The organism is Streptomyces ureilyticus, assembly GCF_011045025.1.
In the GTDB taxonomy this organism is placed as follows: domain Bacteria; phylum Actinomycetota; class Actinomycetes; order Streptomycetales; family Streptomycetaceae; genus Streptomyces; species Streptomyces ureilyticus.
This window is the reverse complement of record NZ_JAAKZX010000043.1, coordinates 1-54,245: the sequence shown is the minus strand read 5'-3', so window position 1 is coordinate 54,245 and position 54,245 is coordinate 1. Positions and strand designations below refer to the sequence as shown.

Genomic DNA, 54,245 nt, shown 5'->3' with positions numbered 1-54,245 from the left:
GCTCCCGCCGTACCGAATACACGACGAAGCCCGCCCCCAGGCCCAGGAACAGCGTGCCGCCGACCAGGTACGGAGTCGTGTCGAAGGCGCCGGTGTCGGCGAGCTGCGTTTGGGGGGACTGGTCGGTGGAAGTCGAGTCGGTGGAAGCGGCCTGTGTGATCGTCGATGTCCGCTCTGCTCTGGCCTCCGCCGCGGGGCCGTCCCACGTCGCATTGGCGGACGGGACGAACCACAGGGCACCCAGGAGGGTGCCCGCGGCGGTGGCGGTCAGCAACGAGCGACGAGCGGCGGACACGGAATATCGATCCCCTTGCGGTGCAGGCGAATTGGCCGTGAGGACCGATGCTAATGAAAGACGCGGGTCTCAGGAAAGTCACGGTACCTGTGAGCGCCGCGAGCGGCGGCCGTGATGGCTCGAAGTCGGTGCAGTGACGGAGGACACTGCGGCCCCGATTCGCCGGATCGGTGCCTGGGCGAGGATGATGTCGCGGTGGACGACCGCAACCGGATACCGGGTTCTGTCGTCTCAGGGGGAGCGCTGACCGACACCCGCACCAGTCGTACGCCGTCGTACCGACGTGGTGTGCCCCACACCGGCGACATATGTGGAACGGGATGCATCGGTTTTGGCGTTTCTAGAAGTTACGGGGACTCTCAGGTGTCTTGGGGATTCGGCAACGATGGAGAAGCGTGTGATGACGAACAGTAAGCGGCGCAAAGGCCTGACGGTCGCGTCCGCGCTGCTCGGAGGGGTGCTGGTGCTCTCTGCGTGCAGCGGGAGCGACGACGGGAAGTCCGGCGCCGAGGGGGACGGCACTTCGCAGTCCAAGGTCGATGAGGCGGCGGCGGAGAAGAGCTCCGAGGCCAAAATCAAGATCACGCCCAAGGACGGCACCGACAACGCCTCCATCAACAACGCCGCCAAGGTCACCGTGAGCAAGGGCACGCTCACCGACGTCACCATGAAGACCTCGGCCGGCGACGCAGTCGAGGGCGAGATATCGGCCGACAAGAAGAGCTGGAAGCCCAGCGCTCAGCTGGAGCGGTCCACCACGTACAAGCTCACGGCCGCCGCCAAGGACTCCGAGGGCCGCACCGCCCACGAGAACTCCTCGTTCACGACCGTCTCCCCGTCCAACAGCTTCATCGGCACCTTCACGCCCGACGACGGCGCCACGGTCGGCGTCGGTATGCCGGTCTCGATCAACTTCGACAAGGAGATCACCAACAAGGAGGCCGTGCAGAAGGGGATCACGGTCACCTCCAGCAGCGGCCAGGAGGTCGCCTGCCACTGGTTCAGTACCCAGCGCATGGACTGCCGCCCCGACGAGTACTGGAAGAGCGGCTCCAAGGTCACCCTCAAGCTGGCCCTGGACGGCGTCGAGGGCGCGGAGGGCGTCACCGGCGTCCAGCAGAAGACGGTCTCCTTCACGATCGGCCGCAACCAGGTCTCGGTCGTCGACGCCAAGACCAAGCAGATGAAGGTCATGCGCGACGGCAAGACCATCAAGACCATTCCGATCTCCGCCGGTTCGCCCGAGAACAAGACGTACGAGGGTCAGATGGTGATCTCCGAGAAGTTCAAGGAGACCCGGATGAACGGCGCGACGGTCGGCTTCACCGACGACGACGGCAAGGGCGAGTACGACATCGAGAACGTGCCGCACGCCATGCGCCTGTCGACCTCCGGCACCTTCATCCACGGCAACTACTGGGGTTCCGACGACGTCTTCGGCAACGTCAACACCAGCCACGGCTGTGTTGGTCTGAACGACACCGAAGGTGCGAACGACCCGAAGACCGAGGGTGCCTGGTTCTACAACAACTCGATGATCGGTGACGTCGTGGTGGTGCAGAACACCGGCGACAAGCAGATCGCTCCGGACAACGGCCTCAACGGCTGGAACATGGACTGGGCCGCGTGGAAGGCCGGTTCGGCGCTCTGACGGCCGGTTCCGCGGGAGGCGGCGCGGATGTGACGCGTCCGGTTTGTACGCGGTGGGCGTAGGCAGACGATGGCCCGCCGGGACCTCATGGTTCCGGCGGGCCGTTCGTGTTTCTGTGGGGGTATGACTGTTCAGACCGTCGAGTACATCCGGTACCGGATTCCCGAACAGCAGTCGGCCCAGTTCCTGGCCGCCTACACCCGTGCCGCCGCCCATCTAGCCGCGGCCCCGCAGTGCGTCGACTACGAACTGGCGCGCTGCGAGGAGGACTTCGAGCACTTCATCCTGCGTATCACCTGGACCTCGACCGAGGACCACCTCGAGGGCTTCCGGAAGTCGGAGCTGTTCTCCGACTTCCTCGCCGAGATCCGGCCGTATGTGGGCGACATCGAGGAGATGCGCCACTACAAGCCGACCACCGTACGCGGCACGGGCGCGTCCGTGCCGACGCTGTACGCCTGGGCGGGCGGCGCCGAAGCCTTCTCCCGGCTCACCGAGGTCTTCTACGACAAGGTCCTGCGGGACGACGTCCTGGCCCCCGTCTTCGCCGGGCTCGACCCCGAACACGCCTCGCATGTCGCGCTCTGGCTCGGCGAGGTCTTCGGCGGCCCGCCCGCCTACTCCGAGACGCAGGGCGGTCACGGTCACATGGTCGCCAGGCATCTCGGCAAGGGCATCACCGAGATACAGCGCCGCCGCTGGGTCAACCTCCTCCAGGACGCGGCCGACGAGGCGGGCCTGCCGACCGACGCCGAGTTCCGCTCGGCCTTCGTCGCGTACGCGGAGTGGGGCACGCGGCTCGCGGTGTACTTCTCGGGCCCGGACGCGAAGCCTCCGGCGGAGCAGCCGGTGCCGAAGTGGACGTGGGGAGCGGCTCCGCCGTACCGGCCGTAGGACTTCTGCGGCTTCTGCGGCTTCTTCGTTCGGGTGCTACGCCTGGGGAGCGGTCCGGCCCGCGTGCGTGGCGTCCCTGCCCCAGCTCGCCAGCAGGCGCAGGGCCTCCGCCGACGGCGATCCCGGCTCCGCGTGGTAGGTGATCAGCGACTGCTGGGCGTCGTCCGCCATGTGGAACGTCTCGAAGGACAGCGTCAGGTCACCGACCAGCGGGTGGCGCAGGCGCTTGACGCCGTGGCTCTTCTCCTTGACGTCGTGCCTGGCCCACAGCCGCCGGAAGTCCTCGCTCTTGAGGGAGAGTTCGCCGACCAGGGCGGACAGTCGCGGGTCGTCGGGGTGGCAGCCGGCGTCCATGCGCAGAAAGCTGACCATGTCGGCCTGCTTCTGGTCCCACTCCACGAACAGCTCGCGGGACGCGGGGTTCAGGAACACCAGCCGCGCCCAGTTCCGCTCCTGCGCCGGCAGCTCGGCCCAGTCGCCGAAGAGCGCCGCGGCCATCCGGTTCCAGGCCAGGATGTCCGAGCGGCGCCCCACGATGTACGCCGGGACACCGTCGATCGAGTCCAGCAGCTGGCGCAGCGCGCCCCGCACCTGCTGGGTCGGCGCGGCCGGCTTCTTCTTGTGCTGCTTCGGCTTCGCCAGGTGGGTCAGATGCGCGTGCTCGGCGTCGGTCAGGCGCAGGGCGCGTGCGATGGAGTCCAGCACCTCTGCCGAGACGTTCCGCCCGTTGCCCTGTTCCAGGCGCGTGTAGTACGCCACGGACACCCCGGCGAGCTGCGCCAGCTCCTCGCGTCGCAGCCCCGGCACCCGGCGGTGCCGCCCGAAGTCCGGCAGCCCGACATCCTCCGGCTTCAGCCGGGCACGCCGGGTGCGCAGGAACTCGCTGAGCTCGGCGCGGCGGTCCAGGCCCGTGCCGGGCTCGGGGGCGGGATCGGGCTGTGCGTCCATGCGTCCAGTATTCACGGTCGACGCCCGGTCGTACGCACACGAGCCTGCCCCGGCCAGTAGTAGGACCAGCGAACCTACGTAAAGCCGTGACCTGGGTAAACGCTGGGAGCTCCGGCAGGCTGGACGCCGTGCCCGGACGGAAAGAAGGCAGCCGGGCACAGAACCCTCGCTAGGAGAACCCCGGCATGACCACTGTTGCCGCATACGCCGCACCCGCCGCCAAGGCTCCGCTGGAGCGCACCACCATCGAGCGCCGCGCGGTCCGCGAGTTCGATGTGCTGATCGACATCAAGTTCGCCGGAATCTGTCACTCCGACATCCACCAGGTGCAGGAGGGCTGGGGCGAGGCGATCTTCCCGATGGTCCCGGGCCACGAGATCGCGGGCGTCGTATCCGAGGTCGGCCCCGGCGTGACCAAGTACAAGGTCGGCGACCGCGTGGGCGTCGGCTGCATGGTCGACTCCTGCCGTGAGTGCGACAACTGCAAGGCCGGCCAGGAGCAGTACTGCACCGGCGGCGGCATGATCGGCACGTACAACGCCCTCGACAAGGACGGCGAGCCCACCCTCGGCGGCTACGCCGAGAAGATCGTCGTCGACGAGAACTACGTCGTCCGCATCCCCGACGGCCTGTCCCTCGACGTGGCCGCGCCGCTGCTCTGCGCCGGCATCACCACGTACTCGCCCCTGAAGCACTGGAACGCGGGCCCGGGCAAGAAGGTCGCCGTCGTCGGTATGGGCGGACTCGGCCACATGGCCGTCAAGCTCGCGCACGCCCTCGGCGCGGAGGTCACGGTCCTCTCGCAGTCCCTGCGCAAGCAGGAGGACGGCCTGAAGCTGGGCGCCGACCACTACTACGCCACCAGCGACCCGAAGACCTTCCAGGAGCTGGCCGGCACCTTCGACCTCATCGTCTCGACGGTCTCGGCCCCGCTCGACTTCGACGCGTTCCTGTCCCTGCTGCGCACGGACGGCGCCCTGGCGAACGTCGGCGCTCCCGAGGAGCCGGTCTCCGTCAACCTCTTCTCGTTGCTCATGGGCCGCAAGACCCTCGCCGGCTCCGCCATCGGCGGCATCCAGGAGACCCAGGAGATGCTGGACTTCTGCGCCGAGCACGGCATCGGCGCGGAGATCGAGCTGATCGGCGCGTCCGAGATCAACGAGGCGTACGAGCGAGTGCAGAGCAGCGATGTGCGGTACCGGTTCGTGATCGACACCGCGACGATCTGAGTAGGTCGAAGGGCGGCCGCGACCTCGTGTCGCAGGTCACGGTCGGGGCGGCCGACGCGGGTTCAACCGTGTCGGCCGCCTTTCGGTCTTCCCTCCCGGTAACCCGCGATCTACAACTCGAAGCCAGGTAGCGTCTGTTCACGTCAAGCGGACGCTCATACGCAGCCGACTCGTGACCTTCGTGGGGGAGAGTGGGGTGGAGCGCCGACCGAGGGGAGAACAGCCAGATGACGAAGCCGGCGACGGGCGACTTCGGTGCCGGCCCCGTGGGGGTCGGCGACAGAGTCGGGCCGTACCGGCTGCTCAGAAACCTCGGTGCCGGCGGCATGGGCCGGGTCTGCCTGGCCCGCTCGGAGGGCGGGCGCACGGTCGCCGTCAAGCTCATCAAGCCGGAGCTGGCAGCCGAACCTCAGTTCCGCGAGCGCTTCCGGCTGGAGGTGGCGGCGGCGCGCAGGGTGAGCGACCGCTGGACGGCGCCGGTCCTCGACGCGGACACCGAGGCCGAAACACCGTGGGTGGCCACCGGCTACATCGCGGGACCCTCGCTCGAACACATCGTCTCGCCGCGCGGGCACGGCCCGCTGCCCGCCCACTCCGTACGCACCCTCGCCTACGGACTCGCCTGCGCCCTGCTGGACATCCACGGGGCCGGACTGGTCCACCGGGACCTCAAGCCCTCCAACATCCTGGTCACCATCGACGGCCCCCGCGTCATCGACTTCGGCATCGCGCGGGCGCTGGACGCGGTGCCCGGCTCGACCCTGACCAGCTCGGGCATGCTCGTCGGCTCGCCCGCCTTCATGTCGCCCGAGCAGATCAGGGACGAGCCGGTGGGCCCGGCCGCCGACGTCTTCTGCATGGCCGCGGTGCTGGCGTACGCGGCGACCGGGCAAACCCCGTTCGGCGGTGGCGGCTCCGGCGGTGTGCATGCCGTGATGTTCCGGATCGCTCAGGAGGAGCCGGACCTGACGGGCATCGAAGAACCGCTGAGGGGCCTGATCGCCGACTGCCTCGCCAAGGAACCGACGGCAAGGCCGACTCCCGAGGAGGTGGCCGCACGGGTGCAGCCAGCGGCGACCGGCACCGCGTCACCGCCGTGGCTGCCCGCCCAGATCATCGCCGAACTGGGGCGCAGCGCTGTTGAGTTGCTCGACACGGATACGCCGGCGTCGGGGGCGCCGGCGCGGGCGACTGCGTCGGGGGCGTCGGCGTCGGCTGCCTCCGCATCCGCCTCCGCGTCGTCGGCACCAGCACCCGCACCGGTACCGCCATCGCCATCGGCCGAGTCCGCACCGCCACCTGCCGGTTTCCCCGCGACCTGGGAAGAGACTCCCGTGGCGGAACGGTCGGAGTGGGGGACGCAGTTTGTGCCGAAGCCGGACCTCCGGTCCGCTGAGGCGGCTCCGGCTCCGGATCCGTCGTCGCGACCCCGTCGCGCAGGCAGGGGCCGACGGGCCGCGATCGCGCTGGGCGCCGCCGCCGTGGTGGTGGCGGGCGCCGTGTTCGGCGCGTCGGCCGCGGGTGTGCCGTTGCCCTTCGGGGACTCCTCGGAGTCGGGCTCCGGCGACAACGGCGGCCCGGCATCCGACGTGCCCAAGGAGTTCGTCGGCATCTGGGCGGGTGCGGTCGAGCGGGACGGGAAGCCCACCGGTCAGTACCGCCGGTTCGCCGTCTCGCCGGGGCAGGTGGGCGAGATCGTCGCCACCAGCATCAGCCTCGGCAAGAACTACGAGTGCAAGAGCGACGGCACACTCACCGCCAAGCCATCCAGCGGCAACGGCAGCGGTACGTCACTGCGGCTGGACACCAAGGTCGTCAGCAGTGTTCCCGCGGACCGCTGCTCGGCCCTCGGCGAGCACGTCCTCTCCCGGAGCGTCGGTGACTCCCTCCGCTGGGAAGCGGCGGGGCGTACCGCCGAACTGCACAGGATCGCGGGACCGGAGAAGCTCCCCGAAGGGGTGCTCGGCACCTGGCAGCGGCCCCTGGACGGCGGCGGCACGCAGCGGATGACCATCGAGCAGAAGCCGGTGGGAAGCCCGGCCGCCGCACTGGTCTCGGACGGCTCCGGCAACCACTGTGAGGCCGACATGAACCTGGTCTCCACAGGGGAGGCGAACCGCCCGATCCGCTTCGCCCCGCCCGAGGCCGACCGTGCGAACTCCTCCGGCCCCTGCGACTTCGGCGGCTCCTCCACGCTGCGCCGCGAGGGTGAGACACTCGTACGCGTGCTGGCGAACGGCGAGCGGCTCACCTATACGCGGGGGTGAGAGGCAGCCCCCGGGGGATCAGTCGTCGTGGCCCTCAACCGACGAGGCAACGTCGTCGAGATCCTTCGCGATGGCTCTGCTCACGGCCCTTGCGCCCACGCCGCCAAGAATCTTGGCGAGCAGGCCCATGACGCCGCCTGGTGCCACGGCACTGAACGTCATGCGGACGGTCGTCGCCGACGGGCCGTCCGCCCGCAGCAGCCACTCCGAGACGTAACGGGTGCCACGCGATTCGGCCTCCACCACATAGCGCTCGGGTGGTTCGCTGGCGGTCACCCACATCTCCTCGGTGGCGTCCTTGCCGAACATGCGCCGGGTCTCCCGCCACCGCGTGCCGACGTCGAAGGCCCCGTCCGTGAGGACTTCGACTTTCGAAACGCTGCTGAGTACGCGATCCATGCCCTCCAGGTCGGTCAGGGCTTCCCACACACGTCTCTGGCCTGCGCCGATGCGCCGCTCCACGACCACGCTTCTACTGGTCATGACACCCATCAAAGCACCAGGCTCCGACAACTGCCTCGGCTTCCCGCTCAGCGGCACGCAGCGAGGCTTATGAAACCCTGAACTCGATCTGGCTGATGGCCGGTCCGTCGCCGGTGACCTGGCCTTCACTGATCGCTTCCGTCCAGGAGTTCTCTGTTTGGAGTTTCGCCAGAACCATGGGAGAAAGACTGACCGTGATCTGGATGCCCCCCTCGGGAGCGGGGGCGCGGTCTATACGGATTTCATCGCTCATACCGACGACGTTACTTGCAACAGGCCGGTCAGTATTGGTCGTTGAGCCTTTACCCGGGGTCGTACGGGTATGGGCCGATCGGTCCTCTCCGCGGAATGCCATACGCCTGCATCATGTCTCGTCTGACGCGGGGCGCACTGCCGCGTAGCCCTAGGAGGGGACGGCAGCGCCGGCGTCCGACTCGTCGGTCCCCGGATGTGATGGTTCGCGGAGCTGCTCGCGCACATAGTTCCAGACCACCGCGATCAGCGCGGCGATCGGTACGGCGAGCAGACTGCCCACGATGCCGGCCAGACTGCCGCCCAACGTCACCGCCAGCAGCACCACTGCCGCATGGAGGCCGAGCCCACGACTTTGGATCATGGGCTGGAACACGTTGCCCTCGAGCTGCTGCACCACGACGATGATGGCCAGCACGATCAGCGCGTCCGTCAGGCCGTTGGAGACCAGCGCGATAAGAACCGCGACGAGACCGGCGAACAGGGCACCAATGATCGGCACGAACGCGGAGACGAAGGTCAGCACCGCCAGCGGGAGCACCAGCGGTACTCCCAAAACCCACAGGCCCAGGCCGATCAGGACGGCGTCGAGCAGGCCGACAGCCGCCTGGGAGCGTACGAACGTTCCCAGGGTGTCCCAGCCTCGCGCGGCCACGGTCGGGACATCGGTCGCGAGCCGACCGGGCAGCTGACGGGCGAGCCACGGCAGGAACCGTGGACCGTCCTTGAGGAAGAAGAACATCAGGAAGAGGGCCAGGACGGCGGTGACCAAGCCGCTCACCACGGTGCTCACTCCCGTGACGACCGTACCGACCATGCTGCCGAGGCCGTCCTGAGCCCGGGCGACCGCGGTGTCGAAGGCCTTGTTGATCTCGGCGTCCCCGATGTTCAACGGCGGCCCGGCGGCCCACTCGCGCAACTTCTGGATGCCTTCGACCACGCCGTCGGTCAGCTCGCCGGACTGGGATGCCACTGGTACCGCGATCAGTGCCACGACGCCCGTGCCGACCAGGAGGAACAGCACCGTCACGACCGATGCGGCGAGGGCGGGTTTCCACCCGCGCCGAAGCAGGAAACGGGTCGGTGGCCAGGTCAGTGTGGTCAGAAGCAGGCCGACCACGAGCGGCCAGACGACCGCCCACATCCGGCCCAGAATCCACAAAGTCACCGCGAGCATCAGGAGTATGAGCAGCAACTCCGCGGAGGCCCGCGCTGACGTGCGGAGTGCGGCGCGGGTTTTTGTTGAACTCAACGTGGCAGTCACGGATGCACCCTATGGGTACTCAAGTCACACCGGCATCGCTGCCCACTGTGTGTACACCCTCGGCGGCGGCCGGGTAGGGACGCCGGTGCGTGCCTCGCGGCGAGCGGCGACCGCAGGGCCGGTTGGGCGGGCACGGAATCGCCTGGAACCCTCGCGCGTTGAGCGAAGTAGGCATGGGATGCCGACGGTGTGCGAGCCGATGGGCTCGCGTGACCGAACTGACAGATATGGGAGGGGCCGTAATGGCTGCGCAGACGCAGAGGGCCGTGCTGGCGGGCGGATGCTTCTGGGGGATGGAGGACCTGATCCGCCGGCTCCCGGGCGTGACGGCGACCCGCGTCGGATACACCGGCGGGGACGTGCCGAACGCGACGTACCGGAACCATGGCACCCACGCGGAGGCCATTGAGATCCTTTTCGACCCCGCGAGGACCGATTTCCGCGCGCTCCTGGAGTTCTTCTTCCAGATCCACGACCCGAGCACCAAGAACCGCCAGGGCAACGACATCGGCCTCAGCTACCGCTCGGCGATCTACTACGTGGATGACGAGCAGAAGCGGATCGCCGAGGAAACGATCGCGGATGTGGACGCGTCCGGACTGTGGCCGGGCAAGGTCGTCACCGAGGTGGAGCCGGTCGGCCCCTTCTGGGAGGCCGAGCCCGAGCATCAGGACTACCTGCAGCGTTACCCGGACGGCTACACCTGCCATTTCCCGCGCCCGGGATGGCGGCTGCCCGCCCGCGCGGAGGGCTGACCGCGAAGCGGCCCGGCGAAGGCGGAGGCCGACTGGGCGAGGCTCCGCAGCCGGGCCGCGCTTGAGGAACCGGGCGGTACCCGCTACGGACGAAGGGTGCCGCCGTCAGCGCGGCAGCGTCGCCGGGTTCCCTCCGTTCGCCTCGTATCCCGCGACCGCCAGCGCCCGGTACACCGCGTAGTCCGCCGCCGGGTCCGGCGTCAGCGTCCACGGCAGCGCCCCTACGTGGCCGTCGACATGCACGAGCTGGTTCATGGCCTCGGCCCAGCGCTCGCCGCGTACCAGGAAGAACACCAGGAGATGGCGTACGTGGGCGAGCATCGGGTCGTCCGGTCGGGCCTCGTGCACCGCGTAGAGCGCGCCGTGTACCGCCTTCGTGACGACCTCGCTCTGGTAGAAGCCCTGGACGAGGTTGACCTCCGGCAGATGCTCGAAGACCGCGAAGAGGGGCATCGCCGCGAGCAGCGAACCCTGCGGGGCGCGTGCCGCAGCGGCTTCCGCGAAGGCGTACGCCGTCTCGCGCGAGCCGTGCCACTTCTCGCACCAGTAGTGCAGCGCCGCAAGATGCGCGCCCATGTGCGCGGGGGCGCGGTCGAGGATCTTCAGCCAGACCTTCTCGAACTCGGCTTGTGGATACGCCAGTCCGCGTGCCACGGAGAGCTCGATGATGTACGGGATCGGGTCACCGGGGGAGAGCAGCGCCGCCTCTTCGCAGGCCGACTTCGCCTCCTCCATGATGATCCGGAACTCGTCCGTGCCCGGTGTCGACGTACGCCACGCCTGCTGCACCAGGAACTCCGCATGCACGGCCGCGCCGCCCGCGTCCTTGGGCTTCTCGGTCCGCCAGACCCGCAGCCACTGCCCGCCGGGGCTCTCGCTGACCCCGCCGGGGCGCTGGTGCAGCTCCAGCGACGCGGCGCCCGCGAAGGCCTGCACGCGCTGCCAGCGCAGCTCGCCGTCCATCTCCGTACCGGCGAGGAGCTGCGACGCTCCCCGGTAGTCCTGGCTGCGCTGCACCAGGTCCAGGACCTCCAGCAGGTCCGGATCGGGGCCGGGCATACGGATGTCCAGCTCCTCCTGGCGCAGGAAGCCGTAGTTCGCCGGATCGGCCGCGTCCGGGTCGCCGGGAGCGACCTGCTGGATACCACCGGCACGCCTGCGCATCAAGATCGGCCCGAGGACGAAGCCCATCATGACCAGCGCCATCAGGACCCAGAGAATCTCCATGTCTCAAGCGAACCAGACGGGTCCGACAATTGGCCAACCTGGTCGGCAGTTCCTGTGGAAAACCGTCTCTCGCACCGCCGTCCCCGCCCTGCCACGGTCTCCATCCGTCACGATCAGCACAAGCGCATTACCCTCGGTGCCCATGAGCGACAGGCACATCAGCCAGCACTTCGAAACCGTGGCGATCCACGCGGGGAACACCGCGGATCCCCTCACCGGCGCGGTCGTCCCGCCGATCTACCAGGTCTCGACTTACAAGCAGGACGGCGTCGGCGGGCTGCGCGGCGGCTACGAGTACAGCCGCAGCGCCAATCCGACCAGGACCGCCCTGGAGGAGAACCTCGCCGCCCTGGAGGGCGGTCGCCGCGGACTCGCGTTCGCGTCCGGACTGGCGGCCGAGGACTGCCTGTTGCGTACGCTGCTCAGCCCCGGCGACCACGTGGTCATCCCCAACGACGCGTACGGCGGTACGTTCCGCCTCTTCGCGAAGGTCGTCTCCCGGTGGGGGGTGGAATGGTCGGTCGCCGACACCAGTGATCCCGCCGCCGTACGGGCCGCCGTCACCCCCAAGACCAAGATCGTCTGGGTGGAGACGCCGTCCAATCCGCTCCTCGGCATCACCGACATCGCCGCGGTCGCCCAGATCGCGCGCGACGCGGGCGCCAGGCTGGTCGTCGACAACACCTTCGCCAGCCCCTACCTCCAGCAGCCGCTCGCGCTCGGCGCGGACCTCGTGGTGCACTCGCTGACCAAGTACATGGGCGGCCACTCGGACGTCGTGGGCGGCGCGCTCGTCGTGAACGACGAGGGGCTCGGCAAGGAACTGGCGTACCACCAGAACGCGATGGGCGCGGTCGCGGGCCCCTTCGACTCCTGGCTGGTGCTGCGCGGCATCAAGACGCTCGCCGTACGGATGGACCGGCACAGCGAGAACGCCGCCCAGGTCGCCGAGATGCTCAGCAGGCACGCGCGCGTGACGCGTGTTCTGTACCCGGGCCTTGCGGAGCACCCCGGTCACGAGGTCGCCGCCAAGCAGATGAAGGCGTTCGGCGGCATGGTCTCCTTCCAGGTCGCGGGCGGCGAGGAGGCGGCCGTGGAGGTGTGCAACCGCGCCAAGGTGTTCACCCTGGGGGAGTCCCTGGGCGGCGTCGAGTCCCTGATCGAGCATCCGGGGCGTATGACGCACGCGTCCGCGGCAGGCTCGGCACTCGAGGTGCCCGCCGATCTCGTACGCCTCTCCGTAGGCATCGAAAACGTCGACGACCTCCTTCAGGACCTCGCACAGGCCCTGGGCTGAGTGCCTTTCGGCTTGGGCTGCCGGCAGCCCGGCCGGTGGCGGCTACCAGCCGGTGAGCGGTGGAGTCACCTCTGACGGCGGCTCCACCCACGGCCGGGCCATCGACGCCCACACCAGGAAGGCCACGGCGGCCGCGAACAGCAGCAGCCACAGCAGCCGCCGGGCCGCCCTCTGACGGCGCAGCATGCGCCTGCCGCGCCGCACGACGTCCGCGTGCAGGTTGGGCGGTACGGAGGGCGGCGCGTCCTCCAGGAGGCGGCGGACGGCGCCCTCCCTGCGGTTCATCGGGCTCATGACGGCACCACCTTCGCCACCGCCGGGGCCGCCTCACGCGGGGGATGCAGCAGGTTCGCCGTCGCACGGGCGCCGATCGCCCGTACGCGCTCCAGGGGCAGCCCCAGCAGCGCCGCCGTCTGCTCCTCGGCCACGCCCTCGAAGAAGAGCAGCACCAGGACCAGCCGCTCCTGGGGAGTGAGACGGTGCAGTACGCCGCCGGTGTCCGCTCCGCCACGAAGGTGCAGCCGGCTCAGCGCGCCGTACTGATGCCAGGCCCCGCGCGCGAAGCGCACCGCCAGCTGCTGCCGGGCGCGGTCGTACGGGTCCTCGCCGCGCAGCCGGTCCCAGGAGGCGTACGTATGGGCCAGGGACGCCGTGAGCAGGCGCCGCGCGCGCGGGTTGTCGTCCGGCGACTCCGCCGTGAGGAGTGTGGCCGCATGCAGTAGCCGCCCTGCCGCGCCCGCGACGAACGCCTCGAACTCCCGGGCCCGGCGGGCGCCTTGGGACGCCTGCCGTTCTCGCACCGCGCCTCCCGACTTTGGGAAACCGAGCCCCTGGGGCGTACGGCGATGAAAATCGCGTACTACAGGGACCCGATCTCATATGAGGCCAGGCACGGCCCCCTGGTCAAGAGGCCGACACGTGCGGGCGGTCAGGAGGGGGCCGTCAGGAGGGCGAGGGCGCCTCTACGGAGGCCCCTTCCACCGACGCCGCGGCCATCCGCGTGGACAGCGCGCCGTTGAAACGCGTGAGGAGCGTGCAGAACGCCTCCCGCTCCTCCGGCTTCCAGTCCTCGGTGAGTTCGGCCATCAACTGCCGCCGGGAGGAGCGGACTTCCTCCAGGCGGGAGAGCCCGCGCGGCGACAACTGGAGCACCACGGCACGCCCGTCCTCCGGGTGCGAGGTGCGCTTGACGAGCCCGGTGTCCACGAGCGGCGCGACCTGACGGGTGACCGTCGACGAGTCGATGCCCATGCTCGCGGCGAGCGCCTTGACGCCCATCGGGCCTTCCTTGTCGAGGCGGTTGAGCAGCAGATATGCGGCACGGTCCATGGAGTTGCGGACCTGCCCGACCCCGCCGAGCCGGGTCTGTTCTGCACGGCGGGCGAACACCGCCACCTCGTGCTGGAGCGATTCGAGAAGACCGGTTTCACCGACGGTCGTCATGTCCATCGACATTTCTGGTGTTGTGGGCATGGCCGGGGGCTCTATTCATGCGTGGGGCTGGGTTGGTGGACAGAGTACGCGGACGGCGGGCGGGCCGTACCAGCGCTGCGCAAACAGGCGCCGGAGCTTGGTCACAGCCCGTGGGGCGGGGCATGAGCTGCGAGACTGGTGGTCATGAGCTACAGCACGGCTGACTCCTTTCCGACGGTAACCCTCGACGATGTCCGCGGCGCCCAGAAGATGCTCGCGGGAGTGGCGCGGGTGACCGCCATGGAAGGCAGCAGGCATCTGTCCGGCCTTGTGGGCGCGCCCGTGCACTTCAAGTGCGAGAACCTGCAGCGGACGGGCTCGTTCAAGCTGCGCGGCGCGTACGTGCGGATAGCCGGACTGCTGCCCGAGGAACGCGCCGCGGGAGTCGTCGCGGCGAGCGCCGGCAACCACGCCCAGGGCGTGGCCCTCGCCTCCTCGCTGCTCGGAGTGCGCTCCACGCTGTTCATGCCGACCGGCGCCCCGCTGCCGAAGGTCGCCGCGACCCGCCACTACGGCGCCGAGGTGCGCCTGCACGGCACGGTGGTCGACGAGACGCTGGCCGCCGCACAGGAGTACGCGGCCGAGACGGGCGCCGTGTTCATCCACCCCTTTGACCACCCCGACATCATCGCGGGCCAGGGCACGGTCGGCCTGGAGATCCTGGAGCAGTGCCCCGAGGTGCGCACGATCGTCGTCGGGATCGGCGGCGGCGGGCTCGCCGCGGGCATCGCGATCGCCGTGAAGTCGCTGCGGCCCGACGTACGGATCGTGGGCGTGCAGGCGGCGGGCGCGGCGGCGTACCCGCCCTCGCTGGCGGCAGGGCGCCCGGTGTCCATCGACAACCCGGCGACGATGGCCGACGGCATCAAGGTGGGGCGCCCCGGCGACGTGCCGTTCCGCATCGTCGGCGACCTGGTGGACGAGGTCCGTACGGTCTCCGAGGACAACCTGTCCAGCGCCCTGCTGCTGTGCCTGGAGCGGGCCAAGCTGGTCGTCGAGCCGGCCGGCGCGAGCCCCGTCGCGGCGCTGCTGAGCACACCGGAGGAATTCGAAGGGCCGGTCGTCGGGGTGCTGTCCGGCGGCAATGTGGACCCGCTGCTGATGCAGCGCATCCTGCGGCACGGCATGGCCGCAGGCGGCCGCTACCTCCAGGTCCGGCTGCGGCTGACGGATCGCCCCGGCGCCCTGGCCACGCTCCTCGGGGTGTTGTCAGTGGTGGACGCTAACGTCCTCGATGTGAGCCACGTACGGACCGATCCGCGGCTCGGGCTCACGGAGGCGGAGGTGGAGTTGCACCTGGAGACGAAGGGGCCGGAGCACTGCGCCGAGGTGGAGCAAGCGCTGCGCGAGGCCGGTTACACGGTCATCGACTGACGTCCGGCGGTCCGCCGGACCGCAGCCCGTCAGTCGGCAGCCGTCAGTCCGCAGCCCGTCAGTCCGCAGTGCGTCATACCGGCGGCGGAGGGCAGTGCCCCAGTTATCCACAGCCTGGAAAAACCCATTGAGAGACGCGATACATCGCGTTATGGTGTGTCAGTCGTCACTCATGACAGAACCAAGTGCGCCATCCCCATCTTTCCGAAGAAACCCCAACGACGTGGAGAAATCACATGCCAGGCGCCATCTACGCCGAAGGCCTCGTGAAGACCTTCGGTGACGTAAGGGCTCTGGACGGCGTCGATTTCGATGTCCCGGAGGGCACCGTGCTGGGCCTGCTCGGGCCGAACGGCGCGGGCAAGACCACCGCGGTCCGCTGCCTGACCACGCTGCTGCGCCCCGACCGGGGCAAGGCGATCGTCGCAGGCATCGACGTACTCAAGAACCCCAATGAAGTGCGGCGCTCGATCGGCCTGTCCGGCCAGTTCGCCGCGGTCGACGAGTATCTGACCGGCCGCGAGAACCTCCAGATGGTCGGCCAGCTCTACCAGATGAAGGCAAAGGACGCGAAGGTGCGGGCGGGCGAACTGCTCGAGCAGTTCAACCTCGCCGACGCCGCCGACCGCCCCGCCAAGACGTACTCCGGCGGCATGCGCCGCCGGCTCGACCTCGCGGCGGCGCTCGTCGTCTCGCCACCGGTCATGTTCATGGACGAGCCGACGACCGGCCTCGACCCGCGCAACCGTCAGCAGCTGTGGGAGGTCATCAAGCGACTGGTCTCCGGGGGTACGACCCTGCTGCTGACCACCCAGTACCTCGAAGAGGCCGACCACCTCGCTCACGACATCTGCGTCGTGGACCACGGCCGCGTCATCGCCCGCGGCACCTCCGACCAGCTCAAGGCGCGGACCGGAGGCGAGCGCGTAGAGGTCGTCGTCCACGAGCGCGAGCACATAGCCACCGCGTCCGAGGTGCTCCAGGGCTTCGGCAAGGGCGAGACGACCGTCGAGGAGCACACCCGCAAGCTGACCGTGCCCGTGACCGGCGGCGCCAAGCTCCTCGCGGAGGTCATCCGCGAGCTCGACACCCGTGGCATCGAGATCGACGACATCGGCCTGCGCCGCCCCACCCTCGACGACGTCTTCATCTCCCTGACGGGACACCTCGCCGAGGCGGAGGACGAGGAGAACGGCGCGGGGCGGGACGCCAAGGGCCGCAAGGCCAAGGCGAAGCAGGAGCCGGTGCAGGACAAGGACGAGGCCAAGAAGGAGGCCACCCCATGAGTGTCGTCAGCGACACCGTGCGCGTCGCACAGCCGGGGAGTGCCATCGGCCAGTCCGTGCGGGACTCCCTGGTCGTTGCCCGGCGGAACTTGATTCGCATGAGCCGGATTCCTGAGATGTTGATCTTCGGGCTCATCCAGCCAATCATGTTCGTGGTGCTGTTCAGTTACGTGTTCGGTGGCTCCATGACCATCGCGGGCTCCAACGACCCGGGCACGTACCGCGAGTTCCTGATGGCCGGCATCTTCGCGCAGACCGTCACCTTCGCCACCGCGGGAGCCGGAGCGGGGATCGCCGACGACATGCACAAGGGGCTCATAGACCGCTTTCGCTCGCTGCCCATGGCGCGCGGAGCCGTCCTGACCGGCCGTACGCTCGCCGACCTGGTACAGACGGCGTTCACGCTCGTCGTGCTGGCTGTCGTTGCCCTGCTGGTCGGCTGGCGCACCCACACCAGTGTCGGCGAGGTGCTCGGTGCCTTCGGGCTGCTGCTCCTCGCCGGGTACGCGTTCACCTGGATCGGCGCACTGATAGGCCTCTCCGTACGAACGCCGGAGGCGGCCACGTCGGGCGGGCTGATCTGGCTCTTCCCGGTCACGTTCGTCTCGAACGCGTTCGTGTTCACCGGCCAGATGACGCCCTGGCTGCGTCATGTCGCCGACTGGAACCCGTTCAGCGCCACAGTGCAGGCCTGCCGCGAGCTGTTCGGCAATCCCGGGGTCTCACAGTCGGACGCCTGGCCCATGCAGCACCCGGTCTGGGCCTCGTTGATCTACTCGATCCTGATCATCGTCATATTCCGGACGCTGGCGGTGCGCAAGTACCGCTCGGCGACGGCGTGACGCACGAGGAAGCCCCGGCCATGAAGAAACCCCCGGCGCGAGGGAAACCTCGGCCGGGGGGCACGGCTCGGACTCAGGGACTCAGGCCGTGTACGGCTTGGCCTCGAGGATCTTCACCGAGGCGAGCTTGCCGTTCGGCAGTTCGTACTGGGCGTCCTCGCCGACCTTCTTGCCGTTCACGCCGGAGCCCAGCGGGGACTGCGGCGAGTACGTCTCGATGTCCGAGCTCGCGTATTCGCGCGAGGCGAGCAGGAACGTCACCGTGTCGTCCTCGTCACCGTCGAAGGCGATGGTGACGACCATGCCGGGCGCGACCACACCATCGGCCGCCGGCGCCTCGCCGACCTTCGCGTTCTCAAGGAGCTGAGTCAGCTGGCGCACCCGGAGCTCCTGCTTGCCCTGCTCCTCCTTGGCCGCGTGGTACCCGCCGTTCTCGCGCAGGTCGCCCTCCTCGCGCGCGGCCGCGATCTTGGCGGCGATCTCCGTGCGCGCAGGACCAGACAGGTACTCCAGCTCGGCCTTCAGCTGGTTGTACGCCTCCTGGGTCAGCCAGGTGACGTTCTCGCTGGTCTGGGTCACAGGTGCTCCTCGTCGGTACTGGGAATACAAAGCATCGCCCTACCCAGAAGAATGTTCCTCCAGGGGAGGGCGAAACCACGAGCCTAACAATTCAGCGGGCGTAGGGGGAGGACATAAGCCGTCAGAATCACATCAACGCAGGTCAGCGACGACGTATTCCAGTCGGCGTGCACGGACCGAGGCCCGGCGCCACCGGCGCTCAGCGAGCCCGGAGTCAGTCGGCGTGGCAGCCGAGCAGCTCCGCGGTGGTGCCCTGGGACGTCGTACGCAGCGTGACGACCTTGTCGATGCGCGTGGCGTTCTGGTCGAAGCGGAAGTCGGCGCGGCCCACTTCGGCGCCGTTCTCGGCCTGCGAGCGGATGGTGCAGTAGCCGTCGGCGTCCGCGTCCTTGCGCACCTCCAGGTGCACCTTGACCGAGCCGCCGGAGGTGTCGAAGGAGATCACTTCGGCGCTGATCTTGTTGCCGCCCACGTAGTAGTAGGCGAACCAGCCGACGAGGAGGAGGAGAGCGACGCCCAGGACGCTTCCGATGATCTTGAGCTTGCGGTCGGCACGCTCGTCCGCGGAGCGGCCGTAGCGGCCCTCGGGCAGCTGCGTACTCGCCGTACTCATGATCGTCCTCTCTGCGGGGCGCAAAGGGCCGGACCCGGAATTTTTCGCCCCCCGATTCGGTCACTATAGAAGCCGCCGATCGCGCCGATACATACGGGGCGCCGACTGACGAGGATTGTGATTTGACTGACCAGCTGCGACTGATGGCCGTACACGCCCACCCCGACGACGAGTCGTCGAAGGGCGCGGCCACCATGGCGAAGTACGTGTCCGAGGGGGTGGACGTGCTGGTCGTGACCTGCACGGGCGGGGAGCGCGGCTCCATCCTCAATCCGAAGCTTCAGGGTGACAAGTACGTCGAGGAGCACATCCACGAGGTACGCAAGAAGGAGATGGACGAGGCCCGCGAGATCCTCGGCGTCAAGCAGGAGTGGCTCGGCTTCGTCGACTCGGGGCTGCCCGAGGGCGACCCGCTGCCGCCGCTGCCCGAGGGCTGTTTCGCGCTGGAGGACGTCGACAAGGCGGCGGGCGAACTGGTCCGCAAAATCCGCTCCTTCCGCCCGCAGGTGATCACCACCTACGACGAGAACGGCGGTTATCCGCACCCCGACCACATCATGACCCACAAGATCTCGATGGTGGCGTTCGAGGGGGCGGCGGACGCCGAGAAGTATCCGGAGTCGGAGTTCGGCCCGGCCTACCAGCCGCAGAAGCTCTACTACAACCAGGGCTTCAACCGCCCGCGCACCGAGGCGCTGCACAACGCGCTGCTGGAGCGCGGCATGGAGTCCCCGTACGGGGACTGGCTGAAGCGCTGGGACGAGTTCATGCGCGCCGAGCGAACCCTGACGACGCACGTCCCGTGCGCCGACTTCTACGAGATCCGCGACAAGGCCCTGATCGCACACGCCACGCAGATCGACCCCGACGGGGGCTGGTTCCGCGTCCCGATGGACATCCAGAAGGAGGTCTGGCCGACGGAGGAGTACGAGCTCGCGAAGTCCCTCGTCGATACGTCCCTCCCCGAGGGCGACCTCTTCGCGGGCGTCCGGCAGTCCTGAGAGACAATGCCTGACATGAGCGCAAGCGCAAGCCTGGCAATGACGCACCTGGTCCCCCTCGCGGCAGAGGTCGACGAGGACAAGGTGACCCCCGGCGTCCTCGGCTTCATCGTGTTCGCGGTGATGGCCGTGGCGGTGTGGGGGCTGATGAAGTCGATGAACCGGCACATGGGGAAGGTCGACTTCCAGGAGGAGGAGGACCCGAAGGGGGACGCCTCCGACGCCTCCGACAAGAAGGCCGGTTCCGGGGGGAAGGCCTCGCCTGCGAAGGGCTGAGCGCTCAGCGGCTTGAGCTGGTGTAGCAGCATGACTTCATGACACCCACTGGATATCATGAAGTCATGCTGCCCCGCACGCCGTCCCTGAGCGCCCACGATCGTCGAGTACTCGACGAGATCGATGAGCTGCGTAGGAAGCTCCGGCACCAGGTACGGCAGACCCCGGCCAAGTGGACCGACGGACTGCGCCGAACGCTCACGGCTCAGGCCATCGCCGGGTCCAACACCATCGAGGGCTACAAGGTCGACTCCGTCGACGTCGAGGACCTGATCGACGGCGAGCAGGAAGTCGCCGTATCCGAGGACAACAAGGCGGAGACGCTGGCGTACCAGCACGCCATGACATACATCCAGTCCCTCCACGACGCCCCGGACTTCACGTACACCAAGTCCCTGCTCAACAGCCTCCATTGGATGCTCCAGGGACATCACCACCCGGCGAAGCTCGCCGGGCAGTGGCGCAGGCGCGGAGTCTGGATCAACGAGCCCGGCGACCCCCAGAGCGTCGCCTACGTCGCGCCCGACGCCGAGGCGCTCCCGGACCTGATGGCCGAACTCGTCGACTGGCTGGGCGGGGGCGATCTCGACGCCCATGTCCTGGTCCGGGCAGCGATGGCGCACCTCATCCTGGTCAAGATCCATCCGTGGTCCGACGGTAACGGGCGGATGTCACGCTCCCTGCAGACGCTGGTGATCGCCAGGGGAGGGGTTCTCGCCCCGGAGTTCTCGTCCATCGAGGCATGGCTGGGCAAGCCGGGCAATACCTGGGAGTACTACAAGGTCCTCAAGCGCGTTGGCGGCCCGGAGTGGAGCCCCGAGCGCGACACCGCCCCCTGGATCCGCTTCAACCTCCTCGCCTACCACCAGCAGTCCCAGTCGGTGATACACCGCATCGACCGCTCCAACCGCGCCTGGATCGACCTGGCCGAGTACGCGGAGCGCAAGGGCTTCGACGAACGCCAGGTGACCGCGCTCCACGACGTCGCCCTGGCGGGCCGCGTCCGCCGCGCCCGCTACCAGCGCGCCGAGAACCTCAGCAACCAGCAGGCGGTACGCGACATCCGAGCCCTCACCGAGGCCGGACTCCTCGAAGCCGTCGGCAACACCAAGGCCCGCTACTACGTGCCGGGCCCGGACTTCCCGGCGGACGTACTGGAGCAGGTCCGCCGGCCGTTGCGCCTGGTCGACCCGTACGAAGACTGATCACGCGGACTGAGCCGCCCCACCGAAGGCTGAGCCGCCCCACCGAAGACCCGGCCGCCCCTACGACGACCGAGCCGCCACCGCCACCCCCATGACCTCCCGGGCATGCCGGTTCGGGACCATTCCCAGGCGCCAGGCCTGCCAGCCCGCGTCCAGGTCGACGCCCCGTTCCAGCAGTAGCTGATACGCCTCGATGTAGTCGTCGAGCTTTCCGTCGCGGGTCGGGTGGTTGGAGCGGGAGAGCTGGGTCAGCTCCTCCTGGGCCACGGCTGTGCCGATCTCGGCGCCGCCCGGGGAGGCGTAGGGGAGCAGGGTGCAGCGCAGGAAGCGGGCCCAGTCCTCGCCCCGCCGGTCGCCGTACGAGGCGAACAGGCTCGCCGCCTCGTCGCACAGCGAAAGGGCGGACTGCGTACGGGCGTTGCCCGCGTCCACCACGGCCAGCTCCAGGCACGTCCACGCCTCGCCGTGGGCGACGCCGATGCGCTGGAAGTCCGCCCGGGCGTCCACCAGGAGCTGGCGGGCGAAGCCGGAGTTGCGCAACGAGCCTGTCTGGACCGCCCGTTGATCGCGAGTGGCCCGGGCCGAGTGGTGGCGGGCGCACGCGAGGCCGTACACGTCCCGGATGCGGGAGAACATCGTCCGCGAACGCTCCAGTTCCCGCACCGCCTGGTCCAGGCTGCCCGACTCCTCCAGAGCCTGGCCCAGGTAGTACACCGTCCACGCCTCGCCCCGCGCGTCCTCGTTGTCACGGTGACGGGAGATCGCCTGGCGCAGTCCGTCCACGGCGGAGGACGCGTCGCCGTCGACCAGGCGGGCCCGGGCCAGCTGGGTCAGGGCCCAAGCCTCACCGCGGGGGTCGCGGGTGCGGCCGTACAGATCGAGGGCCTCGCGGAGTTCCGCCTCCGCGCGCGGTACGTCGCCCATGCGCAGCCCCAGTTGGCCGAGCTGGAAGTGCGCCCAGGCCTCACCGTGCACGGACTCGCCCTGACGGTGCAGGACCAGCGCCTGCGTGAGGAGATCCAGGGCCGTGGCGAGACGCGCCCGGTCCCGCTCCACCGCCGCCAGCGCGTGCATCGTCCAGGCGCGGTCCGCCGCGAGGGCGGGGGAGGCCTGGAGATCCATGGCTTCCTGGAGCTTCGCCGCCGCCTCGGACAGATTGCCCTGGTGGTGGAGCGTGATCCCGAGCGAGCACAACGCCCTTGCCGCGCCCGCGTCGTGGTGCGCCTCGAAGTATAGCTCCACCACCGAAGCGAGCTGCGTACGCGCCTTGTCGAGCTCGCCGAGCTGGCGGGCCGCGATACCCGTACGCCACTGGACCGAACGCACCAGCAGCCCCTGGTCCACCGCCTGCGTCAGCTCACTGATCTCGCCCAGCCGGTAGAGGTCGCCGCGCAACAGGCAGTAGTCGCACAGGGCGCCGAGCAGATTCAGTACGGCCGCCTGGTCCACGCCCTCCGCGTGCCTGAGCGCCGCCGTGATGAAGCTCGACTCGTCGTCCAGCCAGCGCAGCGCCGCGTCCAGCGAGGTGAAGCCGTGCGGGCCGACCGTGTCCGCGCGTGTCGACGTCTTGCCGTCGACGAGACGGATCACCGAGTCCGCCAACTCGCCGTAGTTCACGATGAGTCGTTCCTGCGCGGCCGTACGCTCCGCCGGCTCCTCCTCGTCCAGCAGGCGGGCCTGCGCGAAGGCACGGACCAGATCGTGCAGACGGTAACGGCTGCCCCGTACACGATCGATGAGGCCGGCTCGCGACAGCGCCTCCAGGTGCCGGGTCGCCTCCGCGTCGTCCGTCGACAGCAGGGCGGCCGCCGCCGCGGCACCCAGGGATGCGCGGCCGGCCAGCGCCAGGCGGCGCAGCAGCCGCCGGGCCGTGTCCGACTGGTCGCTGTAGCGCAGCCACAGCACCCGTTCCACCGGCTCGACCGGACCGTACGCATCCAGATCCGTGGCCAGCTGACGATGCGTACGCGGGCCGAGTGAGGAGCCCGCGATCCGCAGCGCCAGCGGCAGTCCGCCGCACAACTCCCGTACCCGGTCACAGGATTCGGCGTCGTACGGACCCGAGGCGTCCTGCGCCGCGGCCTTCAGCAACTCCTCGGCGCCCGCCGAGTCCAGCGCCTCCACGGGGAGCTGGTGCACCCAGGCGGGGAGGTCGGCGGGCAGATCCAGCGGCTTGCGTGCCGTGACCACGACCAGGCTGTCGGAACGCTCGGGCACCAGGGTCCGTACCTGCTCGGCGTCGCTCGCGTCGTCCAGCACGATCGTCACCGGCATGCCCGTCAGATGCTGGTGGTAGAGCTCGCTCAGCCGCCGCACCTGCTGCTCCGGCGAGGAACGCTCCCGGAACAGCAACTGCTCGCGGGACGCGCCGAGCCGGTTCAGCAGGTGAAGCAGCGCGTCGCGGGTGGACAGCGGCGGCTCCTCCGGGCCGTCGCCGCGCAGATCCACCACGCACGCGCCACGGAACTGGTCCTTCAGCGAGTGCGCGGCACGGATCGCCAGGGTGCTGCGGCCCGAGCCCGGCGCGCCGTGCAGCACGACCACCGTCGGCTTGGTCTCCGTACTGGCGCGGGCCGCGTGCACCCACTGCGCCACGCGCCCCAGCTCCTGCCTACGGCCCGCGAACGGGCCCTCCGGCTCCGGGAGTTGATCGAAGGACCGCTCCAGCACACTGCGCCTGCGCGCCGCCGCGCTCTTGTCCGTACCCCGCAGCTGCGGCGCCTTCCGCTTCGGACCGGTCGACGCGCTGAGCACCCGCTGCTGGTCCAGGAACGGACGGATACCCCGCACCTCCAGCGCCGTCAGCCACTGCAGCCGCAACTGCTCCGGCCCGCCCGGCTGCCCCAGGGCCCCGGCCCGGCGACTCGCGGCCGGCACGTGCGAAGCGGTCACCTTCGCCACCGTCGCCGCGGCGCCCACCACACCGACCACGGCTCCGGCACCGAGCGCCGTCCCGGTACTCGTGCCGAGCACCAGGTCCGCCACACAGGCCGCGACAGCGGCAACGACCGCGACCAGCAGGGGAGTTCCGGCACCCTCACGCGCCCACCGCTGCCCGAACGTCAGCCGCCCGGCCTCGCCCTCGTCCAGCGCCTTCGTATACGCCTCGTACTCCTCGGCCGCCGTCCCCGCGATGGCTTCCATCGCCCCACGAGCCCGCGACAGCAGCACACTTCCGTCGATCCGCCCGCCCGACCGCCGAACCTCCTCCTCCACGGCCCGGGCCAACAGCCGCTCGGCCTCAGCCCGATGGCTGTCCCGCATGTCAGGTCCCCCTCCGCCAGCAATGGCTTTTCCGGGTCAAGTGTCCTGCGGACGGCACTTCGGCGCGAGAGGGCGACGATCACAGGATCGAGGACAGTGACCTCTGGATCGCTCGCTCGTTTTTGTGACTGTCGGGCTGACTATCGAACGGGGTATGCTGTGAATTTCCGCGATATATCGACCAGTTTGATCCCGGTCGCTTCCTACGCGCGTACGTCGGAGGATGTCCGTCACCGGGACGGACACGGTGTGCGCTATCAGCTGCGGGTCAATGAGCGGACGGCACGCGCCCACGGCTGCACAGTTGTTGCGACATACAGTGACAATGGCCTCAGCGCATCAAGGCCGGGAGTGGTAAGGCCTGGATTCGACCAGTTGATCGCGGACCTGGCGCGCGGATGCACTGACACCGGGCAGCCGGTCGAGGGGGTCGTCAGCGTCGCGGACGACCGGCTTTACCGCCGTGCAGAGGATCTTGTCCGGTTCTTCGCCGCACTGACCAGTCTGTCGGGACGAATCTACGTCGATCCTCAGGGCCTCCGAGATCCGTACTCGCAGGACGGACTACTCCAAGCCGTACGTTCGCTGGATGCCGCGATCGCGGAAACACGCGTCCGGAGCCGGAGGCTGTCGAACTGGCACTGGGCTCGCGCCGTCGAAGGGGTGCCGCACAGCGGACCACGCCCCTTCGGCTGGCAGGAGGACAGGATCAGGCTCCACTCCGATGAGGCGAAACTTGTCGAGCAGGCGATTGTTGACCGCACGGAAGGGAGGGCCATCCGGGCTGTCGCACGTGACTGGTGTGATCTTGGGGTCACAGGTACTCGCGGTGGCAGGCCCAACGCACAGACTGTCACGCAGATCATCACCGCACCGAGGGTGTGTGGATATCGGGCCAACAGAGGCGAACTGTTGCTGGTCCCGGAGACGGGGCAGCCGGTGCTCGGGCAGTGGGAACCCATCGTGACGCCCGAGCAGTGGCGAGCGGTGTGCGCGACCTTCTCGCCGGGCAGTCTGTACCTGCACAGGGGCAGTGGTACTCCGAGGCTCGGAGGGAGCAGGCCCGCCCCTCGCCATCTCGCCACGGGATTCCTCCGATGCGGGGCGCAGCGCTCCGACGGTGCGGTGTGTCGCGGGGCCCTGTGCGCTCAGAAGGGGAGAAGCAAGAGGAGTCCCTACGTCTACTCCTGTCGTAGCTGCGGGCGATGCGGCATCAGCGGGCCGCTGGCCGACGAGGCCCTTGAACAACTGCTCTTCACTGAAACCCAAGGCCACATGAAGCTGTCCGAGACCACGCGGCAACGCTGGCAGTCCGGTGAGATGGGACTCGAGGAGAAGCGGAAGGCCGTCGCCGCGGTTCTGACTCACTGCGTCGTCCGGCCTGGTAAGAAAGGGAATCCTTCCTGGGACCACTCGCGAGTGGAGCCTGCCTGGCGTTGAGAGGTTCGGGTGGCACGGCGGGAGGATCGCTCGAGTGTGACTGAGTGCCGGTATCGGTGGTGTCCGTTCGCCGACTGGCCGCAGTTCGTCAGGCACGATGGAGACATGCCGAACCGACTGGCCCATGAGACTTCCCCGTACCTCCTCCAGCATGCCGACAACCCGGTCGACTGGTGGCCGTGGTCGGCTGAGGCTTTCGACGAGGCGCGCGAGCGTGGCGTACCGGTGCATCTGAGCGTCGGCTATTCAAGTTGCCATTGGTGCCATGTGCTCGCCAAGGAGAGCTTCGAGGACGCAGCCGTCGCCGCCTACATGAACGACCACTTCGTGAACATCAAGGTCGACCGCGAGGAGCGGCCTGACGTCGACGCCGTCTACATGGAGGCCGTGCAGGCGGCGACCGGGCAGGGCGGCTGGCCCATGACCGTCTTCCTCACCTCGGACGCCGAGCCGTTCTACTTCGGGACCTACTTCCCGCCCGCGCCCCGGCAGGGCATGCCGTCGTTCCGGCAGGTGCTGGAAGGTGTGCACAGCGCCTGGGCCGACCGGCATGACGAGGTCGCCGAGGTGGCCGGGAAGATCGCGCGGGATCTCGCGGGGCGGGAGATCTCGTACGGGGACGCGAGCGTGCCCGGCGAGGAGGAGCTGGCGCAGGCGTTGCTCGGGCTCACGCGGGACTACGACGCCCAGCGCGGCGGGTTCGGCGGAGCGCCGAAGTTCCCGCCGTCCATGGTGATCGAGTTCCTGTTGCGGCATCACGCGCGGACCGGGGCCGAGGGTGCGTTGCAGATGGCCGCCGATACGTGTGAGCGGATGGCGCGTGGCGGGATCTACGACCAGCTCGGCGGGGGGTTCGCGCGGTACTCCGTGGACCGTGAGTGGGTGGTGCCGCACTTCGAGAAGATGCTCTACGACAATGCGCTGCTGTGCCGCGTGTACGCGCACCTGTGGCGAGCCACCGGCTCGGATCTCGCCCGTCGCGTCGCCCTCGAAACCGCCGACTTCATGGTCCGCGAACTCCGTACGAACGAGGGCGGGTTCGCCTCCGCGCTGGACGCCGACAGCGACGACGGTACGGGGAAGCATGTGGAGGGCGCGTACTACGTGTGGACGCCCCGGCAGCTCGCCGACGTCCTCGGTGATGAGGACGCCGCGCTTGCCGCTCAGTACTTCGGTGTGACGGACGAAGGCACCTTCGAAGAGGGCGCCTCCGTGCTTCAACTCCCGCAGCAGGACGGTGTGTTCGACGCCGAGCGGATCGAGTCCATCAAGCAGCGCCTCAGCCATGCCCGTGCCCAGCGGCCCGCTCCCGGCCGCGACGACAAGGTGGTCGCGGCCTGGAACGGGCTCGCGATCGCCGCCCTCGCGGAGACCGGCGCGTACTTCGACCGCCCCGACCTCGTCGAGGCCGCGCTCGGTGCCGCCGATCTTCTCGTACGTCTGCATCTGGACGAGCGCGCCCGGCTCGCCCGTACCTCGAAGGACGGCCGAGTCGGTGCGAACGCGGGCGTGTTGGAGGACTACGCGGATGTCGCCGAGGGGTTCCTGGCGCTCGCTTCGGTGACCGGTGAGGGGGTCTGGCTGGAGTTCGCCGGGTTCCTGCTCGACCATGTGCTGGTGCGGTTCGTCGACGAGGAGTCGGGGGCCTTGTACGACACGGCCGCCGACGCGGAGAAGCTGATCCGCCGCCCGCAGGATCCGACCGACAGCGCCACGCCCTCCGGGTGGAGCGCGGCGGCCGGTGCGTTGTTGAGTTACGCGGCCCAGACCGGCGCTGCACCCCATCGCACGGCTGCGGAACGGGCGTTGGGCGTCGTGAAGGCCCTCGGCCCGCGGGCGCCGCGCTTCATCGGCTGGGGGCTCGCGACCGCGGAGGCGCTGCTCGACGGGCCGCGTGAGGTGGCCGTGGTCGGACCGGCGGACGCCTCGGCGACGCGGGAACTGCACCGCACGGCTCTGCTGACCACCGCCCCGGGCGCGGTCGTCGCGGCGGGCGCCCCCGGCAGCGACGAATTGCCGCTTCTCGCCGACCGGCCACTGGTCGAAGGTGAACCGGCGGCGTACGTCTGCCGTCGGTTCACGTGCGACGCACCGGTGACGGATGTGGGGTCCCTGCGGGAGAAGCTGGCTTCTTGACTGCGGGTCGTCGGAGGCTGGTCGTGCCCCGCGGCGGAGCCGCACATTGGCACAGCCCCAGTAGCGAACCGGCCTAACCAAACTCCGCAACGGCGCGCGTCACGATCGCCTCAAGGCGGTCGTGATGCGCGCCCCGCCAATACACCCGCCCACACTCCTCGCACTGCGCGAACACGTCGTACGACCGCTGCGTCCCGCCCTCGATCCGGTCGGCGATGTCGTCCTTGACGGCTTCCTTGAGCAGGCCGTTGCAAGCCGTGCAGCGGGTCCACGGTTTCAGCTCCGGCTCGAACCGCCCCAGTACGTCCCGGAGTTGCTCATCGGGCCGCGTGCTGTAGACGAACGCACCGGCCCACAGCTCGCGTCGGCGCAGCAGGCCCCGGTCGCGGCTGAGCATCACGCGCCGCTCGGCCGCCGAGCGGGTGGCGAGGGCCGGGTCGCCGATGTCGGTGGACTCGTACGCCGCGTCCACGCCCAGCAGCCGCAGCCGCCGGGCGAGGGTCCCGAGATGCACGTCGAGCAGGAAACGCAGCGGCGCCCCCGACACCCGCTGAGGCCGGGCAACGGCCCGCACTTCGACCGACTCGCCCGCCGCGGGCACGTACGACACGGACACCTCACGCCTGTCCACGACGAGCCCTCCGACCTCCGTCAACGGCACCCCCAGCGACTCCACGACATGCCCCAGCGTGGAGACCCCGTCGGTGACAACCTCCGTGGCCCCCACCCGCCGCCTCTGCGGCACGAACATACCCAGCGCGGGGGCGAACTCGACGTGGATCTCCGGTCCGTTCATCGCTTGGGGAGGTCCTTGAAGGTGGCGAGGGTGCGGTCGATCAGGTCCAGCAGGTCGCCCTGGTAGTCGTGTTCGGTCCAGTAGATGCTTGCTTCGAGGAGGGCGCCCATCAGGCCCATCGTGTAGACCCGTACCTCCAGGTCGTTCTCGTCCCGGCCGGTGCGTTCCGCGACCGCGCGGCACAGCAGGCGGCCCGTGAGGGACATGCTTTCCATGACCCGGGAGCGCACGGCGGGGACCTCTGTCATCAGGCGGAGGCGCAGCTTCATCTCGCGTTCCACGAAGCTCGGGTCGTCGGTCATCGCCATGGTCATCGACTGGCGGATGATGGACCGCAAGGAGTCGAGCAGGCTCTCGTCCGCCGGACGCGACCGCAGCAGGTCCACGGCAAGGGGGTCGTACTCGTCGGTGAGGACGATGTCCTCCTTGGTCGGGAAGTACCGGAAGACGGTGCTCGGCGAGACCTCCGCGCGATCGGCGATCTGCTCGACCGTCGTGGCGTCGTACCCCTGCTCCTCGATCAGCTCATACGTGGCGTTCCTGATCGCGATGCGCGTCTTGAGCTTCTTGCGCTCCCGCAGGCTCAGGTGCCGGGCGGCTTCGGGGAGGGAGGTTCGTGCCGTGGTCATTCCGTCATTGTCCGCCATCGGATTCGGTACGAGCCATGGCCGGAGTCTCGCCCTCCGCTGCCCCCTCCGCCTTGGCGGGCCGTGCGTTCGGCAGCAGCGCCGCCGTCAGCAGGGCGGTCACCAGCGCCGCCATGCCGCACACCACCAGGACCGTGCCCATGCCGTCCACGTACGCGGCGTCGGCGGAGCGCGCGAGGCCGGGCAGCCCGAGCCGCTCGGCGACCGCGTGCGCGCCGGTCAGCGACTCGCGTGCCGCGTCCGCGGCCGCGGCGGGGAGGCCCGAGGTATCGATCCGGTCGCCGTAGGCACTGGCGACCAGGCTGCCGAGCAGCGCGATGCCGATCGCGCCGCCCACTTGCCGCAGCGTCATCAGCAGCCCGGACCCGCTGCCCGCCTCGTCCTTGGGGATCCCGCCGAGCGCCGCGTCCATCGCGGGCACCATCGCGAGGCCGAAGCCCAGTCCAGCGATGGTCAGCCAAAGCGCGGTGAACCCGTACCCGCTGTCCGCCTCGGTGCGCGAACCGAGCAGTGCGGCGAAGCACAGCACCGCCAGGCCCGCCGTGACCACAGGGCGTGGCCCCATGCGCCGCGCCAGCGGTGTGCTCATCCGGGCGGCGACCATCAGTCCGCCCATCATCGGCAGCAGCCGTAGCCCGGTGCCGAACGCGTCGCTGCCGCCGACCTCCTGGAGGTACGTCGGCAGCATGAACAGCAGCCCCGAGAAGACGAAGGTGCCGAGCGTCGCGGCCAGACTGTTGAACAGGAAACCGCGGTGCCCGAGCAGCTTCAGATCCAGCATCGGCCGCACGGCCCGGCGCTCCCGTACGACGAGGGCGGCCAGCAGCACCGCGGACAGCGCGAACGAGCCGAGGACCAGCGGACTGCCCCAGCCACGCTCGGGCGCCTCGATGATTCCGAACACCAGGGCGCCGAGACCGATCGCGCTGTACGCGGTGGACAGGACGTCGACGCGCGGCGTCGCCGGGTCGCGGGACTCGGGCAGCAGGAAGAGGCAGGCGGCGACGCCGATGGCGACCATCGGGATGTTGATCAGGAAGATCGATCCCCACCAGTAGTGGTCCAGCAGCAGCCCGCCGACGAGCGGCCCGAGCGGCATGCCCGCGGCCATCGAGGCGGTGACGGCGGCGACCGCCTTGCTGCGCTCCTCCGGCCCGAACATCGACGGCAGCACCGACAGCCCGAGCGGGATCACCAGCGCGGCGCCCACGCCCATGACCGTTCGGGCCGCGATGACCAGCTCGGGCGTGGAGACGAGGGTGCCGAACAGGGCTCCGGCGAGGAACACGAGGAGCCCCGCGATCAGCATCCTGCGCCGTCCGAAGCGGTCGCCCAGCAGTCCGGCGGGCAGCATCAGCGCCGCGAACACGACGACGTACGAGTCCACGATCCACTGGAGCTCACCCGTGCCGGCCCCCAGCTGCTCGGCCATCGTCGGCAGCGCGACGTTGAGGATCGTCAGGTCGAAGCCCAGGACGAGCATGCTCGCCACGAGGGCGCCGAGGGCCCACCAGCGACGGGGGTCGGGCGGGGTCTCGACCCGTGGAGTGACAGGAACCATGAAATGAGAGTAGCTCTCAAAAGATGGTGCCCGTCAATAGGTGGGCGTGCGTGGGCATACGAAAGTGGCCGCGGCTCAAGAGCCGCGGCCACTGAAAGCAAAGTCGATGGGCTACCCGTGCTGGTACGCCACGATCGAGATCCCGATGTAGTGCGCGACGAACGCCACCAGCGTGAACGAGTGGAACACCTCGTGGAAGCCGAACCAGCGCGGCGACGGGTCGGGGCGCTTGAGGCCGTAGATCACGCCGCCCGCGCTGTAGAGCAGGCCACCGACGATCACCAGGACGAGGACGGCGATCCCGCCCGTGCGCATGAAGTCGGGGAGGAAGAAGACGGCCGCCCAGCCCATCGCGATGTAGCAGGGGGTGTAGAGCCAGCGCGGGGCGCCGACCCAGAACACCCGGAAGAGGATGCCCGCGATGGCGGCGCCCCAGATGCCCCACAGCAGCCACTGCCCCTTGGCGTCCGGCAGGAGCAGCATCGTCAGCGGTGTGTACGTCCCCGCGATGATCAGGAAGATGTTCGCGTGGTCGAGCCGGCGCAGTACGCCGTCGGCCCGCGGCGACCAGTCCCCCCGGTGGTAGATGGCGCTCACGCCGAAGAGCAGGCAGGCGGTCAGGACGAAGATCCCGCAGGCTATGCGTCCGCGCGTCGATTCCGTGAGGGCGGTCAGGACCAGGCCGGAGACGAGCACGGCCGGAAACATCCCGGCATGCAGCCAGCCCCGGAGCTTGGGCTTGACCGGATGCGGCAGATGGGAGAGCGCGGCGGAGACGCGGCCGGTGGTCGGCGACTCCAAGGGCGCGTCGGAGGCGGACGCAGTCATAGGCCGAATCGTACCTACGGAACCGTAAGTCCTGAATCAGTTCGGTCATGTGATAAGGGCCAAGTGGCCTTCCTCTCACCGGGGTTTGAGGGCTGGCCGGCTCGCTTCGCTACGACGAATTGCGGGCGAAGCAGACAATAGCCACTAAACCCCCGGGGGGAATAGCGTGGCGATGGTCACGTCTGCTCAGGTGTGCGGCGCTCTGGACATATGCGCAAACGCGTCGGATGATCAAATGAGTGCGGTCGGCACCGGATGAGCGCCATGATCCAGACGAAGCATCCGGGCCGCGGCCCCCAAGGGGCATTCGACAACAAAATCCCTCATCTAGGAGCAACCGTGGCGCGCGACATCGCGGCTCCCCCTGCCGTTCCCACCAACCACCAGGAACTGATCTCGTGGGTCAACGAGATCGCGGAACTCACGCAGCCGGACAACGTGGTCTGGTGTGACGGCTCAGAGGCGGAATACGAGCGACTGAGCGAGGAGCTCGTCCGTAAGGGCACCTTCAAGAAACTCGACCCGATCAAACGCCCCAACTCCTACTACGCGGCTTCCGACCCGACCGATGTCGCCCGGGTCGAGGACCGCACCTTCATCTGCTCCGAGAAGGAGGAGGACGCGGGTCCGACGAACCACTGGAAGGACCCCGCCGAGATGCGGGAGATCTTCGCGGGCGAGCAGGGTGTCTTCCGGGGCTCGATGCGTGGCCGGACCATGTACGTCGTGCCGTTCTGCATGGGCCCGCTGGGCTCGCCGCTGTCCGCGATAGGCGTCGAGATCACCGACTCCGCGTACGTCGCCGTCTCCATGCGCACGATGACGCGTATGGGCCAGGCGGTTCTGGACGAGCTCGGCTCCGACGGTTTCTTCGTGCGTGCTGTGCACACGCTCGGGGCGCCGCTGGAGGAGGGCCAGGAGGATGTGCCGTGGCCGTGCAACTCCACGAAGTACATCTCGCACTTCCCGGAGACCCGCGAGATCTGGTCGTACGGCTCCGGCTACGGCGGCAACGCGCTGCTCGGCAAGAAGTGCTACGCCCTGCGCATCGCCTCCGTCATGGCGCGCGACGAGGGCTGGCTGGCCGAGCACATGCTCATCCTGAAGCTGACGCCGCCGCAGGGCGAGTCGAAGTACGTCGCCGCCGCCTTCCCGAGCGCCTGCGGCAAGACGAACCTCGCCATGCTGGAGCCCACCGTCCGTGGCTGGACCGTCGAGACCATCGGCGACGACATCGCCTGGATGCGGTTCGGTGAGGACGGCCGTCTGTACGCGATCAACCCCGAGGCCGGTTTCTTCGGCGTCGCGCCCGGCACCGGTGAGCACACCAACGCCAACGCGATGAAGACGCTGTGGGGCAACTCCGTCTTCACCAACGTCGCGCTGACGGACGACGGTGACATCTGGTGGGAGGGGATGACCGAGGAGACGCCCGCCCACCTCACGGACTGGAAGGGCAACGACTGGACGCCGGAGTCCGAGGTTCCCGCCGCCCACCCGAACGCCCGCTTCACCGTCCCCGCCTCCCAGTGCCCGATCATCGCGCCCGAGTGGGAGGACCCGAAGGGCGTGCCGATCTCGGCGATCCTCTTCGGCGGCCGTCGCGCCACGGCGGTCCCGCTGGTCACCGAGTCCTTCGACTGGAACCACGGCGTGTTCCTGGGCGCGAACGTCGCCTCCGAGAAGACGGCCGCCGCCGAGGGCAAGGTCGGCGAACTGCGCCGCGACCCCTTCGCCATGCTGCCGTTCTGCGGCTACAACATGGGCGACTACATGGGGCACTGGATCGACGTCGCCAAGGACAAGGACGCGTCCAAGCTGCCGAAGATCTACTACGTGAACTGGTTCCGCAAGAACGACGCGGGCAAGTTCGTGTGGCCCGGCTTCGGTGAGAACAGCCGCGTTCTGAAGTGGATCGTGGACCGGCTGGACGGCAAGGCGGAGGGCGTCGAGACGCCGATCGGCATCCTTCCGACCAAGGCCGCCCTGGACACGGAGGATCTCGACCTCTCCGAGTCCGAGCTGGACTTCCTCCTCACCGTCGACAAGGACGTCTGGCGCGAGGAGGCGGCGCTGGTCCCCGACCACCTCAACACCTTCGGCTCCCACACGCCGACGGAACTCTGGGACGAGTACCGGGCGCTGGTGAAGCGCCTGGGCTGACGCCCAGCCCGTCCCTGAGCACCACCCCCGGAGGCCGGGGCCCGCACGACGGCGTGCGGGCCCCGGCCTCCCGGCTGCGCGGGCCAGTTGAGCGAACCTGACGGATGACGCCAACCTTCGGCCAATTCACCACTTTTGGGCTAATTTAAGTCCGCAAACTGCGCATACAGGAGATATCAATTCCTGTATGGGAAAATCACACATAGACCTGTCAGGCCGCTATCGCGTGGCCATCGCATTGGTCGCAGCGTTCCTCCCTATACCGGTCGTTCTGGCCGTAGCCCTGATCTGGCCGACCGAACCGGCGTCCGCGCCGACGTCCTCCCAGCCGGCGTCGGCACGACTCCTTGGCCAGCGGCATATGGTGCCCGAGGCGCCGAACGCCGACGTGGTCCGTAAGGAACTCGCTGCCCTCACCGTTGAGGCTCCGCACTCGCTGAAGGGATACAGCAGGGACAAGTTCGAACACTGGGCCATCGAGGACCGCTGGGCCGAGACCCAACAGGTCGTGATCCATCGCGATGCCAAGGCTGCGGGCCTGGGCACACAGGTCCAGGCGGCCGCACAGCAATGGCACAGTCCCTACGACGACCGGATCCTCACCACGCCGTCGCAGGTTCACGTCGATCACGTTGTGCCTCTGGCCAACGCATGGCGCTCGGGAGCGGACAAGTGGAGCCCGGCGCGGCGCCACAAATTCGCCAACGACCTGTCCACCACGCAGCTCGTCGCCGTCTCGGTAGTGGCCAACAGTAAGAAGGGCGACCAGTCGCCCGACCAGTGGGTCCCGTCGAACACCGCCTACCACTGCGTGTACGGCAGGGCCTGGACCCATGTGAAGTTCACCTACGGGCTCTCTGTCACCGCGCAAGAGAAGGCCGCACTCAGCTCGATGCTGGACACCTGCCCGTGAAGGGTTGGTCGATCCGCCGGGTCCTGAACCTCGTAACGCTCACAGGCAGGGGCTCGCCCGCCGCCCGAACGGCGGGCGAGCCCCTGTCAGTTGAACGCCGGAAACACCACGCATGTCGTAAATGAGCCGGAGATAAGCCCATGTCCCTCACCGCTGCCGAAGTGGCAAAAATCCTGATCGTGCTGACCGTGTTCCTGCTGGCGGCGCACCTTGGCGCCTACGTGTTCGCGCGATTGCGTCAGCCTCCGGTCATCGGGGAGATCGTGGGGGGACTGTTGCTGGGGCCGACCGCCCTCGGCTTGATAGCCCCGTCGGTGGCCGGCTGGCTGATACCGCCCTCCGGTCCCACCGCTCATGTGCTGGGCGCGGTCTACCAGCTCGGTACGATTCTGATGGTCTTTCTGGCCGGGCTGGAGATGCGCCAGAGCAGTCTGGGGGCGGAGCGCAGGACCGTCCTCTACACCACCGTCACAGGCCTGATGATCCCCTTCGCCGGGGGCCTGGCCATCGCGCAGGCGGTCGACCCCGAAGCCCTGGTGGGCCCGCACGGATCCGCCATGAGCATCTCCCTCGTCCTGGGCCTGGCCATCGCCGTGACCAGCATCCCGGTCATCTCCCGGATCATGATGGATCTCGGCATCATGGACAGCCTCTTCGCCCGCACGGTGCTCACGGTCGCCGTCGTCGAAGACGTTCTCCTCTATGTCGTCCTGGCGGTGATCCTCGGGCTCGCCCACATCCAGGCGGACACTTCCTACGGGCTGCCCGCCCTGCTCCCCAGCGACTCGATCGGCTGGGACGTGGCCTACTACGTGGGTGCGTCGGTGCTGTTCTTCGCGGTCTTCCTCGCCGGAGGCCGGGCGGTGTTCCAATGGCTCGCCACAGGTCCGCTCAGTGCGCTGGAGCGGCGCAGTCCCGCGGCGTTCCGCCTGGTGTTCCTGTTCGCGCTCTGCCTGAGCTGCATGGGCCTGGGGATCGATCCGATCTTCGGCGCGCTCACTGCGGGCATCGCCATGGCCGAGAAGAAGGACGACGGGAAGACGGTTTCACCCGGCCTGAGCGCGGTGCGGGGTTTCTCGCTGGCCTTCTTCGTGCCGATCTACTTCGCGCTCGTCGGCTTCCGTCTCGACCTGGTCCAGAACCTGGATCTGGTCTTCTTCGGCCAGCTGTTCGTCCTCGCCTGTGTGATCAAGTTCGGCAGCGTGTGGGTGGGCGCGCGCCTGGCCGGCAAGACTCCGTCCTGGTCGACCCACTTCGCGGTGGCGATGAACGCCCGCGGCGGCCCCGGCATCGTCGTGGCATCGGTGACCTTCGGCGCAGGGGTCATCAACGGCCAGTTCTTCGTCGCGCTCGTGCTGCTGTCCATCCTCACCTCCCAACTCGCCGGCGCATGGCTGACCCGGGTGCTCTCGAAGGACCCGACGTTCGTCTCCTCGGACCGGCCGCACGTACCGGAGGAGGCCCTGGTCGGCCACCAGTCGCTGCCCGGTGAACCGCCCTCCGTGACGGCGGTGATCCCACCGGAGACCCGCTCGACGCCCCACTGATCCCCAGGTCAGCTTGCGGGCTCCCTGCCGACCGGGCGCATGATCTCGACCTTGTCCACGACCACCAGGCCCCCGCCCACCAGCTCGTTCAGCTCCGGCAGGAACGCCCGGATGCGGCTTTCCTCATCGATGATCACCACCGCGACCGGCAGATTCTCACTCAGCGACAGCAGCCGGGTGGTGTGGATCAGTGAGGAGGCTCCGAAACCTTCGAACCCCCGGAACACGCTCGCCCCCGCCAGCCCCGCCTTGCGAGCCCGGTGGACGATCTCGCTGGACAGCGGCTTGCGGCGCCACAGGTCCCCGTCCCCGGTGAAAACCGTCACCCGCAGCCCGTTGCTCATCGAGCCAGTCATGCCCGTCTCCGTTCGAGAGGCACCCAAGAGTCGACAGCGTAGGAGGGAAGCGTGGTGAAACCGCCCAACACACCGATGCCGAGGAACGGCCGACCCGGTCGGTGCATCGTGGCCACCGCCGCCCCGGGCCGGCAGCCGCTGAGCTCAGTTGGAACGGTCCTCCAGATACCGCGTATGTGACTCCTGGCGACGAGCCTCCACCTCTCTCAGGCTTGCCGTCAGCTCCTCCATCTCACCCTGTAACAGCGCGAGTTGGCGTTCCAGGTGCCGCTCCGGCGGATCCGTGCCCGGCGTCAGCCGCGTCCACCACCTCGTCCGCACGTACGCGTCCACGGCCTCCGGCACGTCCTGGCGCACCGTACGGGACAGCGCGTGCACGCCCTCCGCGTCCTGGGCGAGCACCTCCGTGACCCAGCCGGGAGCGAGCAGGGCCGTGAGGATTTCCGTCAGTTCGGTGAGGCGGCCGGAGGCCGCGGGTGGCAGCTCGATGTCGGCGAGGTAGTCGCGCAGCTTGCCGAAGTCGTCGCGCAATTCGTCCAGTTGGGCCGACGGGTCGGGGAAGTCCGGCAGCGGCGGGCGTTCCGGCGGGGCGAGGAGCGCGCCCGCGCCGTACAGACCCGCGACCACGACCGGCCAGTACGCCCCCGCCAGCCCCGTGAACGTCAGCCCAAGACCCACGATGCCCAGCGCACTGCCTGTGAGGTTCTTGCGGGACTCCAGGTACGCGAAGGACTTCGCGAAGAAGTTACTGGTAGCCACGGATCTCCTCGAAGGCGCCGTCGAGCGAGCCCTTCCGGGCGTCGAAGAGGCGGCCGCCGGTCAGCTCGGCGATGTGCTCCAGCTCCGCCCGGTCGGAGTCGCCGAAGACGATCGGGAAGACCGGGATCTCCCGCTGCTCGCCGGGCAGTCCGGCGTAGAAGCCGTCGAAGTCCCGCGGCCCCGCCCTCGCCGTGTTCTCGCCGTCCGTCATCAGCACGATCGACGTGAACGCGTCGTCATCGGCGCCGAGATGCTCGTACGCCTTCTCCAGCGACGTATAGATCGCCGTGTCCCCGGAGGCCGTGAGCGCCTCGGCGTCGCGGCGGATCCCGTCGAGACCCGTCCGCGGATCCTCGGGCCGCACCACATGCGTCCGTACGCTCTTGACGGTGGAGCCGAACGGCATCAGCGTCACCTCCTCCCGGTCGCGGAAGTCGCTCGTCAGGGCGGTGAGCGCCTTCTTCAGCTGGTCAAGCCGGCCGTCCTCGCGCATCGAGCCCGAGGTGTCGAGGACGTACACCGTGCGCGAGGGTCGGCGCAGCTTGTTCTCGTAGGCGTCGAGGAGTCCGTCGGCGACGGATCGGCTTGCCGGGAAGGGAAGTTCGCGGCGTCTGTCGCTCGGGCCGGGGGAGTGCGACTCCAGCGCGGCGGCCACGACGGGGCGGCGCCCGGTGAACTCCGCGATGTACCACTGACTCATCGGTTCACGCAGGTGGTCGGCGACACGGCGGACCCTGTCACGGGTGGCCGGGTCCGTGCCGGCGAGGGACGACAGCGGATAGTCGGCCGTGAGGACGCCGTCGCGCGGACGGATCACCGTCATGTCCTTCATCTTGGCGAGGACCGACTCGTAGTTGATGAGCGCGTCCACCGTGCCCCGGCGCTCATACGCGGACGCCAGCCAGCCGGAGGAGCCGGACGTGAGCCGCTGCCCCGCGAAGAACGTCTTCAGCTCCGGCGTGGCCTTCCGCACGTCGTCGTCCGTCAGGGCCGACTGGGCACCGGACAGTGCCGAGGCCACCGAGACCAGCGCGGAGAAACCGGAGTTGGAGCGAGCCGGGTCGGTCATGCCGTACGTCAGCTTGCCGTCCGCGACCGCTCGCTGCACCTGGGACCAGGTGACGTCATCCGGCTTCCAGCCGAGGCGCTTCACGACGTCGGACCTGACGCCGATCGCGACCGGGCTGGCCATGATCGGGGTCTCGGACACGAGCTTCTTCGCGGCTGCCGGGTTGAGGCGCAGATAGTCGTTCGACGCCAGCCATACCGCGTCGTACCGGCCGCCCGCCCGGCCGGACGCGAGCTGGTCGACGGCGTCGCGGGTGCCGGTGTACGTGAACTCGAGCTTGACGCCCGTTTCCCCCTGGACGTCGGCGCTGGCCAGGGCCTCGGTCATGTCGGCGAGCTCGCTGGAGGCGAGGACGCGCACGGTACCGGGTTCGCCCTCCGGCTTCGAGTCGTCGTCCTCCTTCGGGGTCCCCGTGCAGGCGGTGGTGAGTGACAGGATCGCGGCCAGGGCCAGGAGCGTCTTTCTTCCCCTCATCCGAGCCCTCCTTCCAGCGCGCCCTGCGACCGCGACCGCTCCAAGTACGCGGAGGCGTGCTGGAGTTCGGAGGTCAGCGACTCCACCGTGGCGGCCATCGTCTCCGTGGCCTGGGCCTTGTACTGGTCGATCGTGTCGAGCGTCCGGTAGATCTGCTGGAAGGCGCTGCGCAGCGTCTCCGCGCCGACCGCCGGATCCGCGGCGATGCGCTGGATCTCGCCGGACTGGGTGGCGAGCATCTCCGCGTTGCCGCGGATGAGGTCCTCCGTCGTGCCGCGCAGCGCGTTGACCTGCTCGACGACCTGGCGCTGGTTGTCGAGGGCGGAGGCCAGCATCACCGAGATGCGCAGCGCGGACACGGTGGTGGTGGCCGCGCGGTCGACGCCCTTGATCAGTTCCTCGTTGTTGCGGCGTACGACATCCATGGCCAGGTAGCCCTGCGCGCACACCGCGAGCTGGGTGAGCAGGTCCTGGTGCTTCTGGCGCACCGGAAAAAGGACATCGGCGCGCAGGGTGTCGGCCTGCGCCGGATCCGCGGCCTCGACGCCGGCGACGTGCTGCTCGACTGCCTCGTCCAGGGCCTGCGTCAGGACGACGTACTCCTGGAGCTTGCCCATCGTGTCCCAGAGGCGGACCCGCTCGGTCTGCAAGGCCGCGTTGTCGCGGCGCAGCTCGTCCTGGCCACCGCGCAGGGAGCCCACGATCTTGTTCAACGTGCCTTGAGCGGAGGCGTACTTGGCGACATGGTCGCGCAGCTTGTTGCCGCCGGGGAGCCTGGACAGCAGCTTGCGGCCCTTGCCCGCGGGCAGGTCGCGCGGGTCCAGGTCCTCGACCGTACGCCGGAGTTCGACGAGCGAGGACGAGACGCGGGACTGGGCGTCCTCGCCGTTCGAGGGCAGGCTGCGGATCGTACGGTCCAGCATGCGGTTGGACTGCGCGGACGCGGCGCGCATCTCGCCCGAGCCGAGGGCGACGATCTCCCCGATCTTCCCCGCGAACTCGGGGGAGCGGGCGTCGAGGGCGGCGAGCCCGCCGACGTACTCCTCGGCCTTGCGCGCCATGTCCGTACGGACCGACTCGTCGACGGGTACGAGCCCGCCGGCCTTGTCCTTCGGCACGGCCGCGACGGGCGCGGGCGGAGTGAGGACGAAGTCTTCGTTGTCACTGGTCACTTGCAGTTTCCCCCTAGCCCCGCGCCTGGCGTGCCATCTCGTGCAGCACCTTGGAGGCGGGCACGGGCGCCTGCCGGACGCCGGTCAGCTTCTGGTTCAGATACGTGGTGTGGGCGGCGGTCGCCGCCGTGAACTCCGCACTCGCGCCCTGCGGCCGGAACCCGTGCCGCACCGCCAGCTTGCGCAACTGCTTGTCGGTGCTGAGGAGTTCACCGAGCGCCCGGCCCTCTTCGGTGAGGGGTACGACGGTGTGGTCGCTGTTGGCGGTGGTGTCCGGGTAGAGGACCGTCAGGTCGTCGAGGGACCGGTCCCGCATGAGCATCGAGGCGACCTGGGACTCGTAGACGAGGACGAGCGGATTGCCCACCCCGCTGATGAAGTCCCGGAACGTCGCGTCCGAGCTCGTCTGCTGGGCGCCCTGGACGCTGACCAGCTTGCGCATCAGGGGCGCGGTCTCGTCGACGGCGGAGGTGTCGGCGGCGACCCGGCCGCCGGCGGCGACGTACGAGGCGGCGGCGAGGTAGAGCGCGCCGGAGTTCGAACTGGTCGGGTCGGTGGTGGACACGAACAGCGTCCCCGTCAACTCCCCGTACTTGTCCGCATCCTTGAGCTGCTGCCACGTCTTGTTGGCCTGCGCCGCCTTCAGATAGGCGGTCATCTTCAGGGTGCCGTTGCCCTTGTTGACGGTCGCGAGTCCGTTCGCGGCCAGTACCTCGGCGGCGTTGGGGTGCGCCACGACCACGAGGGGTGAATAGAAGGGGCGCGGCAGGGGCTGCCGTGCGCCGTACTTCTTCGCCAGCTCGTCGGCGGGCGCCTGGCTGCCCGGAAACGCGAAGTCGTGTCCCTTCAGGTCCAGGCCTTCCATGGCCCAGGAACCCGATGTCTCCGTTTCCACGGTGTAGCCCTTTGCAGCGAGGGCCTTCACCACGTCGGGGTCGGCGAAGAACTCGGCCTTCTCCGATCCGATCACTCCTCGCACGGTCTTCGTTGCCGTGCTCTTGTCCTGGTCTTCGCGGCCCGCTACGACGGCTGCTGCTACTCCGCCGATGAGGAATACCGCCAGGACGACTGCGACGATTCTTCTCACACCGGGAGAGTGCTCGCGGAACCCAAAGTTCCCCGGCGTCGGGGGTGAACGGGGGGTGACACACCCGTCCCGGTACACAACGGAACCGGCCACACCGCCGCACCCCGAGGCGTTCCGCCCGGGGCCTGGTGAGGACAGTGTGAACTCCTTGTCCATCCTGGGCATTCCTCTTACGGTGGTCCGCCTCGGCAGGGTGAAGGGGACGCGATGCACGTTCAGTTGAGTGCCGCGACGGACGATGGCGTGCTCACCACGCTCGACCTGTACCGGTGGCTGCGGCAGGACCCGGCCGTCCGGCGGCACACGGACGTGACGCTCGGCTCCCCACGCTCCGACGGCCGGACCATGGGGGCCGTCGAGGTCGTCAACCTGGTGCTCGGCCAGTCCTTCAGCGCGCTCAACCTGGCTCTGGCGTACGCGAACTGGCGCAACGCCCGCCCCACCGCCGCGCCGGTCACCATCACGGTCGAGGGCCGGTCGGTCACCGTGACGGGGGCCGACGAAGAGACGGTGGCCCGGATCGTGGAGCTGCTGCGTCCCGGCGCGGCGGACACGGACCGGTGACCCTGCCCGACCCGGCCGCCTCCCGGGCCGTACTGATCGGTGTCGACACCTACACGCACTTGGACGATCTGCCCTCGGTCACCCACAACCTCGCCGGCATGACCGCATTGCTGACCGGATCGCAGTCGTGGGGCCTGGCCCGCGAGCACTGCGTCGTCCTGTCCGGTCCGGAGTCCCACGTCCGGGTCCTCGACGCGGTGAGCGCGGCAGCGGAGGAGGCGACCGACGCCCTGCTCGTGTACTTCGCCGGGCACGGGCTCCTGTCGCAGCAGTCGAGCCTGCACCTGGGACTGCCGAACACGCACCCGGAGCGGCTCTGGGACTCCGTGGCCTACGACCAGCTCCGCCCCCTCGTCCACGCGTGCCGGGCACGGCGCAGTGTCGTCGTCCTCGACTGCTGCTACGGCGGTATGGCCATGCGCGGCTTCATGGGCGAGGCGCCGGCGCTCGCGGACCTCACCGCCATCGAGGGCACGTATCTGCTGACGGCGTCCTCGGCGACGCGGACGGCCATGGCCCCGGAGGACGAGCGGTACACGGCGTTCACCGGTGAACTCCTCGCGGCGGCCGAGGAAGGGGTGCCCGACGGGCCGGACATCCTCGACATGGGCACCGTATTCCTGCACGTACGAAGGAAGCTGCTCAGCAAATCCCGTCCCGAGCCGCAGCAGTGGGCCCGCGATCTCGGCCAGCACATCGCCCTGGTCCGCAACACCTGGACCCCTGCCCCGAGCCCGCAGGCGGAGGCTTATGCGACGGCGCTGCGGGAGGCGGTCGAGCGGGCCGGCGCCGATGTGTCACGGCTCCCGGACGAGCCCCATCCCGTACGCCGCTACCTGAGCGGAGAGCGGGTCGCGCCCAGGGAGTTCGTCGACGCTCTGGGCGACCACGGCGTCGTACTGCCCGAGGCGGAACTGACCCGGCTGCACGCGCTGCGCCGCGCCGCCCAGCGGTCCGCCCCGGACATGGAGGTCCAACTTCTGTACTGGCGGGAGGAGGTGCAGCTGTTACGGAGCCAGTTGGAGCACGCGGGGGGCTATAGCCATGCCGTCGAAGCCGAGTTGGCGGAGGCGGAGGAGCAGCTTCGGTGGCTGCGCACGGAACTCGGGGTACTGCAGAGGCAGTTGGAGGAGCTCAGTAAGGAGAGGGAGCCGGAGCGGGCCGAGGAGAAGGTGGAGGTGGCGGCGGGCACGACCACGACGGTGGCGAAGCCGCCGGGCTCGGGTGGCAGGACGGCGCCGCCCAGCCCGCCACCGGCCCCGGTGTCCGCCACCGGCTGGGGGCTCGGCGCCTTGGCCGTGATCGTTGTGCTGGCCGTCCTCTACACCGTGATCGTGTGGCTGTTCAGCCTCGGCGAGGTGTCGCTGGCCTACGACAGTGGCCGGAAGCCCGCCCTGGCCGGACAGTCGCAGCACGACAGCTGGAACTCGAGCACGAGCGGTCCCACCTATGTCTGGGACGTCACGGAGGGTGTCGAGAGCACCTTCCAGCCCGACGAGGACGGCGCGACCGACCGTCTGCTGGGCGATCTCACGGTCCGCGTGCCGACCGGGTGCGAGGAGCGGAAGACCGACTGGGTGGTCTCCGTCGACGGCGAACGGATCGGCCACGGCACCCTGACCGGGAAGCCGGAACATACGGTGAAGATCGACCACGCCCTGGCGGAACCGGCCGGCAAGGTGTCCGTCAATGCCTGGTGGGACGGCGGCAGCGGCTCCTGCGAAAGCTTCGGTCTGGTGTGGAAAGACCCCCGGCTGTCCAAGAGTTTCGACTTCGTCGCATGATGAACGACCGGATGGACGTGGGCGCGGGTGCCGGGGGCGGCTTGGGGTGCTTCGGGTTCCTCGTCATGCTGATCGCCGGCTATGTCATGTTCGTCAACACCACGGGCGACCCCCGTGATCTGACGTACGCCTCCGGTACGCGACCCCAGACGGCGGTCGAGATCCACGCGAACGAGCACGGCGGCTCCACCGACTTCGATTACGCCTGGGACGTCCGGCGCCGCGTCGAAACCACCTTCTCCGTGCCCATCCGTCTCGGTGGCGGCAGGAGCGCCTCGCTCGAGGGCGATCTGCACGTGGAGGTGCCCGAGGGCTGCGCCGACCGGACGATCCACTGGGAAGCCCGCGCCGACGGCACGCGGATCGGGTCCGGCCGGCTGAAGTGGCTGCGGACGTACGACCTGGAGACCGGCCTGGAGACCGAGGGTATCCCCGCCCGGATCAGGCTCAGCGCCTGGTGGGACGGCGGCACCGAGGTCTGCCCGTCCTTCGCCCTGACCTGGTCGGACCCGAGGGTGCGCCCGAGCGTGGACTACAACCTCCTGGACTGAGCCGTCCGGGGCACCCGCCGCCGGGATGCAGATGGCGCCCGGTCCGCGCGTCGCTGCGGGTGCGCGCGGACCGGGGCCGATCGAGGGGAGCCCGGAGGGCTCAGTGCGGGGCGAGTTCCCGCGCGGTGCCGGCGAGCGCGGCGGCATGCGCGTCCATGCGCTCCGCCGCGAGGATCGCCGCCGCCGTATCCGCTCGGGACGCCGCCACGACGAGGGCGCGCCCGGCAAGGGCATGCGCGCGCTCGTGGAGCGCGACGAGCCGCGGCTCGTGCAGACCTGACGACGTGCGGACCGGCGGCCGGCCGCCACGCAGTCGCGCCACCTCCGTGGCCAGCCGTTCGGCGGCCGCGTCCAGGTCGGCCGACGACTCAAGCCCACGCAACTCATCCGTCACCGCAAGCAACGCCCCGAGATGCCCGGCGAGCTGGATGTCCAGCTCCTCCTCCCGCGACCGGTGCGGAAAGTCGGCGCTGCCGACCGGTGTGTGGACCGACTTGGTGCGGATCGGTTCGTACATGGGGACGGCCTCCTGTGCTCTGACAGGAAGCCATCCTAGCTTAGATTCAGTCTAAAGTTGAGTCGGTTCGCGAAAGAGAGTCATAGGCTCACGCAGCGTCACGGCTGGCCGTAGCCGTCCAGGAAGTTCCCGATCCGCGTCACCGCGTCCGTCAGATCCCGCGCCGTCGGCAGGGTCACGACCCGGAAGTGATCGGGCTCCGGCCAGTTGAACCCCGACCCCTGCACCACCATGATCTTCTCGGCCCGCAGCAGATCCAGCACCAGCTGCCGGTCGTCCTTGACCTTGAACACCTTCGGATCGAGCCGCGGGAAGAGATACAGCGCCCCCTTCGGCTTCACACACGTCACGCCCGGAATCTGCGTGAGCAGTTCATGCGCGACGTCCCGCTGCTCCCGCAGTCGCCCGCCCGGCAGCACCAGATCCTCGATCGTCTGCCGCCCGCTCAACGCGGCGACCACCCCGTGCTGACCGGGCATGTTCGCGCACAGCCGCATGTTCGCCAGGATCGTCAGGCCCTCGATGTACGAGTCGGCGTGCGCCCGCGGCCCGGAGATCGACATCCAGCCCACCCGGTAGCCCGCCACGCGGTACGCCTTCGACATCCCGTTGAAGGTGAGCGTCAGCAGATCCGGGGCGATCTTGGCGGTCGCGGTGTGCGTGGCGTCGTCGTACAGGATCTTGTCGTAGATCTCGTCGGAGCAGACGAGCAGGTTGTGCCGGCGCGCGATGTCCGTCAGGCCGCGCAGCATCGCCTCGTCGTATACCGCGCCCGTCGGGTTGTTCGGGTTGATGATCACGAGCGCTTTGGTCCGGTCGGTGACCTTGCGCTCGATGTCGGCGAGGTCCGGCATCCAGTCGGACTGCTCGTCGCAGCGGTAGTGCACGGCCGTGCCGCCGGACAGTGATACCGCGGCCGTCCACAGCGGATAGTCGGGCGCGGGTACGAGGACCTCGTCGCCGTCGTCGAGCAGGCCCTGCATCGCCATCACGATCAGCTCGGAGACGCCGTTGCCGATGAAGACGTGCTCGACGTCCGTCTCGATGCCGAGGGTCTGGTTGTGCATGACGACGGCCCGGCGTGCCGCGAGCAGGCCCTTCGCGTCGCCGTAGCCGTGCGCCGACGACACGTTGCGGAGGATGTCCTCGAGGATCTCGGGCGGGCATTCGAAGCCGAATGCGGCCGGATTCCCGGTGTTCAGCTTCAGGATGCGGTGGCCGGCCGCCTCGAGTCGCATCGCCTCCTCGAGAACCGGGCCCCGGATCTCGTAACAGACGTTGGCGAGCTTGGTCGACTGGATCACCTGCATGCCCGCGAGCTTACGGCCGCGTAACGCTTCGTGGGACGTGTTTTCCACCACGCGAGACGTGATGGTTTGGGTTGATATCGTCCCCAGTTACACCACAGGCCCCTCTTTTCTCTACAATCCACCTCCATGTTCCGGACACAGAGCGCGGCAGAAGTACGCACGACGCCCAGGCCGCGAATAAGCCAGCCGGTGCGCGCGACGTGAACGACGCGTACCGGGAGAACGTCGAAGGTCAAGGCGCGCCGCCTGTGTACCACCCGTACGGCGAGGCGGCTCCGCCGTACGACGAGTACGCGGATCCGGCGGTCGCGCACGGGTGGCAGAACACGTATGACGACACGGTCCGCATCGAGCCCGCGGAGGATGCGGGGAACGCGGATCTCCCCGATGACGTACCCGATGACGTAGGGCGTCACGAGCGGCTGATGCGCCGCCGCCGGGTCCGGATGAAGAGGCGCGGAGCCGTCGCGGCCGGTGTGGCCGTCGCCGGGATCTTCGCCGTCGCGATCTCCGGGCTCTTCGGTTCCGAGCCCTCCGAGAAGGAGGACCAAGAGGCGCCGAAGGCCCAGCAGTCCTCCTCGGCCACGGACGAACCCGGCTCGACCGCCCCGTTGGTCGACGACCCGTCAGGAGCGTCGGCCAAGGCCTCGGACGGGTCGGCGTCCGAGGCGTCGGACAGTGCCTCGGACCAGGACGCGGTGAGCCCCTCACCGAGCGACTCCCGGTCCGACGAGTCCGATGGCTCCGGCGAACCCGCCACAGGGACACCCTCGACCACGGCCGCCGCCCCAACGAGCGAGCCGGACAAGGGGAATGGCAACGCCGGTCGTGGGCAGGGAGCCACCAAGCGCCCCAAGTAGCGGCAACCGCCAGGCCGTACGGCGTGAACCAACCCCAACCGGCGGCGTGATGCAACTCCTTGCTCATTCACCCCTCTCGCGATCACAATGCGCATGACAATGCTGCGGGCGACCGGAAATTCTCCGGTCGCCCAAGTCGTAAGAGAGGACCCCCACATGAGAAAACCTCTCATCGCCGCGCTCAGTGCCCTGGCTCTTGCCGGGCTCGGCGCGGTACCCGCCGGTGCGGCCACCGCCGTGGCGGCCGAGCCCACGGCATCGGCGTCGACCGCGGGCAAGGGCGTGGACACGGACACGGTCACATCGGTGGCCCATGACGCGGTCACGTCCACCACGGCGAACCTGTCCCGGGTCACCACGCCGAAGGCCCAGGCCGTGGACTTCGCAGGCACGGTCTCGCTCAGCAACTGCTCCGGCTCCGTCGTGCGCATGCCCGACTCGGAGGCGAACGATCCCGCCCTCGTGATGTCCAACGGCCACTGCCTGGAGGCCGGCTTCCCGGAGCCCGGCGAGGTCATCGTCGACCAGCCCTCCAGCCGCACCTTCGGGCTGCTCAACTCGGCCGGTTCGCGCGTGGCGACACTCCGCGCCGACAAGATCGCGTACGCGACGATGACGGACACCGACGTCTCGCTGTATCAGCTGACCAGCACGTACCAGCAGATACAGGACTCGTACGACATCCAGGCCCTGGAGCTCAGCGCCGCGCGCCCGGCAGCCGGAACCGACATAAGCGTCGTCTCCGGTTACTGGAAGCGCATCTACAGCTGCAGCGTCGACGGCTTCGCGCACCGCCTGCGCGAGGGTGCCTGGACCTGGAAGGACTCGGTCCGTTACACCTCCGCCTGCGACACCATCGGCGGCACGTCCGGTTCGCCCGTCGTCGACGACGCCACCGGCAAGGTCGTCGCCGTCAACAACACCGGCAACGAGGACGGCGCCCGCTGCACCGACAACAACCCCTGTGAGGTCGACGAGAGCGGCAACATCACCGTCCGCGAGGGCATCAACTACGGGCAGCAGACGTACAACATCGTCCCCTGCGTCGGGCTCGACAACAAGATCGACCTGAGCCGGCCCGGGTGCACCCTGCCCAAGCCGTAGCTTGCGCAATGACGTCTTCGGCGGGCGGTCACGTGGCAGTACGGCGGACCGCCCGCCCCGCCATTACGTCAGTACGCCGGCCGTCCTCGATGACGAAACGGCCGTCGATCAGGACGTACGGGATGCCGGTCGGGAGCGTGCGCGGCTCCTCGAACGTCGAGCCCGCCGCCACCGTGGCCGGGTCGAAGAGGACCAGGTCGGCCCGGTACCCCTCGCGCACCAGTCCGCGGTCCGGCAGCCTCAGCCGGGCCGCCGGGCGCGAGGTGAGATGCGCGACGCACTCCTCCAGGCCCAGGACGCCCAACTCCCGTACGTACCGGCCGAGGTACTGCGGGAAGGTCCCGTACGCCCGCGGATGCGGTTTGTCGCCCTGGAGGATGCCGTCCGAGCCGCCGGTGTGGACGGGGTGGCGCATGATCTCCTGAACGTTCTCCTCGTGGCCGACGTGCTGCAGGATCGTCGAGCCGAGTCCGTCGTCGAGGAGGAGGCGGCGGGCGGTCGTCCAGGGGGTCTCGCCGCGCAGGGCCGCCGACTCCTGGACCGTACGGCCGACATGGTCACCCAAGGCCGGGTTCGTCACGCCCGAGATCTCGATGGTGTCCCACTCGATGGGGACGCCGTGGCAGCCGTCCGCGCCCACGACCTCCATGTGGTGGCGGATCCGTTCGGCGGTGTCCTCGTCCTTCAGCCGGGCGAGGATCGCCTCCGGGCCGCCCTCACTCGCCCAACTGGGCAGCATCGCCACGAGAGTTGTGCAGCCGGGGGTGTAGGGGTACGTGTCCAGGCTGATGTCGGCCCCTGACGCGAGTGCCTCGTCGAGGAGCGCCAGCAGGTCCGGGGCCTTCCCCTTGTTCACGCCGAAGTTCATGGTGGCGTGGGCGAGATGGAGGGAGCAGTGGGCGGTGCGCGTCAGCTCCACCATCTCCTTGTACGCGTCCAGGGCGCCCGCTCCGTACGAGCGGTGGTGCGGGCAGTAGTAGCCGCCGTACTCCGCCACCACCCGGCACAGCTCGGTGAGTTCGGCGTCCTTGGCGTACATGCCGGGGGTGTACGTCAGCCCGGAGGACAGGCCCACGGCGCCCTCGCCCATCCCCTCGGCCACCAACTGCCGCATCCTGTCGAGCTCTTGGGGTGTCGCCTCGCGGTCGTCCCAGCCGACGGCCAGCATGCGGACGGTGCCCTGGGGGATGAGGTATGCCGCGTTGAGCGCGATGCCCTCGCCGTCGAAGCCGTGGTCGAGGCGGTCCAGGTACTCGCCCACCGACCGCCAGGTGAAGTCGATGTCGTCGCCGTGTCCGTTCCAGCCGGTGATCGCGCGGCGCACCTCGGCGAGCGTACGGTCGTCGACCGGCGCGTACGACAGCCCGTCCTGCCCGATGACTTCGAGGGTCACCCCCTGGGCGACCTTCGCGCTGTGGTCCGGGTCCCGGAGCAGGGCGAGGTCGCTGTGGGCGTGCATGTCGATGAAACCGGGGGAGAGGACGAGGCCCTCGGCGTCGAGGACGCGGGTGGCGGTGGGGCGCAGACAGCCGGCCGCCGCGGCTTCTTTGACGATCGCGGTGATACGGCCGCCTTCGACGGCGACGTCGGCGCGGTAGGAGGGCTCACCGCTGCCGTCGACGACTTCCGCGTCGCGGATGACGAGATCCATGGTGCCGCCTTTCCGGGCTCCGCCCGAGCTGTCGAGTTGTTCGCGCCTCCAGCGCGTCCCTGGGGGTGTCGGGGGCTTGCCCCGACGAAGGGCGAGCGGCTGGGTGGGGCTAGAAAAACGTGCGCACGTAGTCCACCACCGTGCCATCCGCCTCCACCAGCGGGATCAGCTGCCACTTGTCGAAGGACGTGCAGGGGTGGGAGAGGCCGAGGCCGAGCCAGTCGCCCACGCGCAGGTCCGCCTCCGGAGTCGTACGGAGCCAGCCGTGCTGGTCGGAGAGTCCGGTCACCGTGATGCCGGTCGCCGGGTGCTCTTCGCCGCCGGAGCGCACCACCTGGGCGGAGGGGAGGTCCAGGTCGTACGCCGCGTCCCGCTTGCCCGCGTTGATGAAGGCCTGCTCGGGGGAGGGGCGGGACACGACCTGCGCCCAGAGGCGGAAGGCGGGGTGGAGGGCGCCCTCGTCGGGGACGCGGTTGAAGGGGGTGATCCGGCGGTAGTGGCCGTCGTCGTGCGAGACGTACGCTCCGGAGCGCAGCAACTTCAGTACGGGAAGGGAGAGTTCGGGGATCCCGTCGAAGACGTCGGCCACCGCGTCGAACCAGGCGCTGCCGCCCGCGCTGACCACGATCTCGTCCAGGCCCGCTCCGGCGAAGCGGCCCGCCTTGTCGAAGTCGGCGGCGAGTGCGGTGAGGCGGCGGAGCCACGCGTGCACCCGCTCCGGGGTCGCGTCCGGCACCTCGCCCTCGTAACCCGCCACGCCCACAAGACGCAGCGTGTCCGTCGCGGCCACCGCGTCCGCGACGGCCGCGCACTCCGCCTCCGTACGGACGCCGGTGCGGGCGCCGTCGCCCGCGGCCAGCTCGACGACGACGTCCACGGGGCGGTCGGCTCCGCTGCGGGACGCGCGCAGCGTCGCGTCCATCAGCTCGACGCCGCGTACGGAGTCCACGTAGCAGATGAGCTGGAAGTTCGGGTCGGCGGTGAGCTGGGACGCGACCCACTTCAATGCGGCCGGGTCCACCAACTCGTTGGCGAGGAAGACGCGTTGGATGCCGAAGGCGCGGGCCACCCGCACCTGGTGAGGTACGGCGAGGGTGATGCCCCAGGCCCCGTACTCGATCTGGCGGTGGAAGAGCCGGGGTGCCATCGAGGTCTTGCCGTGCGGGGCGAAGGCGAGTCCGTGGCGGGTCGCATACGTCTCCATGAGCTGGAGGTTGTGCTCCAGGCGCTCGGCGGAGAGGGCGAGGACGGGGGTGGTGAAGCCGTCGGTGAAGAGGTTGCGGCGCTGGGCGGTCAGCTCGCCGACCGTCAGGCCGTCGGCGTCGGGAGGGAGGCCCTTGAAGCGGTGGTCGACGAGCTCCTCGGCGAGCGCGGAGAGCCGGTGTGCGCCTTCTGCGGCGGTGTCGGCGGCGGTGCCGGCGGGGGTGTCGGCGGTGGCCATGGAGCCTCCCTGCTTCCTAAGGTATTGCACTATATGCAACGCTCATTGCGTATAGCGCTCAGTGCTGTTTAACATCTCGGCCAACGCCGGGTCAACGGAGCCGCTGCGACCCGCGAACCCACGAGGAGCCTCCGCCATCGTCACCCCCACCGGACCCGCTCGCACCGATGCCGCCGTGGACGCCATGGACGTCGTAGACGTCGTCACGCTCGGCGAGTCCATGGTCACGTTCCTGCCCTCCCGGCCGGGACGTCTCGCCGACGTACCGTCCTTCGACCGGGGCATCGGCGGAGCGGAGTCCAACGTGGCGTGCGGGTTGGCTACCGCCGGGCACTCCGTGAGATGGGTCAGCCGGGTGGGCGCCGACGGCTTCGGCCGGCACCTGGTGGAACGCATCGCCGCCCATGGCGTCGACACGAGCGCCGTCCGGATCGACCCGTCCCGGCCTACGGGCATCTACTTCCGTACGGCGGGGGAGCGGGCGCTCACCGCGGACGCGGGCCCTGCGCGGGGCGTGGGCGGGGCGAGAGGATCGCGGGGCGCGGACGGCGTGCGTGGCTCGGGGAATCTCCGTGAACCGGACGCCGCCGGGGTCTCCGACGGGGCCGGGGGCTCCGACACGGCCAGGGCCTCCGACAGGGCCGGGGGCTCTGACAGGGCCGGGGGCTCTGACAGGGCTCGGGGCTCCGACAGTGGCGCTGAGGGCGACCTGCCCGCCGAGGTCGTCTACTACCGCGCGGGTTCCGCCGCCTCCGCGATGTCCCCCGCGAACATGCCGGGTGAGGAGATCCGCTCCGGCCGCGTGCTCCACCTCTCCGGCATCACCGCCGCGCTTTCCGAAGACTGCCTCGCCCTTCTCCGCGAACTCACGGCACCCCGCCCCGGCCGCCCCCTCGTCTCCTTCGACGTCAACTACCGCGTCGACCTCTGGCACGACCGGGCCGAGGCGGGCGGGATCCTGCTCGACCTCGCCCGCGGCAGCGATCTCGTCTTCGTGGGCGCCGACGAGGCCGAGGCCGCCTGGGGCGTCACCGGCGGCCCCGCGGCGATCCGCGCGGCGCTGCCGGAGCCGCGTCTGCTGGTCGTCAAGGAGGGCGGCCGGGGCGCCACCGTCTTCCAACGCGAGCCGCATGACGACGTGTCCGAGGAGGGCGGTCGGGGCGCTACCGTCTTCCAACGCGAGTCGCACGAAGACGCGTCCGGCGAAGCCGGGGCCGTCCGCCGTCCGGGAGTCGGCCCGGCCGGCCGGTTCCACGCCGGCGAGTCGCACGACGACGCGTCCGGCGAAGCCGGTGCTGTCCGTAGCCCGGGAGCCGGCCTGGCCGTCGAGACGGCGCCGGCGGCGGGCGGGTCCCCGGCGGCCGGCCGACTCCACGGCCCCGACACCGTCACCCACCTCCCCGTCAGCCACCTCCCCGACACCGTCACCCACGTCCCCGCCCTCCGCGTCGACGTCGTCGCCCACGTCGGTGCCGGCGACGCCTTCGCCGCCGGTTTCCTGTCCGCGACCCTGCGCGGGCTCCCCGTGCGGGACCGCATCCGGCACGGGCATCTCATGGCCGCCGCCGTGCTCACCGTGCCCGGGGATCTCGGGGCCCCTCCGGCACGCGAGTACGCCGACCGGCTGGTCGCGCTGGACGAGGGCGCGTGGGGGACACTTCGACTCGGCCCCGGCTGGACGCAAGCCGATCGGGCCAAGGAGGAGGTACGTACCCCATGAGCCAGACCGTCGATCGCGCCCTGAGCATCCTGCCGCTCCTCGCCGAGGGACCCGCCGACCTCGGCCAGGTCGCCGAACGGCTCGGCGTCCACAAGTCCACGGCGCTTCGCCTCCTTCGCACCCTCCACGAGCACGGCCTCGTCTACCGCCAGTCCGACCAGCGTTACCGCCTCGGCGCCCGCCTCTTCGCCCTCGCCCAGGAAGCCGTCGAGAACCTCGACATCCGCGAGATCGCCCACCCTCATCTCGTACGCCTCAACGAACAGTGCGGCCACACCGTCCACCTCGCCGTGTACGAGGACGGCGAGGTCCTCTACATCGACAAGGTCGAGAGCCGCTACCCGGTGCGCATGTACTCCCGTATCGGAAAACCCGTCGCCATCACCGTGGCCGCCGTCGCCAAGCTGCTGCTCGCCGACCTGCCCGAGCCCGAGCGCCGCGCTCTCGCGGAGAAGCTCGACTACCCCATGTACACGGCCCGTTCGATCCCCAACGCCCCCGCTTTCCTCCAGGAGTTGGCGACCGTACGCGAACAGGGCTGGGCCACCGACCTAGGCGGCCACGAGGAGTCCATCAACTGCGTCGGCGCCCCCATCCGCGGCACCGACGGCCGCGCCGTCGCCGCCATGTCGGTCTCCGCCCCGAACGTCGTCGTCACCGCCGACGAACTCCTTACGCTGCTCCCGCTGGTGCGCCGTACGGCCGAGACCATCAGCCGCGAGTACTCCGGCACCACACCCCTCAAGGACCTCAAGGAAGCGAGCTCATGACGGAAAAGACCGCCATCACCCCGAAGACCCACACCACCCCGCCCGCCAAGTTCTCGCATGGAGTCAAGAAGGGGAACATCCTCCAGGTCGCCGGCCAGGTCGGCTTCCTGCCGGCCGTGGAGGGCCAGCCGCCGACCCCCGCCGGCCCGACCCTGCGCGACCAGACCCTCCAGACCCTCGCCAACGTCAAGTCGGTCCTCGAGGAGGGCGGCGCGACCTGGGACGACGTGATGATGATCCGCGTCTACCTGACGGACGTCGACCACTTCGCCGACATGAACGCGATTTACAACCAGTACTTCGAGGAGCAGGGCCTCACCGGGCCGCCGTCAGCCCGCACGACGGTCTACGTGGGCCTGCCGGCAGGCCTCTTGGTCGAGATCGACGCATTGGCAGTACTGGACAGCTAAGTCCCCCACCCCGCGCCCTTCAGGGGCGCGGGGCTGTATCGATATGCGGCTCCGCCCCGTGGACGCGAGCAACCACATACAAACCCGCGTCCGGCGGCCATCAGCACCACCCCCCACAAACCCCGCACCCCGTACGGCGA

50 protein-coding genes are annotated in these 54,245 nt (G+C 69.4%); 25 read left to right on the top strand and 25 right to left on the bottom strand.

Annotated elements, in window-relative coordinates; translation table 11 throughout:
* The coding region (locus G6048_RS16335) for an LPXTG cell wall anchor domain-containing protein (RefSeq protein ID WP_328826117.1) at nt 1-295 on the bottom strand (295 nt) is incomplete at its 3' end.
* 400 nt (nt 296-695) lie between these two features.
* On the opposite strand from G6048_RS16335, the gene G6048_RS16330 reads away from it, so the two are divergent.
* Both G6048_RS16330 and G6048_RS16325 read left to right on the top strand, forming a co-directional pair.
* Complete coding sequence (locus G6048_RS16330) at nt 696-1,946, top strand: L,D-transpeptidase (protein ID WP_165340262.1); 1,251 nt, start codon at nt 696-698, stop codon at nt 1,944-1,946.
* Between the two features lie 123 nt (nt 1,947-2,069).
* Nucleotides 2,070-2,840: a group II truncated hemoglobin gene (locus G6048_RS16325; RefSeq protein WP_165340261.1), complete on the top strand. Its 771-nt coding sequence runs from the start codon at nt 2,070-2,072 to the stop codon at nt 2,838-2,840.
* A gap of 36 nt (nt 2,841-2,876) precedes the next feature.
* Here the strand turns inward: G6048_RS16325 and G6048_RS16320 are convergent, their stop codons facing one another.
* Nucleotides 2,877-3,788, bottom strand: a complete 912-nt coding sequence (locus G6048_RS16320; RefSeq protein WP_165340260.1) for a helix-turn-helix domain-containing protein — start codon at nt 3,786-3,788, stop codon at nt 2,877-2,879.
* Nucleotides 3,789-3,973: 185 nt separating this feature from the next.
* On the opposite strand from G6048_RS16320, the gene G6048_RS16315 reads away from it, so the two are divergent.
* Together G6048_RS16315 and G6048_RS49580 are read left to right on the top strand one after the other, a co-directional pair.
* The gene (locus tag G6048_RS16315) at nt 3,974-5,017 is read left to right on the top strand and encodes an NAD(P)-dependent alcohol dehydrogenase (protein ID WP_165340259.1); all 1,044 of its coding nucleotides are present in this window, start codon (nt 3,974-3,976) and stop codon (nt 5,015-5,017) included.
* 227 nt (nt 5,018-5,244) lie between these two features.
* A complete protein-coding gene (locus G6048_RS49580; RefSeq protein ID WP_235989934.1) occupies nt 5,245-7,284 on the top strand; it encodes a serine/threonine-protein kinase in 2,040 nt (679 codons plus the stop codon).
* A gap of 18 nt (nt 7,285-7,302) precedes the next feature.
* Here the strand turns inward: G6048_RS49580 and G6048_RS16305 are convergent, their stop codons facing one another.
* The 3 genes from G6048_RS16305 to G6048_RS16295 form a co-directional block, all read right to left on the bottom strand.
* Nucleotides 7,303-7,767 carry an SRPBCC family protein gene (locus G6048_RS16305; RefSeq protein WP_165340258.1) on the bottom strand — a complete coding sequence of 155 codons (465 nt, stop codon included), beginning with the start codon at nt 7,765-7,767 and terminating at the stop codon, nt 7,303-7,305.
* Between the two features lie 67 nt (nt 7,768-7,834).
* Entirely contained in the window at nt 7,835-8,020 is a 186-nt protein-coding gene (locus G6048_RS16300) for a hypothetical protein (protein ID WP_165340257.1), read from the bottom strand.
* Nucleotides 8,021-8,170: 150 nt separating this feature from the next.
* On the bottom strand, nt 8,171-9,283 hold the full coding sequence (locus tag G6048_RS16295; RefSeq protein ID WP_165340256.1) for an AI-2E family transporter: 1,113 nt from the start codon (nt 9,281-9,283) through the stop codon (nt 8,171-8,173).
* A 242-nt stretch (nt 9,284-9,525) separates the two neighbouring features.
* Here G6048_RS16295 and msrA point away from each other — a divergent pair, with 242 nt between their 5' ends.
* The gene (msrA, locus tag G6048_RS16290) at nt 9,526-10,038 is read left to right on the top strand and encodes a peptide-methionine (S)-S-oxide reductase MsrA (protein WP_165340255.1); all 513 of its coding nucleotides are present in this window, start codon (nt 9,526-9,528) and stop codon (nt 10,036-10,038) included.
* A gap of 105 nt (nt 10,039-10,143) precedes the next feature.
* Here msrA and G6048_RS16285 read toward each other — a convergent pair whose 3' ends face one another.
* The gene (locus tag G6048_RS16285) at nt 10,144-11,265 is read right to left on the bottom strand and encodes a hypothetical protein (protein ID WP_165340254.1); all 1,122 of its coding nucleotides are present in this window, start codon (nt 11,263-11,265) and stop codon (nt 10,144-10,146) included.
* A 142-nt stretch (nt 11,266-11,407) separates the two neighbouring features.
* Here G6048_RS16285 and G6048_RS16280 point away from each other — a divergent pair, with 142 nt between their 5' ends.
* Nucleotides 11,408-12,562, top strand: coding sequence for a cystathionine gamma-synthase (locus G6048_RS16280; protein ID WP_165340253.1), 1,155 nt, complete (start codon nt 11,408-11,410; stop codon nt 12,560-12,562).
* A gap of 42 nt (nt 12,563-12,604) precedes the next feature.
* Here G6048_RS16280 and G6048_RS16275 read toward each other — a convergent pair whose 3' ends face one another.
* The 3 genes from G6048_RS16275 to G6048_RS16265 form a co-directional block, all read right to left on the bottom strand.
* Nucleotides 12,605-12,847: a hypothetical protein gene (locus tag G6048_RS16275; protein ID WP_165340266.1), complete on the bottom strand. Its 243-nt coding sequence runs from the start codon at nt 12,845-12,847 to the stop codon at nt 12,605-12,607.
* Nucleotides 12,848-12,852: 5 nt separating this feature from the next.
* Nucleotides 12,853-13,362 (bottom strand): sigma factor-like helix-turn-helix DNA-binding protein, encoded by a 510-nt coding sequence (locus tag G6048_RS16270; protein ID WP_165340252.1) that lies wholly within the window; start codon nt 13,360-13,362, stop codon nt 12,853-12,855.
* Between the two features lie 142 nt (nt 13,363-13,504).
* Complete coding sequence (locus tag G6048_RS16265) at nt 13,505-14,017, bottom strand: MarR family winged helix-turn-helix transcriptional regulator (RefSeq protein WP_206341660.1); 513 nt, start codon at nt 14,015-14,017, stop codon at nt 13,505-13,507.
* 162 nt (nt 14,018-14,179) lie between these two features.
* Here G6048_RS16265 and ilvA point away from each other — a divergent pair, with 162 nt between their 5' ends.
* The 3 genes from ilvA to G6048_RS16250 all read left to right on the top strand — a co-directional run bounded on the left by ilvA (nt 14,180) and on the right by G6048_RS16250 (nt 17,537).
* Nucleotides 14,180-15,409, top strand: a complete 1,230-nt coding sequence (gene ilvA, locus G6048_RS16260; RefSeq protein ID WP_165340251.1) for a threonine ammonia-lyase — start codon at nt 14,180-14,182, stop codon at nt 15,407-15,409.
* A gap of 236 nt (nt 15,410-15,645) precedes the next feature.
* Nucleotides 15,646-16,695, top strand: coding sequence for an ATP-binding cassette domain-containing protein (locus tag G6048_RS16255; RefSeq protein ID WP_165340250.1), 1,050 nt, complete (start codon nt 15,646-15,648; stop codon nt 16,693-16,695).
* On the top strand, nt 16,692-17,537 hold the full coding sequence (locus G6048_RS16250; protein ID WP_165340249.1) for an ABC transporter permease: 846 nt from the start codon (nt 16,692-16,694) through the stop codon (nt 17,535-17,537). Before G6048_RS16255 ends, G6048_RS16250 begins: the two co-directional genes overlap by 4 nt.
* A gap of 81 nt (nt 17,538-17,618) precedes the next feature.
* Here G6048_RS16250 and greA read toward each other — a convergent pair whose 3' ends face one another.
* Nucleotides 17,619-18,116 carry a transcription elongation factor GreA gene (gene greA, locus G6048_RS16245; protein ID WP_165340248.1) on the bottom strand — a complete coding sequence of 166 codons (498 nt, stop codon included), beginning with the start codon at nt 18,114-18,116 and terminating at the stop codon, nt 17,619-17,621.
* A 214-nt stretch (nt 18,117-18,330) separates the two neighbouring features.
* Entirely contained in the window at nt 18,331-18,729 is a 399-nt protein-coding gene (locus G6048_RS16240; protein WP_165340247.1) for a DUF4307 domain-containing protein, read from the bottom strand.
* Nucleotides 18,730-18,851: 122 nt separating this feature from the next.
* On the opposite strand from G6048_RS16240, the gene mca reads away from it, so the two are divergent.
* The 3 genes from mca (at nt 18,852) to G6048_RS16225 (ending at nt 21,211) form a co-directional block, all read left to right on the top strand.
* Nucleotides 18,852-19,730, top strand: coding sequence for a mycothiol conjugate amidase Mca (mca, locus tag G6048_RS16235; RefSeq protein ID WP_165340246.1), 879 nt, complete (start codon nt 18,852-18,854; stop codon nt 19,728-19,730).
* Nucleotides 19,731-19,736: 6 nt separating this feature from the next.
* Entirely contained in the window at nt 19,737-20,006 is a 270-nt protein-coding gene (locus G6048_RS16230; RefSeq protein WP_165340245.1) for a hypothetical protein, read from the top strand.
* Between the two features lie 65 nt (nt 20,007-20,071).
* Nucleotides 20,072-21,211, top strand: coding sequence for a Fic family protein (locus tag G6048_RS16225; protein WP_165340244.1), 1,140 nt, complete (start codon nt 20,072-20,074; stop codon nt 21,209-21,211).
* A 60-nt stretch (nt 21,212-21,271) separates the two neighbouring features.
* Here G6048_RS16225 and G6048_RS16220 read toward each other — a convergent pair whose 3' ends face one another.
* Complete coding sequence (locus tag G6048_RS16220; protein WP_165340243.1) at nt 21,272-24,475, bottom strand: tetratricopeptide repeat protein; 3,204 nt, start codon at nt 24,473-24,475, stop codon at nt 21,272-21,274.
* Between G6048_RS16220 and G6048_RS16215 the strand changes: the two genes are divergently transcribed.
* Nucleotides 24,461-25,915, top strand: coding sequence for a recombinase family protein (locus tag G6048_RS16215; RefSeq protein WP_235989933.1), 1,455 nt, complete (start codon nt 24,461-24,463; stop codon nt 25,913-25,915). The genes G6048_RS16220 and G6048_RS16215 overlap by 15 nt on opposite strands.
* Nucleotides 25,916-26,020: 105 nt before the next feature.
* Nucleotides 26,021-28,051 carry a thioredoxin domain-containing protein gene (locus G6048_RS16210; RefSeq protein ID WP_165340241.1) on the top strand — a complete coding sequence of 677 codons (2,031 nt, stop codon included), beginning with the start codon at nt 26,021-26,023 and terminating at the stop codon, nt 28,049-28,051.
* Between the two features lie 73 nt (nt 28,052-28,124).
* Here the strand turns inward: G6048_RS16210 and G6048_RS16205 are convergent, their stop codons facing one another.
* From G6048_RS16205 to trhA, 4 genes are all read right to left on the bottom strand, one after another.
* Nucleotides 28,125-28,847: a Mut7-C RNAse domain-containing protein gene (locus G6048_RS16205; RefSeq protein WP_165340240.1), complete on the bottom strand. Its 723-nt coding sequence runs from the start codon at nt 28,845-28,847 to the stop codon at nt 28,125-28,127.
* Entirely contained in the window at nt 28,844-29,476 is a 633-nt protein-coding gene (locus G6048_RS16200) for a TetR/AcrR family transcriptional regulator (RefSeq protein ID WP_165340239.1), read from the bottom strand. Before G6048_RS16200 ends, G6048_RS16205 begins: the two co-directional genes overlap by 4 nt.
* 4 nt (nt 29,477-29,480) lie before the next feature.
* Nucleotides 29,481-31,055, bottom strand: coding sequence for an MFS transporter (locus G6048_RS16195; protein WP_165340238.1), 1,575 nt, complete (start codon nt 31,053-31,055; stop codon nt 29,481-29,483).
* A gap of 111 nt (nt 31,056-31,166) precedes the next feature.
* Nucleotides 31,167-31,883 (bottom strand): PAQR family membrane homeostasis protein TrhA, encoded by a 717-nt coding sequence (trhA, locus tag G6048_RS16190; protein WP_165340237.1) that lies wholly within the window; start codon nt 31,881-31,883, stop codon nt 31,167-31,169.
* 339 nt (nt 31,884-32,222) lie between these two features.
* Between trhA and G6048_RS16185 the strand changes: the two genes are divergently transcribed.
* The 3 genes from G6048_RS16185 (at nt 32,223) to G6048_RS16175 (ending at nt 36,506) form a co-directional block, all read left to right on the top strand.
* Nucleotides 32,223-34,046, top strand: coding sequence for a phosphoenolpyruvate carboxykinase (GTP) (locus G6048_RS16185; protein ID WP_165340236.1), 1,824 nt, complete (start codon nt 32,223-32,225; stop codon nt 34,044-34,046).
* Nucleotides 34,047-34,233: 187 nt separating this feature from the next.
* Nucleotides 34,234-34,959, top strand: coding sequence for an HNH endonuclease family protein (locus G6048_RS16180; RefSeq protein WP_165340235.1), 726 nt, complete (start codon nt 34,234-34,236; stop codon nt 34,957-34,959).
* Nucleotides 34,960-35,099: 140 nt separating this feature from the next.
* Complete coding sequence (locus tag G6048_RS16175; RefSeq protein WP_165340234.1) at nt 35,100-36,506, top strand: cation:proton antiporter; 1,407 nt, start codon at nt 35,100-35,102, stop codon at nt 36,504-36,506.
* Between the two features lie 8 nt (nt 36,507-36,514).
* On the opposite strand, the gene G6048_RS16170 is transcribed toward G6048_RS16175, so the two are convergent.
* The 5 genes from G6048_RS16170 to G6048_RS16150 form a co-directional block, all read right to left on the bottom strand.
* Nucleotides 36,515-36,862, bottom strand: coding sequence for a DUF190 domain-containing protein (locus tag G6048_RS16170; protein ID WP_165340233.1), 348 nt, complete (start codon nt 36,860-36,862; stop codon nt 36,515-36,517).
* A gap of 144 nt (nt 36,863-37,006) precedes the next feature.
* Nucleotides 37,007-37,621, bottom strand: coding sequence for a hypothetical protein (locus tag G6048_RS16165; protein ID WP_165340232.1), 615 nt, complete (start codon nt 37,619-37,621; stop codon nt 37,007-37,009).
* On the bottom strand, nt 37,608-39,164 hold the full coding sequence (locus G6048_RS16160) for a vWA domain-containing protein (RefSeq protein WP_165340231.1): 1,557 nt from the start codon (nt 39,162-39,164) through the stop codon (nt 37,608-37,610). Before G6048_RS16160 ends, G6048_RS16165 begins: the two co-directional genes overlap by 14 nt.
* A complete protein-coding gene (locus G6048_RS16155) occupies nt 39,161-40,336 on the bottom strand; it encodes a toxic anion resistance protein (protein WP_408056139.1) in 1,176 nt (391 codons plus the stop codon). The genes G6048_RS16160 and G6048_RS16155 overlap by 4 nt, the downstream gene beginning before the upstream one ends.
* Nucleotides 40,337-40,349: 13 nt before the next feature.
* Nucleotides 40,350-41,423 (bottom strand): hypothetical protein, encoded by a 1,074-nt coding sequence (locus G6048_RS16150; RefSeq protein ID WP_165340230.1) that lies wholly within the window; start codon nt 41,421-41,423, stop codon nt 40,350-40,352.
* 207 nt (nt 41,424-41,630) lie between these two features.
* Here G6048_RS16150 and G6048_RS16145 point away from each other — a divergent pair, with 207 nt between their 5' ends.
* The 3 genes from G6048_RS16145 to G6048_RS16135 are packed head-to-tail and all read left to right on the top strand — an operon-like array spanning nt 41,631 to nt 44,322.
* Nucleotides 41,631-41,987, top strand: coding sequence for an effector-associated constant component EACC1 (locus G6048_RS16145; RefSeq protein ID WP_165340229.1), 357 nt, complete (start codon nt 41,631-41,633; stop codon nt 41,985-41,987).
* Nucleotides 41,984-43,771, top strand: coding sequence for a caspase family protein (locus tag G6048_RS16140; RefSeq protein ID WP_165340228.1), 1,788 nt, complete (start codon nt 41,984-41,986; stop codon nt 43,769-43,771). The genes G6048_RS16145 and G6048_RS16140 overlap by 4 nt, the downstream gene beginning before the upstream one ends.
* Nucleotides 43,768-44,322: a hypothetical protein gene (locus G6048_RS16135; protein WP_165340227.1), complete on the top strand. Its 555-nt coding sequence runs from the start codon at nt 43,768-43,770 to the stop codon at nt 44,320-44,322. Before G6048_RS16140 ends, G6048_RS16135 begins: the two co-directional genes overlap by 4 nt.
* A 100-nt stretch (nt 44,323-44,422) precedes the next feature.
* Here the strand turns inward: G6048_RS16135 and G6048_RS16130 are convergent, their stop codons facing one another.
* Complete coding sequence (locus G6048_RS16130; protein WP_165340226.1) at nt 44,423-44,839, bottom strand: SCO4983 family protein; 417 nt, start codon at nt 44,837-44,839, stop codon at nt 44,423-44,425.
* Between the two features lie 98 nt (nt 44,840-44,937).
* A complete protein-coding gene (locus G6048_RS16125) occupies nt 44,938-46,149 on the bottom strand; it encodes a pyridoxal phosphate-dependent aminotransferase (RefSeq protein ID WP_165340225.1) in 1,212 nt (403 codons plus the stop codon).
* Between the two features lie 200 nt (nt 46,150-46,349).
* On the opposite strand from G6048_RS16125, the gene G6048_RS16120 reads away from it, so the two are divergent.
* Entirely contained in the window at nt 46,350-47,009 is a 660-nt protein-coding gene (locus G6048_RS16120) for a hypothetical protein (protein WP_165340224.1), read from the top strand.
* A gap of 156 nt (nt 47,010-47,165) precedes the next feature.
* A complete protein-coding gene (locus G6048_RS16115) occupies nt 47,166-48,113 on the top strand; it encodes a S1 family peptidase (RefSeq protein WP_165340223.1) in 948 nt (315 codons plus the stop codon).
* 28 nt (nt 48,114-48,141) lie between these two features.
* Here the strand turns inward: G6048_RS16115 and G6048_RS16110 are convergent, their stop codons facing one another.
* Nucleotides 48,142-49,764, bottom strand: coding sequence for an N-acyl-D-amino-acid deacylase family protein (locus tag G6048_RS16110; protein WP_165340222.1), 1,623 nt, complete (start codon nt 49,762-49,764; stop codon nt 48,142-48,144).
* Nucleotides 49,765-49,873: 109 nt separating this feature from the next.
* Nucleotides 49,874-51,205 carry an amino acid deaminase gene (locus G6048_RS16105; RefSeq protein WP_165340221.1) on the bottom strand — a complete coding sequence of 444 codons (1,332 nt, stop codon included), beginning with the start codon at nt 51,203-51,205 and terminating at the stop codon, nt 49,874-49,876.
* A gap of 184 nt (nt 51,206-51,389) precedes the next feature.
* Between G6048_RS16105 and G6048_RS16100 the strand changes: the two genes are divergently transcribed.
* Genes G6048_RS16100 through G6048_RS16090 form a run of 3 tightly spaced genes read left to right on the top strand, consistent with a single transcriptional unit; the run spans nt 51,390 to nt 54,105 of the window.
* Entirely contained in the window at nt 51,390-52,925 is a 1,536-nt protein-coding gene (locus G6048_RS16100; RefSeq protein WP_165340263.1) for a sugar kinase, read from the top strand.
* Nucleotides 52,922-53,695 (top strand): IclR family transcriptional regulator, encoded by a 774-nt coding sequence (locus tag G6048_RS16095; RefSeq protein ID WP_165340220.1) that lies wholly within the window; start codon nt 52,922-52,924, stop codon nt 53,693-53,695. The genes G6048_RS16100 and G6048_RS16095 overlap by 4 nt, the downstream gene beginning before the upstream one ends.
* Nucleotides 53,692-54,105: a RidA family protein gene (locus G6048_RS16090; protein WP_165340219.1), complete on the top strand. Its 414-nt coding sequence runs from the start codon at nt 53,692-53,694 to the stop codon at nt 54,103-54,105. Before G6048_RS16095 ends, G6048_RS16090 begins: the two co-directional genes overlap by 4 nt.
* Nucleotides 54,106-54,245 lie beyond the last annotated feature (140 nt).

Coding starts and splice junctions, on each gene's coding strand:
- G6048_RS16330 (WP_165340262.1), top strand. CDS start 696: ATGACGAACAGTAAGCGGCGCAAAGGCCTGACGGTCGCGTCCGCGCTG.
- G6048_RS16325 (WP_165340261.1), top strand. CDS start 2,070: ATGACTGTTCAGACCGTCGAGTACATCCGGTACCGGATTCCCGAACAG.
- G6048_RS16320 (WP_165340260.1), bottom strand. CDS start 3,788: ATGGACGCACAGCCCGATCCCGCCCCCGAGCCCGGCACGGGCCTGGAC.
- G6048_RS16315 (WP_165340259.1), top strand. CDS start 3,974: ATGACCACTGTTGCCGCATACGCCGCACCCGCCGCCAAGGCTCCGCTG.
- G6048_RS49580 (WP_235989934.1), top strand. CDS start 5,245: ATGACGAAGCCGGCGACGGGCGACTTCGGTGCCGGCCCCGTGGGGGTC.
- G6048_RS16305 (WP_165340258.1), bottom strand. CDS start 7,767: ATGACCAGTAGAAGCGTGGTCGTGGAGCGGCGCATCGGCGCAGGCCAG.
- G6048_RS16300 (WP_165340257.1), bottom strand. CDS start 8,020: ATGAGCGATGAAATCCGTATAGACCGCGCCCCCGCTCCCGAGGGGGGC.
- msrA (WP_165340255.1), top strand. CDS start 9,526: ATGGCTGCGCAGACGCAGAGGGCCGTGCTGGCGGGCGGATGCTTCTGG.
- G6048_RS16285 (WP_165340254.1), bottom strand. CDS start 11,265: ATGGAGATTCTCTGGGTCCTGATGGCGCTGGTCATGATGGGCTTCGTC.
- G6048_RS16280 (WP_165340253.1), top strand. CDS start 11,408: ATGAGCGACAGGCACATCAGCCAGCACTTCGAAACCGTGGCGATCCAC.
- G6048_RS16275 (WP_165340266.1), bottom strand. CDS start 12,847: ATGAACCGCAGGGAGGGCGCCGTCCGCCGCCTCCTGGAGGACGCGCCG.
- G6048_RS16265 (WP_206341660.1), bottom strand. CDS start 14,017: ATGTCGATGGACATGACGACCGTCGGTGAAACCGGTCTTCTCGAATCG.
- ilvA (WP_165340251.1), top strand. CDS start 14,180: ATGAGCTACAGCACGGCTGACTCCTTTCCGACGGTAACCCTCGACGAT.
- G6048_RS16255 (WP_165340250.1), top strand. CDS start 15,646: ATGCCAGGCGCCATCTACGCCGAAGGCCTCGTGAAGACCTTCGGTGAC.
- G6048_RS16250 (WP_165340249.1), top strand. CDS start 16,692: ATGAGTGTCGTCAGCGACACCGTGCGCGTCGCACAGCCGGGGAGTGCC.
- G6048_RS16240 (WP_165340247.1), bottom strand. CDS start 18,729: ATGAGTACGGCGAGTACGCAGCTGCCCGAGGGCCGCTACGGCCGCTCC.
- G6048_RS16230 (WP_165340245.1), top strand. CDS start 19,737: ATGCCTGACATGAGCGCAAGCGCAAGCCTGGCAATGACGCACCTGGTC.
- G6048_RS16225 (WP_165340244.1), top strand. CDS start 20,072: ATGCTGCCCCGCACGCCGTCCCTGAGCGCCCACGATCGTCGAGTACTC.
- G6048_RS16215 (WP_235989933.1), top strand. CDS start 24,461: ATGGCTGTCCCGCATGTCAGGTCCCCCTCCGCCAGCAATGGCTTTTCC.
- G6048_RS16220 (WP_165340243.1), bottom strand. CDS start 24,475: ATGCGGGACAGCCATCGGGCTGAGGCCGAGCGGCTGTTGGCCCGGGCC.
- G6048_RS16210 (WP_165340241.1), top strand. CDS start 26,021: ATGCCGAACCGACTGGCCCATGAGACTTCCCCGTACCTCCTCCAGCAT.
- G6048_RS16205 (WP_165340240.1), bottom strand. CDS start 28,847: ATGAACGGACCGGAGATCCACGTCGAGTTCGCCCCCGCGCTGGGTATG.
- G6048_RS16200 (WP_165340239.1), bottom strand. CDS start 29,476: ATGACCACGGCACGAACCTCCCTCCCCGAAGCCGCCCGGCACCTGAGC.
- G6048_RS16195 (WP_165340238.1), bottom strand. CDS start 31,055: ATGGTTCCTGTCACTCCACGGGTCGAGACCCCGCCCGACCCCCGTCGC.
- trhA (WP_165340237.1), bottom strand. CDS start 31,883: ATGACTGCGTCCGCCTCCGACGCGCCCTTGGAGTCGCCGACCACCGGC.
- G6048_RS16180 (WP_165340235.1), top strand. CDS start 34,234: ATGGGAAAATCACACATAGACCTGTCAGGCCGCTATCGCGTGGCCATC.
- G6048_RS16175 (WP_165340234.1), top strand. CDS start 35,100: ATGTCCCTCACCGCTGCCGAAGTGGCAAAAATCCTGATCGTGCTGACC.
- G6048_RS16170 (WP_165340233.1), bottom strand. CDS start 36,862: ATGACTGGCTCGATGAGCAACGGGCTGCGGGTGACGGTTTTCACCGGG.
- G6048_RS16160 (WP_165340231.1), bottom strand. CDS start 39,164: ATGAGGGGAAGAAAGACGCTCCTGGCCCTGGCCGCGATCCTGTCACTC.
- G6048_RS16145 (WP_165340229.1), top strand. CDS start 41,631: ATGCACGTTCAGTTGAGTGCCGCGACGGACGATGGCGTGCTCACCACG.
- G6048_RS16135 (WP_165340227.1), top strand. CDS start 43,768: ATGATGAACGACCGGATGGACGTGGGCGCGGGTGCCGGGGGCGGCTTG.
- G6048_RS16130 (WP_165340226.1), bottom strand. CDS start 44,839: ATGTACGAACCGATCCGCACCAAGTCGGTCCACACACCGGTCGGCAGC.
- G6048_RS16125 (WP_165340225.1), bottom strand. CDS start 46,149: ATGCAGGTGATCCAGTCGACCAAGCTCGCCAACGTCTGTTACGAGATC.
- G6048_RS16115 (WP_165340223.1), top strand. CDS start 47,166: ATGAGAAAACCTCTCATCGCCGCGCTCAGTGCCCTGGCTCTTGCCGGG.
- G6048_RS16110 (WP_165340222.1), bottom strand. CDS start 49,764: ATGGATCTCGTCATCCGCGACGCGGAAGTCGTCGACGGCAGCGGTGAG.
- G6048_RS16105 (WP_165340221.1), bottom strand. CDS start 51,205: ATGGCCACCGCCGACACCCCCGCCGGCACCGCCGCCGACACCGCCGCA.
- G6048_RS16100 (WP_165340263.1), top strand. CDS start 51,390: ATGGACGTCGTAGACGTCGTCACGCTCGGCGAGTCCATGGTCACGTTC.
- G6048_RS16095 (WP_165340220.1), top strand. CDS start 52,922: ATGAGCCAGACCGTCGATCGCGCCCTGAGCATCCTGCCGCTCCTCGCC.
- G6048_RS16090 (WP_165340219.1), top strand. CDS start 53,692: ATGACGGAAAAGACCGCCATCACCCCGAAGACCCACACCACCCCGCCC.